General features: G+C 67.6%; 44 protein-coding genes and 1 riboswitch (1 of these 45 only partly in view). Of the genes, 27 read left to right on the top strand and 17 right to left on the bottom strand.

What is annotated here, in order from left to right; translation table 11 throughout:
* The 8 genes from NRB20_RS38670 to NRB20_RS34315 all read left to right on the top strand — a co-directional run.
* Window positions 1–313 (top strand): hypothetical protein (locus NRB20_RS38670; RefSeq protein WP_227834141.1); only part of this gene is annotated, 313 nt, incomplete at its 5' end.
* 761 nt (window positions 314–1,074) lie between these two features.
* A complete protein-coding gene (locus NRB20_RS34345; protein WP_153415577.1) occupies window positions 1,075–1,458 on the top strand; it encodes a hypothetical protein in 384 nt (127 codons plus the stop codon).
* 62 nt (window positions 1,459–1,520) lie between these two features.
* Complete coding sequence (locus tag NRB20_RS34340) at window positions 1,521–2,117, top strand: DUF3558 domain-containing protein (RefSeq protein WP_194290107.1); 597 nt, start codon at window positions 1,521–1,523, stop codon at window positions 2,115–2,117.
* A 15-nt stretch (window positions 2,118–2,132) separates the two neighbouring features.
* On the top strand, window positions 2,133–3,659 hold the full coding sequence (locus NRB20_RS34335) for a WXG100 family type VII secretion target (protein ID WP_153415575.1): 1,527 nt from the start codon (window positions 2,133–2,135) through the stop codon (window positions 3,657–3,659).
* Complete coding sequence (locus tag NRB20_RS34330; RefSeq protein ID WP_153415574.1) at window positions 3,656–4,372, top strand: ESX secretion-associated protein EspG; 717 nt, start codon at window positions 3,656–3,658, stop codon at window positions 4,370–4,372. Before NRB20_RS34335 ends, NRB20_RS34330 begins: the two co-directional genes overlap by 4 nt.
* Window positions 4,373–4,510: 138 nt before the next feature.
* Complete coding sequence (locus NRB20_RS34325) at window positions 4,511–4,810, top strand: hypothetical protein (protein ID WP_153415573.1); 300 nt, start codon at window positions 4,511–4,513, stop codon at window positions 4,808–4,810.
* A 12-nt stretch (window positions 4,811–4,822) separates the two neighbouring features.
* On the top strand, window positions 4,823–7,354 hold the full coding sequence (locus tag NRB20_RS34320; protein WP_153415572.1) for a TPR repeat region-containing protein: 2,532 nt from the start codon (window positions 4,823–4,825) through the stop codon (window positions 7,352–7,354).
* Window positions 7,355–7,413: 59 nt separating this feature from the next.
* Entirely contained in the window at window positions 7,414–8,070 is a 657-nt protein-coding gene (locus NRB20_RS34315; protein WP_153415571.1) for a hypothetical protein, read from the top strand.
* A 134-nt stretch (window positions 8,071–8,204) separates the two neighbouring features.
* Here NRB20_RS34315 and NRB20_RS34310 read toward each other — a convergent pair whose 3' ends face one another.
* A complete protein-coding gene (locus NRB20_RS34310; protein ID WP_153415570.1) occupies window positions 8,205–9,248 on the bottom strand; it encodes a fused (3R)-hydroxyacyl-ACP dehydratase subunits HadA/HadB in 1,044 nt (347 codons plus the stop codon).
* 229 nt (window positions 9,249–9,477) lie between these two features.
* Window positions 9,478–10,689, bottom strand: a complete 1,212-nt coding sequence (locus NRB20_RS34305; protein WP_454786555.1) for an Rv0361 family membrane protein — start codon at window positions 10,687–10,689, stop codon at window positions 9,478–9,480.
* A gap of 2,974 nt (window positions 10,690–13,663) precedes the next feature.
* Between NRB20_RS34305 and NRB20_RS34300 the strand changes: the two genes are divergently transcribed.
* The 3 genes from NRB20_RS34300 (at window position 13,664) to NRB20_RS34290 (ending at window position 16,624) form a co-directional block, all read left to right on the top strand.
* Complete coding sequence (locus tag NRB20_RS34300) at window positions 13,664–14,086, top strand: hypothetical protein (protein ID WP_153415568.1); 423 nt, start codon at window positions 13,664–13,666, stop codon at window positions 14,084–14,086.
* A 628-nt stretch (window positions 14,087–14,714) separates the two neighbouring features.
* Complete coding sequence (locus NRB20_RS34295; RefSeq protein ID WP_153415567.1) at window positions 14,715–15,161, top strand: DUF3151 domain-containing protein; 447 nt, start codon at window positions 14,715–14,717, stop codon at window positions 15,159–15,161.
* 320 nt (window positions 15,162–15,481) lie between these two features.
* Complete coding sequence (locus NRB20_RS34290) at window positions 15,482–16,624, top strand: FUSC family protein (RefSeq protein ID WP_319945770.1); 1,143 nt, start codon at window positions 15,482–15,484, stop codon at window positions 16,622–16,624.
* 432 nt (window positions 16,625–17,056) lie between these two features.
* Here NRB20_RS34290 and NRB20_RS34285 read toward each other — a convergent pair whose 3' ends face one another.
* Together NRB20_RS34285 and NRB20_RS34280 are read right to left on the bottom strand one after the other, a co-directional pair.
* The gene (locus NRB20_RS34285) at window positions 17,057–17,845 is read right to left on the bottom strand and encodes a site-2 protease family protein (protein ID WP_153415565.1); all 789 of its coding nucleotides are present in this window, start codon (window positions 17,843–17,845) and stop codon (window positions 17,057–17,059) included.
* Window positions 17,842–18,438 carry a hypothetical protein gene (locus tag NRB20_RS34280; RefSeq protein WP_227834140.1) on the bottom strand — a complete coding sequence of 199 codons (597 nt, stop codon included), beginning with the start codon at window positions 18,436–18,438 and terminating at the stop codon, window positions 17,842–17,844. Before NRB20_RS34280 ends, NRB20_RS34285 begins: the two co-directional genes overlap by 4 nt.
* A gap of 459 nt (window positions 18,439–18,897) precedes the next feature.
* On the opposite strand from NRB20_RS34280, the gene NRB20_RS34275 reads away from it, so the two are divergent.
* Together NRB20_RS34275 and NRB20_RS37775 are read left to right on the top strand one after the other, a co-directional pair.
* Window positions 18,898–20,187, top strand: a complete 1,290-nt coding sequence (locus tag NRB20_RS34275) for an adenylosuccinate synthase (RefSeq protein ID WP_153415563.1) — start codon at window positions 18,898–18,900, stop codon at window positions 20,185–20,187.
* Between the two features lie 98 nt (window positions 20,188–20,285).
* Entirely contained in the window at window positions 20,286–20,438 is a 153-nt protein-coding gene (locus NRB20_RS37775; protein ID WP_194290106.1) for a hypothetical protein, read from the top strand.
* 303 nt (window positions 20,439–20,741) lie between these two features.
* On the opposite strand, the gene yczR is transcribed toward NRB20_RS37775, so the two are convergent.
* Window positions 20,742–22,229, bottom strand: a complete 1,488-nt coding sequence (gene yczR / locus NRB20_RS34270; RefSeq protein WP_153415562.1) for a MocR-like transcription factor YczR — start codon at window positions 22,227–22,229, stop codon at window positions 20,742–20,744.
* Window positions 22,230–22,291: 62 nt separating this feature from the next.
* Between yczR and NRB20_RS34265 the strand changes: the two genes are divergently transcribed.
* A complete protein-coding gene (locus NRB20_RS34265) occupies window positions 22,292–22,588 on the top strand; it encodes a hypothetical protein (protein ID WP_153415561.1) in 297 nt (98 codons plus the stop codon).
* Between the two features lie 52 nt (window positions 22,589–22,640).
* The gene (locus tag NRB20_RS34260) at window positions 22,641–23,186 is read left to right on the top strand and encodes a methylated-DNA--[protein]-cysteine S-methyltransferase (RefSeq protein ID WP_153415560.1); all 546 of its coding nucleotides are present in this window, start codon (window positions 22,641–22,643) and stop codon (window positions 23,184–23,186) included.
* 153 nt (window positions 23,187–23,339) lie between these two features.
* Here the strand turns inward: NRB20_RS34260 and NRB20_RS34255 are convergent, their stop codons facing one another.
* From NRB20_RS34255 to NRB20_RS34240, 4 genes are all read right to left on the bottom strand, one after another.
* Window positions 23,340–23,750, bottom strand: coding sequence for a hypothetical protein (locus NRB20_RS34255; protein WP_153415559.1), 411 nt, complete (start codon window positions 23,748–23,750; stop codon window positions 23,340–23,342).
* Window positions 23,751–23,962: 212 nt separating this feature from the next.
* A complete protein-coding gene (locus NRB20_RS34250; protein WP_319945769.1) occupies window positions 23,963–24,946 on the bottom strand; it encodes a hypothetical protein in 984 nt (327 codons plus the stop codon).
* A 208-nt stretch (window positions 24,947–25,154) separates the two neighbouring features.
* Window positions 25,155–27,770, bottom strand: coding sequence for a helix-turn-helix transcriptional regulator (locus tag NRB20_RS34245; protein WP_153415558.1), 2,616 nt, complete (start codon window positions 27,768–27,770; stop codon window positions 25,155–25,157).
* 197 nt (window positions 27,771–27,967) lie between these two features.
* Window positions 27,968–29,062, bottom strand: coding sequence for a CaiB/BaiF CoA transferase family protein (locus NRB20_RS34240; RefSeq protein ID WP_319945768.1), 1,095 nt, complete (start codon window positions 29,060–29,062; stop codon window positions 27,968–27,970).
* 206 nt (window positions 29,063–29,268) lie between these two features.
* On the opposite strand from NRB20_RS34240, the gene NRB20_RS34235 reads away from it, so the two are divergent.
* Window positions 29,269–30,228: a purine-nucleoside phosphorylase gene (locus tag NRB20_RS34235; RefSeq protein ID WP_153415556.1), complete on the top strand. Its 960-nt coding sequence runs from the start codon at window positions 29,269–29,271 to the stop codon at window positions 30,226–30,228.
* 283 nt (window positions 30,229–30,511) lie between these two features.
* Here the strand turns inward: NRB20_RS34235 and NRB20_RS34230 are convergent, their stop codons facing one another.
* Window positions 30,512–31,339: an amidohydrolase family protein gene (locus NRB20_RS34230; RefSeq protein WP_319945767.1), complete on the bottom strand. Its 828-nt coding sequence runs from the start codon at window positions 31,337–31,339 to the stop codon at window positions 30,512–30,514.
* A 216-nt stretch (window positions 31,340–31,555) separates the two neighbouring features.
* Complete coding sequence (locus tag NRB20_RS34225) at window positions 31,556–32,974, bottom strand: FAD-dependent oxidoreductase (protein WP_153415554.1); 1,419 nt, start codon at window positions 32,972–32,974, stop codon at window positions 31,556–31,558.
* 261 nt (window positions 32,975–33,235) lie between these two features.
* On the opposite strand from NRB20_RS34225, the gene NRB20_RS34220 reads away from it, so the two are divergent.
* The 4 genes from NRB20_RS34220 to NRB20_RS34205 all read left to right on the top strand — a co-directional run bounded on the left by NRB20_RS34220 (window position 33,236) and on the right by NRB20_RS34205 (window position 36,491).
* On the top strand, window positions 33,236–33,676 hold the full coding sequence (locus tag NRB20_RS34220; protein ID WP_153415553.1) for an Rv0361 family membrane protein: 441 nt from the start codon (window positions 33,236–33,238) through the stop codon (window positions 33,674–33,676).
* A 373-nt stretch (window positions 33,677–34,049) separates the two neighbouring features.
* Window positions 34,050–34,162: riboswitch (SAM riboswitch) on the top strand.
* 19 nt (window positions 34,163–34,181) lie between these two features.
* Window positions 34,182–34,601 carry a rhodanese-like domain-containing protein gene (locus NRB20_RS34215; protein WP_319945766.1) on the top strand — a complete coding sequence of 140 codons (420 nt, stop codon included), beginning with the start codon at window positions 34,182–34,184 and terminating at the stop codon, window positions 34,599–34,601.
* A complete protein-coding gene (locus NRB20_RS34210) occupies window positions 34,598–35,812 on the top strand; it encodes an O-succinylhomoserine sulfhydrylase (protein WP_319945773.1) in 1,215 nt (404 codons plus the stop codon). Before NRB20_RS34215 ends, NRB20_RS34210 begins: the two co-directional genes overlap by 4 nt.
* Window positions 35,813–35,909: 97 nt before the next feature.
* Complete coding sequence (locus tag NRB20_RS34205) at window positions 35,910–36,491, top strand: dihydrofolate reductase family protein (protein ID WP_153415552.1); 582 nt, start codon at window positions 35,910–35,912, stop codon at window positions 36,489–36,491.
* Window positions 36,492–36,501: 10 nt separating this feature from the next.
* Here the strand turns inward: NRB20_RS34205 and NRB20_RS34200 are convergent, their stop codons facing one another.
* Complete coding sequence (locus tag NRB20_RS34200; protein WP_153415551.1) at window positions 36,502–37,320, bottom strand: HAD-IIA family hydrolase; 819 nt, start codon at window positions 37,318–37,320, stop codon at window positions 36,502–36,504.
* A 252-nt stretch (window positions 37,321–37,572) separates the two neighbouring features.
* On the opposite strand from NRB20_RS34200, the gene fgd reads away from it, so the two are divergent.
* The 3 genes from fgd (at window position 37,573) to NRB20_RS34185 (ending at window position 42,084) form a co-directional block, all read left to right on the top strand.
* Window positions 37,573–38,580 (top strand): glucose-6-phosphate dehydrogenase (coenzyme-F420), encoded by a 1,008-nt coding sequence (gene fgd, locus NRB20_RS34195; RefSeq protein ID WP_319945765.1) that lies wholly within the window; start codon window positions 37,573–37,575, stop codon window positions 38,578–38,580.
* Between the two features lie 193 nt (window positions 38,581–38,773).
* The gene (gene pta / locus NRB20_RS34190; protein WP_153415550.1) at window positions 38,774–40,849 is read left to right on the top strand and encodes a phosphate acetyltransferase; all 2,076 of its coding nucleotides are present in this window, start codon (window positions 38,774–38,776) and stop codon (window positions 40,847–40,849) included.
* Window positions 40,850–40,878: 29 nt separating this feature from the next.
* Window positions 40,879–42,084, top strand: a complete 1,206-nt coding sequence (locus NRB20_RS34185) for an acetate kinase (RefSeq protein ID WP_153415549.1) — start codon at window positions 40,879–40,881, stop codon at window positions 42,082–42,084.
* Here NRB20_RS34185 and NRB20_RS34180 read toward each other — a convergent pair.
* The 4 genes from NRB20_RS34180 to NRB20_RS34165 all read right to left on the bottom strand — a co-directional run bounded on the left by NRB20_RS34180 (window position 42,068) and on the right by NRB20_RS34165 (window position 49,799).
* The gene (locus tag NRB20_RS34180) at window positions 42,068–43,717 is read right to left on the bottom strand and encodes a flavin-containing monooxygenase (RefSeq protein WP_153415548.1); all 1,650 of its coding nucleotides are present in this window, start codon (window positions 43,715–43,717) and stop codon (window positions 42,068–42,070) included. The genes NRB20_RS34185 and NRB20_RS34180 overlap by 17 nt on opposite strands.
* A gap of 98 nt (window positions 43,718–43,815) precedes the next feature.
* Window positions 43,816–46,077 carry a serine/threonine-protein kinase gene (locus NRB20_RS38665; RefSeq protein WP_406603916.1) on the bottom strand — a complete coding sequence of 754 codons (2,262 nt, stop codon included), beginning with the start codon at window positions 46,075–46,077 and terminating at the stop codon, window positions 43,816–43,818.
* Between the two features lie 1,398 nt (window positions 46,078–47,475).
* Entirely contained in the window at window positions 47,476–48,462 is a 987-nt protein-coding gene (locus tag NRB20_RS34170) for a glutamate ABC transporter substrate-binding protein (protein WP_153415546.1), read from the bottom strand.
* Window positions 48,459–49,799, bottom strand: coding sequence for a hypothetical protein (locus NRB20_RS34165; RefSeq protein WP_153415545.1), 1,341 nt, complete (start codon window positions 49,797–49,799; stop codon window positions 48,459–48,461). Before NRB20_RS34165 ends, NRB20_RS34170 begins: the two co-directional genes overlap by 4 nt.
* Window positions 49,800–49,915: 116 nt before the next feature.
* Here NRB20_RS34165 and NRB20_RS34160 point away from each other — a divergent pair, with 116 nt between their 5' ends.
* Window positions 49,916–50,581: an NUDIX hydrolase gene (locus NRB20_RS34160; RefSeq protein WP_153415590.1), complete on the top strand. Its 666-nt coding sequence runs from the start codon at window positions 49,916–49,918 to the stop codon at window positions 50,579–50,581.
* A 418-nt stretch (window positions 50,582–50,999) separates the two neighbouring features.
* Here the strand turns inward: NRB20_RS34160 and thiE are convergent, their stop codons facing one another.
* On the bottom strand, window positions 51,000–51,704 hold the full coding sequence (gene thiE, locus NRB20_RS34155) for a thiamine phosphate synthase (protein ID WP_319945763.1): 705 nt from the start codon (window positions 51,702–51,704) through the stop codon (window positions 51,000–51,002).
* Between the two features lie 147 nt (window positions 51,705–51,851).
* Between thiE and thiO the strand changes: the two genes are divergently transcribed.
* The 3 genes in view from thiO to thiG are tightly spaced (each overlapping or abutting the next) and all read left to right on the top strand, a layout consistent with a single transcriptional unit that may run on beyond the window.
* Entirely contained in the window at window positions 51,852–52,964 is a 1,113-nt protein-coding gene (gene thiO, locus NRB20_RS34150) for a glycine oxidase ThiO (RefSeq protein WP_153415544.1), read from the top strand.
* Window positions 52,961–53,173, top strand: a complete 213-nt coding sequence (gene thiS, locus NRB20_RS34145; RefSeq protein ID WP_153415543.1) for a sulfur carrier protein ThiS — start codon at window positions 52,961–52,963, stop codon at window positions 53,171–53,173. The genes thiO and thiS overlap by 4 nt, the downstream gene beginning before the upstream one ends.
* Window positions 53,166–53,810, top strand: partial view of a thiazole synthase gene (thiG, locus tag NRB20_RS34140; RefSeq protein WP_319945762.1) — the 5' portion only. It continues 123 nt past the right edge of the window; 645 of the gene's 768 nt are visible here — the first part of the coding sequence; its start codon is at window positions 53,166–53,168; its stop codon lies off the right edge, out of view. The genes thiS and thiG overlap by 8 nt, the downstream gene beginning before the upstream one ends.

Here is a 53,810-nt window from a genome sequence, read left to right as displayed (position 1 = left end):
GCCCGTGGAGCCCGGCGGCCAACCCGCCGACCGGGCCACCCAAGATTGCCCGAAAGCCGCTGATCAGCGGCAAACAACCAATCCGAACCCGATCACGCCGGGCCGCAGGCCCGGCGCAAGATCCAGGCTAGCAGCTGTCGATACTGAGCTGATGCCGAATATCACTGCGCTGGTGGTCAATTGGCGGCCTGATGCCGTGATGGTAGCGACCGAAGCGCATATCCAACTCGCCGAGGTGATGCGATTCTGCGACGTCATCACCCTGATCCCCGAAGCGGCCTACATCCGTGGATGCTACGAACTTCTCACCTGATCGGACACTGCCCCAACGTGTTCCAGGTAGGCATCGATACCCGAAGATGCCGCCCGTGGATCGGCTCGACCTGGAGACGTTGGAACGTTTCGCCGCAGCCATGGACCAATGGCAGTCCGCTTCTCGGCCGAGCCCCGATCCGGGATCGAGCCCGAGTTCATCTCGCACCAACCGAATCGAATGACCGGAGAATCGAATGGAATCTACTGCACCACTGTGGGATCCACGTCGGATCCCTCCTGAGATGTGGGAGGAGATCGGCGTCGTGCCCGCCGCCCTGACCACGAGTATTGCCGGTCGCCCGGATGTGTCGGGCTTCAAGCGATGCGGCGGGATCGACCGGTGGCGAACCTACGCGATCAACGTATGGTCCCAGAGCCGTACGGTCGATGACTTCCGTCGCAAAGAGCGCCGAATCGAGTTCTACCCCACCAGTATTGCCGAACGCACCGCCTATCGATACCAGCCGGGCTCCGACCACAGCGGAGACCGTTGCTGTCTACTCTTTCCCACTTCGCAGGGCTCATGCACCATCGATGTCCTCAGGATCAGTCCGGAAAGCCTTGTCTCGCCCACGGACCGGGCGATCAGAGTGTCTCGGGTGTTGGTCCGTGTGTTACCGGAATGACCTGGTCAGCGGCTGCGATGGGCCGTGCCGTTGCTCATCGGCCGCCCGCTGACTCAGGCCCGCTGATAAACTGCGTGCTGGACGGGGCTTGCCGAGATGAGCCCAGCTGGTGATATCGAGGGGGCAGAGCACCGTGGCAGACCTACCGGACAAGGGACAGAAGGATGCCCAGGCCGCCTATGCGGCAGCGAAGGCCGGGCACTTCGTGATGCCGGTGGACAGCGCGAAGCGGCTTGCCGCAGCGAGCGATAAGCTCATTGCCGGTTTGGAGGACGAGATCGATGCTTCCGATCCGCTCATCCATGTGACCGGCTTCCCGGACCTACCTTCCGGTCGCGCACTAGCGCAAGGGTTCGGGGCCAAGGGGCAGGAATACATCACCACGCTGAAGGCATTGAAGCTGGTGACGATGCAGAACAAGGCGGCGTGGTTGGCAGCTGGGAAGCTTGTCGAAGCGGATGCTGCGAATGCGGCCGCGCTCAAATTCTCAGCCCAGGCGCTCGAGGGGAACGCATGAACTTGTTGCGGAGGCTTTGCGTCAGCCGCCGTCGAGCGTCAAGTGCTGCTGGCCTCGTTGCAGTGGCATTGATTACCCTGGGGTGCAGCACTTCTCAGCACGGTTCAACGACTGCGACATCGACAGCCAGTGAGACCACTGTATCGAAATCGATTGGTACTGCACCATTTCCGACTTTGACAGTGCCGAGCTTGCAGCCTCCGGCGCAGCACAATCAAGGCGGTCGCCCCGATGTCGTGTTCGACCCGTGCACATGGATCGATGATGCGACGCTGACCCGTCTCGGATATGACCCCGCGACGCGAAAGCGGCCTGCGGATATCAACGCCGAGTACACATTCTTGAGCTGTTCGGTCCGATCGCCGGACAGGGCCTACTCGCTGAATATCTTGTCGGGCAATCGAACTATGGACGAGGGCAGATCCAACGAAACGAGCCTCGGTGCCCAGATCCAGGATACGACCATCGCTGGTCGCCAGGCGATGATTGCGCGGGAGACAGATCCGGGTACATGCACTGTGCTGGTCCAGACCAAAGCGGGGTACATCAACTTCCTGCGGAGAATCTTCGCCGATCACATCAACGGCCCGACGCCTGAAAGATGTTCGGGCATGACCGATCTCGTGCAGGGAATCCTGCCGCGCGTTGGGAACAACTGAGTCACCGGGGGCGATATGGGTAGACGGACGAAGAACGAGATCGCAGACGACATCCGGCTGCAAGAGTCGGAGTTGGCTCATATCAGCGGATTCGGAGCAGCGGGAGTTGACGGGGCATACGTCGCTGATCGTGAGCAGTTCAATTCCTATACGCATCAGCAGATTTGGGATCTGGTTCACGAGAAGCTGAGCCCGGATGCGCTCGGTCAGACGGCGTCTCACTGGAGCGATCGGGCTCAGAAGCTGCACGACTTGTTCGATGAGTACTCGCGGGTAGTGAAACGCGAGTTGGCCGAATGGTCCGGGGAAGCAGCCGAGTCGGCACAGAAGGCGATCAGCACGTTGCTGTCGGCGAGTGAGGAAACGCATAGCACGGCGACGACCGTGCAGCGGTTGATGGATTTGAATTCCTCTGCCGCGCAGACTGTCAAGGCGGCGATCCCGCCTCCCGCTGCTCCTTATCAGGAAGACTCGAATCCAGCCAAGGAAGCCGCAGAAGGTGCTGCTCAGCGCACGGCGTACAACACGGCGGCGGCCGAGGCCGAGGCTGGCGTGCGAGACACGATGAACTTCGTGTACAACCCCACGATGCCCGCATCTGGGGATTCGGTACCCCGGTTCGTTGCACCTCAGCAGCAGCCCGAGGTACCTGCGAATCCGGGAACACCTGCACCTGCTGCAACCAGTAAACCTGCGCTACAAGCGGAACAATCTGGCCCCCAGAGCACTCATGATGCTGAAAACAAGAACGGCAACTCTGGGGATGGAAAGCCTAAGGATCAGACGCAAAACGTTGGGCCTCAGTCGAATTCACCCTCTGATCAAACTCATTCGGCTTCGGCCAGTTCGCCGTCGACCACAGCTGCTGCATCGAACTCCGGCCTGTCGACAAGCACCAGCCCGGCTGCGGCGACCTCGACTCCGTCAACGATGAATTCCACCGCGGCTACTGGTAATGCCCCGGGTTCCAACGCACTCGGAGTCGGCCCGATGACTCCGAGCACGCCGGATGGGGCGAAGTCACCATCAGGTGGTGGCCCAGGCATCGCGAAGCCTGGCGAGCCGACTCCGGCTACGGCACAATCGAATTCGTCGGAGCGATCGCCCCAGACGCAACCGGCGTCGCAGCGGCAAGCGTCGAGCGGAATGCCGCATGCCGGTCAGGGGCACGGGCGTCAGGAATCGGACGAGCGCTCCAAAACCAGCCCCGAGTACTTGCGGCGCAGGTATTCGGAGCTGGCCGAATTCGCCGAGGCGGGTGCGGGTGTGATCGGCATCAATCCTGACCATGATCAATCTCCGGCACCGTCCGTACCTCAGACCACTGGGACTACCCCGGCCAAGCCCGAGCCTCATATCGGTAATGGACCGATGGGCGTGCCGAAGACCGCAGTCGGCAATGCATCGACGGATGTCACGCCGCAGATTGCCGTCGGCAAGGGGCCGATGGATGCTGAGCCGAAGACCGTTGCGGGGAAAGGTCCGGTGGATGGGGAACAGCCGATAATCGTCGGCAAGGGGCCAATGGGAGACGCCCTGTGATCTGGTCGTTCACCCACGATGAGTTCACCTACGTCTGGGCGACCGAAACAGGTGGGGATCGGCGTCCGTATCCGGTCAACCTCGCACCGGCAGGCGCGGCGGCAACCGAAAGTGAACAGGCGGCACTGCGCTTACCCGAACGGTTTCCGGTCAATGCTGACCCCGAACTGACGAGTACGCTGCGGTTCATCGCTCGTCCCGACGTCACCAGAATCACGGCGTTCGGCGACAAGTTCACCGACGGCCGACGGCAGCCGGACCCGATTCTGGGGCTCGGAGTGGTCTTCGAAACATGGGGCGCGGCAGTGCTGGCAACATCCGAGAAGATCACCGTGCTCTCCTGCACGGCCGGCAGCGTCGCGAAAAATTTGCTGATCGTGATGGGGTCTGTGCCCGCGGGACGACTCGACAGAATGCAGGAACCACGAGAGCCGGTGCTGTATCCCGATCCTGGCCAATGGCAGGAGACAGCTGACAGCCGCCGTGCGAAGCGGCTGCGACAAGCACTATCGCGGCCGATCGATGCACGCGGGTACCTCACGGTCACGGTACTTCCGAACAACCCGATGTCGCCGCCGCCTGTCCATCGCACCTGGCTCGATTTCAGTGGAGATGGCCGGTATCTCCTGGCTGACGGGCACGATCTGACTCTCGCTCCCGTCGGTGACGACAAGCTGATCAGGCACCTGTGCGCGCTCGCACAGGTTCGATAAAGCCGTCCATCGAGGCCAGGTTCGGCCGAAAACGCTTCGGGTTCACAGGTTTCTGCGCGACTGATACGTTTATGTCCGATATGGGATGGTCGGTCGTAACGAGCTCGACCATAGATGATGACAGCAGGGGGTGGTGTTGTGCTCAAGGCCGATATCAATGAGCTGGAGCGGCTGGCCGGATCGTTGACGACGATCGGTGGTGCGATCGTCGGGCTCAAGGTTGCTGATGAGAAGGTGAATGGTGTCGTCGGTGCCATGCCGGGCTCGACGGTGCCGACCGAGTTCAGCCAAGTCAGCACGGAAATCGACGGAGCGTTCCTGCGGGTCGGACAGCGCATGAAGGATCTGGCCACGAAAGTCACCACGTGCGCCAAGGATCTGCACATGACCGACGTCCAGTTCGCCCAGAAGATGCGCGAACTCGACTTTCACAAATAGGGGGATCGGACAATGGCACTACGTTCAGAGCTGGACCGCTGGAATCTGCAGGCGCTCAGAGACTGGGCCGTCGCGGTGCACGACAGCAATGAGACGATGCTCGAGCAGATCGACAAGGCACGCAAGTTCTTCACCGATCAGGGTGACAACTGGATGGGCACGGCCTTCTACGCCGCCTACGACCGTGTGGGGCAGGATCACGACGAGGCGCGCAAGGTTTATTACGACATCGGTGATTTTCTGACCGCGTTCGGGACGTCGGTCGCGAACGTGTCCTCGCATCGGGATGTGTTGCGCGCCAAGGCCGCTGATGCCGTAGGCGCGAACCTGAAGGTCGCCGACAACTGGGTGTGTTCGGGCACCAACGCCACCGACGTCCACGCGCATCAGGACGCGATCAACACCGCCTACCGCGAACTCGCCCAAGCCGAAGCCGAACTCGGCCGACTGCTGACCAGCCGCGGTGAACTCATCCGCGCCGCGGGAGACCTGTTCGGATCGTCCATCGAGGTCGACGAGGCACCCAACGCCGGTGCACGGCTCGGCGGCGAGGACGGCACCCGCCTGGCCGACGCTGCCCGTAACCACGACCGCGCCGCGATCGACGCCATCGCGGCCGGCATGCCCCAATACCAGCTCACCCCACAGGATCTGCAAGACCTCGCCGCTGGCAAACAGGTCACCGACATCCCCACCGACGTGCAGGACTACTACCGCGAATTCTTCAAGAACTCCGGCAAGGACGGCCTGTTCGCGCTCTCGGACCAACTCAGCCAGGAAGAGACGACCGCCGCGAACTCCGGCATCAAAACCAACATCGCCGGGATGCAACGCGACAACCTCGCCAACGCGATCCTCATGACCTCCAACGAGAAGGTCGGCAGCACCAGCGCGGACGGAACATTCCATCCCGGCGGAATCAACCAGCTCCCCTCCTACATGCAGCACCTGGTCGGTGACCGGCTCGAAGCCAACCCACCCAAAACCGCGCTGGAGATGAAGACCCGGCTCGAAGACCAAACCAAGTTCGCGAAACTCCTCGGCGAGGCGAACCCCGGCTTCGTGCCCGGCACCGCCATGTCCGGCCAGATGGCCGCAACCTCGGCAAGCATGGCCAGCTACCTCGACGGCCACAACCCCGCCGTCACCTCCATGGTCGACGGATTCAAACACGAAGGCGCGTTCGACATCGGCGACAAATACTTCGACATCGACAAACCCGGAATCAGCGACGCCGCCAAGTCCTACCTCGACCTGGCCACCCGCAACCACCAAACCGACTACCAACTCCTGAGCAACCCCACCGAACAAGTCCACACCCCCGGCGACATCTACGCCGACCCGAAAACCTTCCGCAACGAAATCTTCAACCACGACTGGGGCGACAAAGGCAAACTCGCCTCCCAGCTCTACGACTGGGCGGGCGAACACACCCACGACCAAACCCCCGACGGCGACCTGTCCCGCAAGACCCTCGCCGCCCTGCCTGAAGTGTTCTCCCCGACCCACACTGAAGACGGCAAGTCGGGCTTGACGATGGGCACCGGCGGGCACACCACGTTCGAGAACAACGCCGAGCTGTTCAAGAAGAACCCCGAACTCGCCACCGGGTTGTCGAAAGTCCTCGCCCCGAACTTGGACATGCTCTCCTACGGCGACCAGCACAAGACCGTCACATTCCCGGTCACTGACGCCAACACTTACCCGAAACCAACTTCCACCGACGTTATTATCGGCCGTGACGAAGGTGACCGGCTCCTGTTCCTGAGCAATCAATCCGAAGACGGCCGCCACCTCCTGGACACCGCCAGAACCTTGCGGGAGAACACCTTCTACGACGAGGCGATGAAACAAGGTGGCGATATCGGGAAAAATCTTGCCCTCCTCGATGATCAGAACAATATCCAGTCACTGAACTCGCGCATGACCGCCCAGCAATACAATGCGCTCTTCTATCAAGACCAAAGCGGAGCTGACGCCGCCCACAACGCGGCGATGAAGGTGTACGAAAGTCACCAGCAGGCCGCCGAGACAGCCAAGAGCCTGGTCGATGCCGTGAACCCTGCTGACAAAGTCATCAAACCGATGACGGAACTCCTGCCCAACGGCCTCCAAGACCCGGCCAAACAATACACCAGCGGGCTGCCGGACAAATGGATGGACGCGGCCATTGAAAAATGGAACCCGAAGCCCGAAACTCCGAGCATCCAGACTCCGAGTCAAACGCAGGTGGATTCAATCCTCCACAACGAGGTATCCAATCAGCTGCTTAATTCCGCCTATAATAACGGGCAGCTGCCACCCAACCTGACGAATAGCGATCACAGTGGCCCGCTCCAGCTGAGCGATTCAACCGACAAAGCGACCCGCAACGCGATCACACAGTATATGAGCAATCATAACCTGGATTCGTACAGCAATTCATACAAATCCAACGCGGATATCAACGCACTGATCGGACTGGATGACACTCAGGGTAAATTGAAGAAATTTCTCAATGGAGGCGGAGAATTGTTGCAAACTACCGATCCCGGTTCAAAATAATGAAGCCCAGAAAAGAGTCGAGCAGGTTGCCCGCCGTCGGGCTGGTACTACTGGCTACCATGGCAGCCCTGGTCACCTCTTGCGGAGACGAACCCAAAAGCCCCGCATCACCAAAGTTGTCGACAACACCAGCAACGCCCGGCACCCCTGCTTCGTATCCACCCGAAACAACCGACTGGGACGTCGCGGGATCGCTGACAGGGAGCGCGAAGGAATCAGCGCAGTTCGCAGCGGAAACGGAAGCCAAACGTCTGCGATTCCTGGCCGCAAACGACTTCTCTACCGATCTGTTGAACAGTTACAACGAGCGTGTCATTGCCGCCCATAAAGTCACTAAATACGATTGGGCAGGTTGGCATGTCGGCATACCATCTACCGGTGGCGAATTGGTTCGTGCTACCAGCTCCACGCCCGCTGCTAATGGGCAGGAGATAACGCTCTGCGAGTTCAATACTCCCGGAGAGTTTTCCGTTGTCGACGGGCATTTGAAAACGGAGCCAGAGATGCCGAACGCTCGCGTAATTGGAGCCAGTACAGTGACTGTCGAAGAGACAACGCAGCCATCAGGCACGAACTCCAGCTATACAAAAACACCCCGAATGCTGATTGTTGCATTCGGATACATCGACAAGCGGGACGCCGTCAATCAGTGCGATAAATTTGCGCCTGAACCATTCATTCAGGCCACTCCATCGCCAACATCCCACCCGAAATAGCCTGCACTATCCGAGTTTGATCACGTGTAACGGCCAGAGCGCCTCTATGAGCACAGCCCTGCCAACCCGGAATCTCAACGCCTCAGCCTCGTGCTCAATCTCCCGCATCGGCTTGATGCCCATTGATGAGGATCTCAGCTCAGTTGAACCATCGCGATGGCTCGGCCGAAGAGCTTCTTCCCAGCCGATGTTCCCGAGATCAGTAGCGTCGCCGTATTGCGTTCGGGGTCAAGGGATTTGACCTTTGCGCTGAATTCGATCTCGGCGGGTGCGGCGGCCTCGACCGGGACCAGGCCGGCGAAGCGGACGCTGTAGGACTCGATCGCGGTCGGGTCGCCGAGCCAGGAGCTCAGGTAGTCCGCGCCCAGGCCCATGGTGAGCAGGCCGTGTGCCACCACGGTCGGCAGACCGGCCAGTTCGGCGGCGCGGTCGCTGAAGTGGATCGGATTCGGGTCCGAGGCGACACCGGCGTAGTTCACCAGATCCCCACGGGTGAGCCGCATTCGGGCGATCGGCAGCTGATCGCCGACCGACAGTTCCTCGAAGCGCGGGATCGTGTGCACCTCGGTGTCCGCGCGGGACTCCGCCAGCGACGGCAGCGGGCGGGCCTGCGTCTCGGCCATCGGGATGAGCACCTCGGGCGCGGATTCGGCGACCTCGCGGCGCTGCATCACCAGGCCCTCGACCAGCCGCGCGATATCGGGATCGACCTCCTGGCCCACGCGCGCCACGATCGTCACCGTCGCGACGACCGCGACCTCGCCGTCCGCGTCGAGCATCGCGACCCGCACGGTGACGAAGTCGTTGCCGCGCACCTGGCGGATCGACTCGATCTTCACCTCGCTGGTGACGCGGGCGCCGACCTGGATCGGGCGGTGGATCTCGAAGAGCTGATCGGTCTGCAGGACCTGGGACAGGTCGTAGTCGGTCATCACCGAATCCAGCAGCGCCTGCGTGGTGGTCATGCCGATGACGGCCGCGAAGGTCGGCGGCGCGACGATGTGCTGGTAGCCGAGTTTGGCCGCCTCGTCCTCGAAATCGTGTGCCGGATGGCTGTTCTGGACCGCGCGGGCGAATTCCCGGACCTTCTCCCGGCCGACGTCGTAGTGATCGCGGATCCGGAAGTGCTGACCGATCAGTTCCCTGGTTGCCGACGCTTCGGGTGCCAGCTGCGGCATATCCCTGTGCTCCCCTGCTTGTCTCTTACTCTGTAAAACGCAATAACGGCGCTGAAATCGCGCGGGCCGCACCCGGGCTGTGGGCGCGGCCGGACAACTCGGCCACTCTACCGATGAGTAGGTCTGATGACCAGGTGTCTGTGAGGGTTATCGCGCGACGACGCAAAAGCGTCACAGGGCACGGCCGATCGCTACGTCACAGCGTCGGCCGACGGGGCTGCGGGAACACTCACTGTGCGGCGTTCGGTAGATCACACACCTTCCAGCCGTCGGCGGTGTTCTGCAGGTCGAAGGTGCGTGCGACGCGGGTGGGGTCGGCCTCGGTGTAGGTGCTGGCCTCCGCGACCGCCTTGTCGCCGGTGATCTCGACCGAGTTCACGGCGTCGACCTTGGGAATCTTGCGCTGATCGACCGCGAGCTTGTGCACGCTCGCGTACTGGTCGGGCGATTTCGCCATGCTCTTGTAGAAATCGTTCTGCGCGCCGCAGGTGGCGGCCTGCAGGTCGGGCAGGCTGCCGGTGTCCAGGGCCTTGGCGTAGGTGGTGATGGCCGCCTTCACCTTCGCCTCCGGGGAGTCGTCGCCACCGCTGACCAGGGCGATGATCACGCCGATCACCACCACGATCAGGATGATCGCCGCACCCGCGATGAGCAGGCCGCGTCGTCGGCGGCGCTTGGGTTCCTCGGGGGCTCCGGGGATGCGTTGCGGGGTGGCCATGGGGCGTTGTTCCGCCGGGGCCGGTGTTGCGAAGGGTTGCGAGGTGCCGGGGGCTTGCTGTCCGCCGAGGGTCTGTTGGCCGCCCAGAGCTTGTTGGCCGCCAGGGGCTTGTTGGCCGCCCGCGGTCTGTTGTCCGCTGGGGGCTTGTTGGCTGCCGAGGGCCTGTTGGCCACCGAGAGCTTGCTGGCCGCCGGGGGTTTGTTGGCCGCTGAGGGCTTGCCCTCCGCTTGGGGCTGCCGGGGGGCGCTGCTGTTCGGCGATGGTGGGTGCGTCCGCCGGTGACGGGGCCTTGGTTCCGGGCGAGTTGGCCGGACGCGAAGGAGCCTGTGCCGCACCGGGTTTGCCGTCGATCCGCATCTTCTCGGTGGCCTGCTCGCCTGCGCGCTGCACCGGGAGAATGGTCGTCTTCGCGTCGGAGGTGGCCGAGACCATCGGGAGCGCAACGGTTTTCGGATCGATCGGCGGCTCGTCGTCCGGCTCGGCTGTCGACCCGGATTTCGTCGCACCGGAAGGCTTTCCGCCCGGCAGCGCCGACTTGGGGATGAACGCGGTCTTACCGTCCGCGCCCGGCCGCTCCGACTTCCCTTCCCGCACAGTGCGATCGGGGTCGTCGGACGTTCCCGGCTTCGCGGCTCCCCCCTTGCCTATCGCCTGGGTGACGGCCTCGGCCGCCCCCGCCGAATCCTTCGCTGCCCCAGCCGCAGTGGGCGCACCACCCGGCATCGACACCGCCGGTGTCGACGATCCCGGCCCGCCCGTCGGCTTCGGAGGCGGCACGCTACCGGGCCGCGGCACCGCCGCCGGTCCACCACCCGGCCGCACCGCGGGGTTCGCGGCCGATCCGGTCCCCGGCCGAGTCGCTCCCGGCCGTGCCGAGGTCCCGGACTCCCCCGGCCGCCCTGCCGGATTCGCCGGTGCCCCCGACCCCGCCGCTGCTGTGGAACCGGCCGCCGTCGCTGAACTGGCTGCTCCGGTCCCTGGCCGAGTCGCTCCCGGCCCTGACCCCGGCTGTGCCGAAGTCTCGGAGTCCCCCGGCCGTCCTGCCGGGTTCACCGGTGCCCCCGCACCAGCCGCTGCTGAACCAGCCGCCGTCGAACCAGCCTCCGCTGAACCGGCTGCTCCCGTCCCTGACCGTGCCGCTGCGCCGGTAGATGTCCCGGGCCGTGCCGCTGTCTCGGTTCCGGGTCGGACTGCCGGGCCGCCGGAGTTCACGGTTCCGGGCTGAGGTGCCGCGCCGCCCGAGTTCACGGTTCCGAGTTGGACCGCCGGGCCGCCCGAGCTGACGGTTCCGGGCTGGGGTGCCGCGCCGCCCGAGTTCACGGTTCCGGGTCGGACTGCTGAGCCGCCCGAGTTCACGGTTCCGGGCTGGGGCGCTGAGCCGCCCGAGCCTACGGTCCCGGGCTGGGGTGCCGAACTGCTGGAGCTGTCTGTCGCAGGCTGCGCTGTCGAGCCGGTGGATACTTCCTTGCCTTGCCGCGCTGTTGAGCCGGTCGATGTTTCCGTGCCGGGCCCGGCGGCTGACTCGGTGGACGTTCCGCGACCGGCTGCCGAACTCGCCGTGTCCCGCCCCGAGATCGGCTTCCCGGACACAGGCATCACCCGAGTCGGCCCGTCACCCTGGTCCGCTGCGGACGTGCTGTTCCCCGACCGGTCACCGGATTCGGCAGCTGCACCACCGCCCGCACCCGCCGACCCGACCCCGGGCCGCCCACCCGGATTCGCGCCCTGCTCGGCCCCACTACCTGCTCCCGCCGACGTCCCACCACCGGACGGAGTCGAGTCCGTCCCGCCGACCTGCCGCTTCCCGCTCGCCGAATCCCCGGCCTGTCCACTCGAATTCACCATTTTCCCCTCACCGATCCCGCCGAACCGCGATCCCGTAGCTGTCTGTACCCCCCGCTCCGCCGAATCGGCCGAAGCAGGCTGTCGTCCCGGCCCGTCACCGGCCCGCATATTCCCGGCCGCCGCACGCCCCGAACCATTGCCGAACCGCGCCGTATCCGCCGCACCCGCCTCGGTCCGCGCCGCGGATTCGCCCGAATCCCCTTGCCCCGGAAGGCCTTTGGCAGGCATACCGGACCGTGATGCCGAATCTGCCGATGCTGGTGGTCGATTCGCCGGTTCGCCGGGCTGCGCGGCCGTAGGGTCCGTGCTGCGCCGTGAGGTTGATTCGGCCGCACCACCTTGGGCCGGGCGTGATCCGGCAGATGAGTCGCTGCTGGTTCGCGCCGTCGAATCCGCTGATGCCGGTGGCTGATTCGCCGGTCCGCCGAGCCGCTGATCGTTCGATGCGTTCGCACCGAGTCGGGCCGTCGGATCGGCAGGTGTGCCCTGGCCCGGGCTGTACCGGGACGTCGATCCCGCTGACGCCGGTGGTCGCTGTGCCGGTCCGCCGAGCCTCGCGGGCCCGGATGGGTCGGAGCCGGCGCGTCCGGGCGGAGTCGCTGGTGCGTCTCCCGGCCTGGGCGGTCCGGATCGACCCGGTGGGTTGACCAGGTCGCGGGAGGCTCGGAGTGCGCCGAAGAGTCCGGGGCCGGGGCGGGCTGGATTGGTCGGGTGCGGTGTGCGCTGACTCGGCGGCGTCGGACCCTGTCCGGGGCCGCCGCTGCGAGCATCCGGAGTTCCTGGCCGAGCCGGGTCGCCCGACGTGGGTCCACCCCGGTTCGGTCCCGTTCCCGGCCGTGCCCCGGCCGGTCCGTCACCCGGTCGCCGATTGCCCGGCGGTCCGCTGACCGATCGCGGATCGCGACCACCCGGAGGCACCGCCCCACCAACGAACTTCGCCGTCTGCGCATCGCCGCTCCCCTGCCCCGCAGGCGAATTCGGCGGCATCCCACCAGGCCGCCCCGCCCCGCCCGGGCCACCCCCGAACTTCGCAGTCGGCCCATCCCCGGACCGATCACCCGCACTGCCTGACCGATCGCCCGGACCACCGGGCCGACCGCCGACGCTGCCGGACTGATCGGTTGTACCGCTGAACCGGTCGGCCGGATTGCCCGAACGATTGGCCGATCCGCCGGGCCTGTTGGCGCCACCACCCGGCTGATCAGCCCTACCACTGGGCCGATCGGCAGTACTGCCGGACTGATCGACCGTGCCACCGGGCCGGTTGTCGGCACTGCTGGGCTGATCGGCCTGACCATCGGGCCGATTGTTGGTGCTGCGGGGCTGACCGACCGGACCACCGGGCTGATTGCCGATGCTGCCAAGCCGGTCGGGTGTGCCGCCGGACCGGCTGTCTGTACCACCGGGTCGGTCGGTTGGATTGCCCGAACGATCGGCTGGGCCGCTGGGGCGTGGGGCCCCTGCTGCTGCGCTGCCGGGGCGCGACGATCCGGGACCGCCGGGGGGATTCGAGGGCGGTGTGTCGCGTGGACGGTCCGCTCTGCTCGGCCATCCGGCGAACTTCGTTGTCGACTCGTCCGCTGGTCGCTGCGAGCCGGGTACGCGCGGTGGATTCGAGCCAGGCATCTGACCGGGACGTTCCGTCCTGCTCGGCCATCCGGCGAATTTGGTCGTGGACTCGTCGCCGGACCGCTGCGACGTCGGCCCGCCGGGTGCGTTCGGCCCGCCGTCCGGAGTCGCCGCCCTACCCCCGGACTTGGCAGTCCGCTCATTGCCAGGCGCGACCGCGCGGCCGTTCCCCGGATTTCCTGCCCCTGGAACCCGCGTAGGTCCGTTGCCAGGTCCGGGCGGTGTGGGCGAGTTCGCGGCGGACCGGTTGCCCGGCGTCGATCCGGCTGGGCCGCCCCCGAATTTCGCGGTCGGTCCATCGCCGGGAGTGTTGGGGGCGGACCCGCCGACCGGTCGCGCCGCACCGGTCCCGGAGATCGGTCCGCTCGGTGCATTTGCCGCTGGACCGCTGCCGGGACGTGCCGTACTGGTTCCTGGGGTCGGTCCGCTGGGTGTGTTCATCGTCGGGCTGTTGCCGGACCGTGCTGCACTGGTTCCCGGGGTCGGTCCGCTCGGTGTGTTCATCGCCGGACTGCTGCCGGGACGTGTCGCGCCCGGTGTGGATCTGGTTGGGCCGCCTGCGAATTCGGTGGTCGGTCCGTCGCCTGGACGGGAATTGCCCGCGGGTGGTCCGGACGGGCGGGGCGAGGCGGGCCCGCCACCCTGACGTGATGTCGGGTCGTCGCCGGGGCGGCCGGGAGCTGGTGGTTTCTGCGCATTGCCCGGGCGTTGGGGAGCGGCGGGACCGCTGCCCGGCCGCTGGCCCGGATTCGCCGGAATCGGACCCGCCGATGGTGAATCTGATTGGCCTGCAACAGCTTTCGAGTTCAGAGGAGAGCCGGAAAGCTGAGGCTCCGCACTCGGTGGAGGCACCGGGCTGCCGGGTGCACGACTGCCCGGGTTCTGCCCGCCGACCGGGTTGCGTTGGTCGGCCGCATCACGCTGATCCGCTGAACCGCCGGGTGCACGGCTGCCGGGGCTTCGACCTCCGGCTGGATTGCGTTGGTCGCCGGGCACCCGATCACCACCGGCCGCGTCGCTTCGGTCAGCGGGGGCGCGGCGGATCTGGTCGCGGAGGCTGGGTGCGGTGCGGCGGGGGAGTTGGTTGGGGGCGGATCCGGGGGACCCGGACGACGGACGTCGCTCGGCGCCGGGGGAGTCCGGCTGCGGCTTCTTATCGTCGGTCGGGTCGGACACGCGCTACCCTTCGTTCGGTGGATCCGGTTCGGTCCCGGCAAGCCTAACGAGCATTTCGGACACCGGTGCAGATTGTGGCTGCCATAGGATGATGAGCCATGACGTCCTTCGGTGATCTGCTCGGACCGCAGCCGGTACTTCTGCCCGAGAATGTGGATGCGGAATCGGCACTGCTCGAGAAACAGGATCCGGTTCAGGTCGCCGCCGCGCACCCGACGGCCTCCATCGCCTGGGCCCATCTGGCCGAGGCCGCGCTCACCCGTTTCGAGGCCACCGGTTCCGACACGATCGACGCCGACGTGGTCGCCGCCTACGCCTTCGCCCGCACCGGCTACCACCGCGGCCTGGACCTGTTGCGCCGCAACGGCTGGAAGGGTTTCGGCCCGGTGCCGTGGAGCCACGAACCCAACCGCGGCTTCCTGCGCAGCGTCGGCGCTCTGGCCCGCGCCGCCCGCACCATCGGCGAGGCCGACGAGTACGCCCGCTGCCTGGACCTGCTCGAGGACTGCGACCCCCGCGCCGCCGCCGAACTCGGCCTGGACTGAGCACCGCCGCCGCTGGGAGCACATTCGCAGCGAATGTGCACTACTCTCCGAGAACCTTCTGGAACGGCGCGGACCGATAACCGCGTTCCCGGTTTCATCGACTTCGGATCGACATCGGCTCCCGGGCCGATTCCGGATCGCCGGGGCAGGTAGTGCCGCAGAAGACGACCGGCAGCCATCCGGTTTCGTCGACCTTCGACAAACGCCGAACAGCGGGCCGCGCCCCGGAGCAATACCGGCTATCGGCGCGAGGAGGGAAGAGTCGGCCCGTCGGCGGGGTTGCGGCTCGCCGGAGTGAGCGGAGGCCAAGAACATTGAACGTGGATTCATTCAGCGTCAGTGCGGTTCGGGAGAGCGGTACCGAGCGGCTGCTGAGCGGTTGGCAACGGCTGCGCAAATCCGCGTTGCCGATCCTGCAATGTGCGGTGGGCGCGGGGATCGCGTGGTTCATCGCGCATCGCCTCATCGGGCACGCGTCACCGTTCTTCGCGCCGATCGCGGCGGTCATCTCGATCGGGGTGGCGTTCGGGGCGCGGATCCGGCGGTCGGTGGAACTGGTCGCGGGGGTCAGCGTCGGCATCGGGATCGGTGATCTGTTCATCTCCTGGGTGGGGACCGGGCCGTGGCAGCTGGCGCTGGTCGTCGCGGTCGCGATGGGGTCCGCGGTGTTCCTCGATCGCGGCGCCGTCATCCCGATGCAGGCCGCCAGTTCCGCGGTGCTGGTGGCGACGCTGTATCCGCCGCACAGTGGGGGAGCCGAACTGCGCGTGGTGGATTCGCTGATCGGCGGCCTGGTCGGGGTCGCGGTGGTGGCGATCTTCCCGCTGCATCCGGTGCGACGCGCCCGGCAGCAGGCCGCCGACATCCTCGCGGTGATGGGCCGCGCCCTCACCGACTGCGCCGACGGCCTGCACGAGCAGGACCCCGAAAAGATCCGCACCGCACTGCAATCCGCGCGCGGCACGCAAGCGCAGATCGACGCGCTGCGCAGTGCGGTGGAGGGCGGCCGCGAGGTCAGCCGGATCTCCCCGCTGTACTGGAACGCCCGCCCGCGCCTGGATCTGATCCGCGCGGCGGCGGACCCGCTGGACAACGCCGTGCGCAATATCCGCGTGCTGCTGCGGCGCGCGCTGACCCTGGTCCGCGACGACGAGATCCTCGATCCCGGCATCGTCGAGGAGGTCGAGGATCTCGGCAAGGCCGTGGAGGTGGTGCGGCAGTACATGCTCGCCGACCCGGGCCAGCAGCCCGACGCCGCCGAGGCCACCCGCGTGCTGCGCCGGGTCGCCAAGCGCGCGACGGTCGATCTGGTGGACGGCGCGGGCCTGTCCGCGCACGTGGTGTTCGCCCAACTTCGTTCCATCGTGGTCGATCTGATGCAGGTGTGCGGGGTCAAGCGGCTGTCGGCCATGGCGTTGCTGCCGCCGACCGTCGAACGCCCCTATGTCGAACCACAGGACTGAATCCCGCGACCGACCCGGCGTCGCACCGGAATCCGTGCCGTTAGCTGCGCGGATGCCGCTCGGTCCGGACCAATTCGCCCGCGCGTAATCCCCTGCGCGACTGCGGGTTCACCGGCCGATCCGAGCGCGAAGATGATCGAGGTTCGGGTAGTGCACTACTCGTGAGAGGTCTTCCCACCACCGATAACTTCATTGTCGAACCGCGTGCACGAGGGGTGACGCGGTTGGAACTTCGTACGGGCGGTGCGCGTCCCGCGGCCGGAGCGACGGGGTGGGCACGTCGGTGGGTGCGACCCGGGGAGGACGTCGCGAACAACCATCCGGAGGTGCCGCCGGTCGAGGGGGTGGACTGCGCGACCGCCCGTACGAAGACGGGCCGCCCGATGAACCGGATCGGGCGGCCCACCCCATTTCACGGGGAAAAGCGTTGTCTCAGAAGGAATTCCAGAAGCGCGTCAGATAACTCCCGTATGCGGCCCAATCCGACGACACGCCCGAGAGTTCGAACAGATGGTTCACGACGGTGAAGAACACCCGGTTCAACGCGGGCACCCACAGAATCGCCAGCAACAACAGCAGCCCGTACGCCTTGAACTGCTCCATCGACCGCCGCGTCCGATAACTCAGCGACGGCTCCAGGATCCCGTACCCGTCGGTCCCCGGAATCGGCAGCAGATTCAACACGGTCGCGGTGATCTGCAGGAACGCCAGGAAACTCATGCCGAACCAGAACGCCGGATGCTCCCGCTCGGACCCGGCGAACCGCACCACCGCCAGCAGCAGCACCGCGCACCCCAGATTCACCGCCGGACCGGCCGCGCTGATCGTCCGCTGCACCCGCGGCGAGAAATTGTGCGCGTGCACGTAGACCGCGCCGCCCGGCAGCGCGAACCCGCCCAGCGCGATGAACAGCATCGGCAGCCCGATCGAGAGCATCGGATGCGCGTATTTCAGCGGATTGAGGGTCAGATATCCGCGCAGCTCCACCTCGCGATCACCCGCCCGCCAGGCCGAATACGCGTGCCCGAACTCGTGCAGCGACAGGCTCACGATCCAGCCCGCCACCACGAACACGAAGACGCCGAGTTTCGCCTGCCAGGAGGTCAGCTCGGCCTCCCACGCCACCACGCCGCCGACGACGGTGAGCAGCACGATCAGCAGGAAGACCGGGCTCGGCCGGACCGCCCCGGCCGCGCGCCGGGTGTCGAACGGGCGGCTCATCGGACCAGCAGCCAGGGCTCGTCGTGCCGGTAGAAACTCGCCCGCGGCACGGTCCGGTCGTCGGCGATGCCGTCGCGGGTCACCACCGCGCCCGGGGTGCCGAGCTGGATCGCGCGTCCGGCCACCCAGCGGCGTCGACGGAATCTGCGGACCGCCGTCGCGCGGGCGCCCGGCATCTCCAGGGTCGGTGAGATATTCAGTGCCGCAACGGATCCCGAGAACAACGGCACCTCGTCGGCGTACGCTTCGCCCTCCAGCCGGGCTCCGTCCGGTCCGGTCACGGTGGCGCGGCCGACCAACACCTTGCCGGTGTCGTCGCGGATCAGCGGCGTCTCCTGCGGTCTACCCTCGAGCGCCCGCTCGGCCGCCGCGGAACCGGAGCCGGTCTGATAGGCGCGCGAACCGTAGGTGCGGTCCACCGGCACGTAGCCGATCTCCACGTGCAGCCGTTCGGTGCGCAGCAGATGGGTCAGCACCGCGGCCAGACCGGCGTCCTCGCCCAGCACGATCAGCCGGGGCAGACTGTCCGCGGCCAGCACCGGCAGCAGTTCATCGATGCGCGCCGGATCGGGAATCGCCGCGGTCTGCGTCATCGGGAGGGATGCGAGCGCAATCGGAACAGGTGCGCCGTTGCAGCGGAGAACGTGGGTACTCAACTGCGGAACACCCTCCTCGGAACCGACATCATGTTCGACCTCGTTGCGCTCGGGCGAACCACCGAAGCCCGCCTCCCGAGCAACGATAGTCCCGGTCGGTGTCCGGTGCGCCAGTCGGCGTCGCGCTCCGGGAAGGGGCGGCGTCCTATGTCCGGGCGGTCGGCGTCCGGTGTATCGGGCGGCCGGCGTCTGCTGTGCTGGTCGGTCGGCGCCGCGCGTGCGGAGCGATCGAACGCCCATCCATTAGACTGTCCTCCCGGCAACCGCCTCGACAAACGGCAGGTAGCTTCTGGCGATGTGTTCGTCGGGCCCGGAGCGTAACTACGGAGGGCCTGCTCACGCCGCCCGATGGAGATGCAGCGTTGGGCTGCGCGTCGAAACCGTAGGAGACTCCACATGCCGGCAATCGTCCTGATCGGTGCCCAATGGGGCGACGAGGGTAAGGGCAAAGCCACCGACCTGCTGGGTGGGCGGGTCGACTGGGTGGTGCGGTACCAGGGCGGCAACAACGCCGGTCACACCGTGGTGCTGCCCAACGGGGACAACTTCGCGTTGCACCTGATCCCGTCGGGAATCCTGACTCCGGGCGTCACCAACGTCATCGGCAACGGCGTCGTCGTCGACCCGGGCGTGCTGCTGGACGAACTCGCCGGAATCGAGAAGCGCGGCGTGGACACCTCCCGCCTGCTGCTCTCGGCCGACGCGCACCTGATCATGCCGTACCACGTGGCGATCGATAAGGTCACCGAACGTTTCCTGGGGAACAAGAAGATCGGCACCACCGGCCGCGGCATCGGCCCGTGCTACCAGGACAAGGTCGCGCGCGTGGGCGTGCGGGTGGCCGACGTGCTGGACGAGAAGATCCTCACCCAGAAGGTCGAGGCCGCCCTGGAATTCAAGAACCAGGTGCTGGTGAAGATCTACAACCGCCGCGCGCTGGATCCGCAGCAGGTGGTCGAGGAGGTGCTGGGGCAGGCCGAGGGGTTCAGGCATCGGATCAGCGATACCCGGCTGCTGCTGAACGAGGCGCTCGAGGGCGGGCAGACCGTGCTGCTGGAGGGGTCGCAGGGCACGCTGCTGGACGTCGATCACGGCACGTATCCGTACGTGACCTCGTCGAATCCGACCGCGGGCGGTGCGGCGGTCGGTTCGGGCATCGGGCCCAACAAGATCACCACGGTGCTGGGCATTCTCAAGGCGTACACCACGCGCGTGGGCTCGGGGCCGTTCCCGACCGAGCTGTTCGACCAGTCCGGTGAGTATCTGGCCAAGACCGGCGGCGAGGTCGGCGTGACCACCGGACGCGCCCGGCGCACCGGCTGGTTCGACGCGGTGATCGGGCGTTACGCGACCCGGGTCAACGGCATCACCGACTACTTCCTCACCAAACTCGACGTGCTGTCCAGTCTGGATCAGGTGCCGATCTGCGTCGCGTACGAGATCGACGGCGAGCGCGTCGAGCAGATGCCGACCACGCAGACCGAATTCCACCACGCCAAGCCGATCTACGAGCAGATGCCCGGCTGGTGGGAGGACATCTCGCACGCGCGCACCTTCGAGGATCTGCCCGCCAACGCGCGCGCCTACGTCGAGCGGCTCGAGGAGTTGTCGGGGGCACGGATCTCGTGCATCGGAGTGGGCCCGGGGCGCGATGAGACGATCGTGCGGCACGACATCCTGGGCTAGTCCGGGGACATTCCGGGCTATGACGATTGGGCGCTCCGCCTATCCGGAATCGCCCGGGATAAGGTGCTGATGTCCGAAAACTGGAGGGAGAGCACACCATGAGCCAGGAGCAGCAGAGCCACGGGCGGCACGCGGCCCCCGAGGGCGCGCAGCGTCACCCCCTGATCGACCTGACCCGGGACCCCACGCCCGGTGTGCCCGATCATGCCGCGCCCGAGCCCGCGGAAGAGGACTCGAACGGCGAGTCCTGAACGGTCCCGTACGTCGAACCGCACAGTGCCCGAAATATCGGGCGGTGTGCGGTTTTTCGTTGTTGCCGACCGGGAGTGGTTGCGGGGCACGGGTTTCGGGCAGGAAGTACGATGCGATGTCTGGATTCGCGCGAGCTGATGCCGAAGTGCTTGCGGAACAGTGTGTCTCGTGTGGTCGATAGCAGTCGTTGCTCTTGAGTCGACTTCTCGTGCGTGGGTGTGATTGTCGGGCTGCGCTTCCGGTAGGCGCGCCGGGTTATCGGTGTGGTCGTGGAAGCATTTGCGGGACAGTGTCGCTCGCGGTCAGTAGTAGGTTATGGGGGCCAAGGGTTCGGCGGCGTGCGGGGTGAGGGTGGCGTAGGCGTCGGCGAGGGATTTCACCGCGAGGCGGAGGTCGGATTCGTTTCGGGTGAAAGGGATTCGGAGGAAGCGTTCGAAGGCGCCCTGGACGCCGAAGCGGGGGCCGGCGGCGAGCAGGACACCGTGGTTGGGGGCGACCGCGGCCAGGGCGGAGGAGACCGGGGTGGGTAGTTGGACCCACAGCGACATGCCGCCGGCGCCGGTGACCGCGTGCCAGTCGGGGAGTTCCTCGGCCAGCGCGTCCAGCAGGGTGGCGCGGCGGCTGCGGAGCTGGTCGCGGCGGTGTTCGAGGATGGGATCGGCGTGCTCGAGCAGGTGGACGGTGGCGAGCTGATCCATCACGGGGGTGCCCAGATCGACCGTCGAACGGATGCCGAGCAGTTTGGTGATCAGCGTCGGGGTGGCGCGGATCCAGCCCACGCGCAGGCCGCCCCAGAACGACTTCGACGCCGAACCGATCGTCACGATCTCCGAACCGCGGGCGAATGCCGCTGCGGGAGGCGGGTTTTCGCCGTCGAGCTGGAGATCGACCATGGATTCGTCGACGATCACCGTCATCCGGGTGTCGCGGGCGATGGCGGCGAGTTCGGCGCGGTCGCGTTCGCTCATCAGCAGGCCGGTGGGGTTGTTGAAGTCGGGTAGCAGGTAGGCCGCGCTGGCGGCGGTTTGCCTTGCGGCACTGCGGATTCCGTCCAGATCCCAACCGGCCTCGGGGTGCTCGGGCAGCAGCGGGACCGGGACCGGGCGCGCGCCGACGTCGCGGATCGCCTCGATCGCGTTGGGGTAGGTCGGGTGATCGATCAGCACGCGTTCGGCGGGGGCGGTGAGCACGTTCAGCAGCAGGCGCAGGCCGTGCTGGGCGCCGAGGGTGACCAGGATCTGATCGGGTTCGGTGGGCAGGCCGCGTTCGGTGTAGCGGCGGGCCAGGGCCTCGCGCAGCGGCGGGACGCCGACCGGGTCCATGCCGTGCGTGCCGAGGTAGAGCGGAATGCCTTGCAGCGCGGTGGAATACGCCTCGTTCATCTCCGGGGGCGCAGACATCGCGGCGTAGGTCAGATCGATGGTGGGCACCTGGTTCGGGGACATCAGGGCCAGGATGCTGCGGGCGGGTTTCGCGCCGTCGTGCGCGACGCTCGGCGGCAGGGCGACCGTACTGCGCGAACCCTGGCGGCTGATCAGGTAGCCGTGCTCGCGCAGCAGGGCGTAGGCGGAGGTGACCGTGGTGCGACTCACGCTCAGGGTGGTGGCGAGATCCCGCTCACTGGGCAGGGCAACGCCGAGCGGGGCCCGGCCGTCGTGGATCAGCAGCCGAATGCTTTCCGCGAGAGCGAGATACGCCGGACGGGCCGCGCGTTTGTCGCCGTTCTCGTCGTGCCGCCAGCGGCCCAGATCGCGGGTGAGGGTGGCGGCGCTGATCACACGAATTGCCATACAGTCCAGTATCGGGCTTCTGGATATTTGATTCAAGTCCAGCTGGGCGGACCATTGCTCATATGGTCACTTTTATCGCCTCTGTGCTGGTCGTCGCGGCGTTCGCGGTGATCGTGTATCTGTTCGCGCCTCGTGAAGGGGAGCGGGCCGCCGGACTGCTGGAGCGTTATCGGCCGCATGCGCCGATGGCGGACTGGTCGGCGTCGTTCCGGGATGATCAGCGGCAATACGCGGATCTCGTTGCGGCCGAGTCGTTTCGGGAGTCCGGTGCGCGGTCCGCGGCGGTCGCGGAGTCGTCCGTCGCGGAACCCGCTGTCACCGGTCGTCGTCGCGTCTTCCATCGGGCAGTCCAGTTCTGACAACTGGACTGGCAAGCCGGAACTTGTCGGTGGTATCGGGCAGACTGACCTCATGCCCGCCTCGGACAGCTCGCCCTCGGCAGCGCTCTTCGACACCGCGATAGGTGTGTGCGCCCTCGTCTGGACAGACATCGGCGTGCTGCGCTTCCACCTGCCCGAGGCCACCGTCGCGGCCACCCGCACCCGCATGCTGCACGGCGGCGCCCGCGAGTCCGAACCGGATACCGCCGCGTCCGAGGTCATCACCGCCACCCGCGCCCATCTCGACGGCGCTCTGGACGACCTGCGCTGGATCCGCCTCGACCACACCGACCTCCCCGATTTCCACCGCGCGGTCTACGCCGTCACCAGGGCCATCGACCCCGGCCACACCCTCACCTACGGCCAGGTCGCCCAACGCATAGGCACCCCCGGCGCAGCCCAGGCCGTAGGCCAGGCCCTGGGCCAGAACGCCATCCCCCTGATAATCCCCTGCCACCGAGTCCTCGCCGCCGACCACGCCCTCCACGGCTTCTCCGCCCCCGGCGGCGCCACCACCAAATCCCACCTCCTGGAAATAGAACGCACCCCCGGCTTCGGCGAACCCACCCTCTTCTGAACGATTGTCCCGCAAGGTATTTCGATCGTCATGCCGAGAAGCTCGGCCAGCGCCGACATGCCGAATGTCGGAATGAATCACATGCTTGTCACTGGTGATCACGACTTCTGCCACGGCCTGCCTTCGCCGTGGCCGTCGGTTGCTGGAAGCGGGTTACCGGTGCGGTTGAGGGGTGGGAGTCGGGGTGGGTTTGATGAGGTTCTCGAGGTCCTGGTTGGTGCGGTTGACGCCGTCCACCACTGCGTCGGGGACGATGCTGGGGACCGGGGCGGTCAGGTCGCCGACGTGGACCTCGTGGGGTGGGGGTGCGGCGGGGGTTTTGGAGGGTTTGGGGGTGTAGTGGCGGCGGGGTGCGGGGGAATCGTTCTGGGGGGCGGCCGGGTGTAGTTGGGCCGGTTGGTCGTTGGCGGGCGGGTGCTGGGTCGTCGGGGTGACGGCGGTGACGCCGGGTTGCACCGACGCGGGGTCGGCCAGTGCGATACCGGCCCCCATCACCACGACGGCACTGGCGAGTGCGGCCAATCCGGCCGCGAGACCGGGCGATACCTTGCGACGACGAGCCACGACTCCACCTTCACGATGACCTGCTGAAAGGGTGACACGCCGTCGAGTCGCCCGAGCAGCATCGTAATCCGCGATCCGCCCAGGAGCCATACCCTCGCCGCCGACCCGCATCAGCGTTGTGGCCCTGTACATTCCGTTTGTCCGCACATGGACACACCCTGTCCGGATGTGTCTCATGTGCGCCTTCGAACAGCGCGTGAAACAGCTTGCGATCAGACTGCCGCGCCGAAGGCGGATCCGATTGCGCCGCCGACGATTCCGCCCGCGACGCCGCCGACCACCGCGGCGGGGATGCCGACGACGGCGGCACCGGCGGCCGCCCCCGCGGCCGCGCCGACACCCGCGCCGATGACCGCACCGGCGGTGGCACCGGCGGCATTGCCGACGCCGGGGGCCGCGGTTCCGGCGACGCCGCCGATCAGGCCGCCCGCGACAGCGCCGATGCCGGTGCCGATGACCGCGCCGGGGATCGCGCCGACGACCGCGCCGGGCACGCCGAGGGCGGTCGCGCCCAGGGCCGCGCCGCCGGCGGCTCCGGCGATGGTCAGACCGGCGATCTTGTCCGAGCGACTGGCGTTGATGCCGACCGAGTTCAGACCCGTCGCGATGGCCGCCTCGGTATCGGCGGCGGCGGTGTTCGCGGGGTTCAGCACGGTATCGGGCACGTCGTCCGGCACCGGGGTGCTGAACGCGCCCAGCCGCAGGGTGCGCGGCGGCGGCGCGATCGGCGCGACCGGGGCCACGGGGGTCGGCGCGTGCAGATGATCGAGTTCGATCGCCGGGGCCGCCCCGGTGTCGGGGATCGGGCGGAAGTCCGGCGGCACCACGTATCGGGGCGCCACGGGACCGATCAGGGCGGGCAGCGGAACGGGTGCGGGAACCGCGGTGACGCCGGGCTGCACCGGCCCGGTCGGCGTGTTCGACGCCCCGAGGCTGATCACGCCGGGCTGCGACGGACTGCTCGTGGCCGGATTCCGCAGTTCCTCGGGCACACCGGCGGGTGGCGGCGTCGCGGTGCCCGGCAGCTCGGGAGTGGACGGCCCACTCGACGCCGCGGGCCCGGCCGCCGGAGCCGAATTCGGCGCACTGCTCACCTGCCCACCCGACGAACACCCCACCGCCAGCGCCAACGGAATCGCCCCCAGGACGAGCGCGCGCCGCCGCGCACCGGAATTCACCGCGAAACGACGAGCCACGTCGAACACACCACCTTCGGAAATCTCGGATATGTGACGGATCCCCCGGAATCGGGCTCGGATCCGGCGGCTACCTGCGGCGCCGCACGTCCGGCGATGATAACTGTTCAATAACTAACGATGGCAAATCGATGTGAACAGCCGCACACGAAATCGGGCCATTCCCCGAGAAAATCCACCTATTAGGTGGTGTTTGTGGTGCGAACAGTTAATTGCGCTGTTTGCCGCTGGGTGGCTCACCGCGCATCAGATCGGCGAGAGCCTCCCGGTCGGTCACATCCAACTTGATGCAGGCCCGGTACAGATGCCCCTCGACGGTCCGCACCGACACCGTGAGCCGATCCGCGATCTGCCGATTGCTGAGCCCGGCCGCGACCAGATTCGCGATCTCCCGCTCGCGCGCGGTCAGCGGCAACGGCTGCGCGGACTGCCGCAGCGCCGGGGTGCCCGCACCGCCGCAGGCCGCCGCGAGCCGGTTCGCCGTCGCGGCCGACTCCAGCAGCCGCCGCCGATCCCCGGAACGCTCGTGTGCCGACGCGGCCTGCGCGGCGGCGTCGGCCGCCGACAGCAACGCGCCGATCTCCTCGAATTCCGTTGCGGCAGCGTCCAATCCGGGTCCGTCGTGCGAGGCGACCGCGACCGCGTGCCGGGCCTGCACCTGCACCATCCGCCCGTCGATCCGCGCCGCCAGATCCGCCAGCCGCCCCGCGACGCTGGTATCGCCGAACCGCGCCGCGGTGTGCAACGCCATCGCCTCGATCGCGTGCTGATTCGACCGCGCCGCGGAATCGGCCGCACCGATCGCCAGCCGCACCGCGGGCGTCACCGTGCCCTCGGCGGCCGCCTGCCAGGCCCGCGCGATCTCCAGCTGCGGCTCGTACACCGCGCTGTGCCGCCCGCCCCGCGCGATCGCCTCGGCGATGCTGTCGGCGGCCTCACCGGCCCGCCCCAACGCCGAATACGCTTCCGCCAGACGGATTCTCGCAGGGAACATCCACGCCGCGGCCCCCTCGGCGGTCAACGCGGCCAACGCCTGTTCCAGATTCTCCACACCGTCCAGGAACCGGCCCTGCGCGACGTCCACGGTGCCCTGCAAGATCTTCGACAGCCCCCAGGCCAGATACTGCCCGGGCGCGGAATAGCCGAAATACGCTGTGGCACAAAGTCGTGCGCTGGGCAGATCACCGGTCAAGGTGAGCGCGAGCACCTCGGCGTGGGTGGACATGAACCGGTTCAGCCCATCGATCTCCGACTCCACCTCGTGCCCGCGCGCGGCATAGGCCCGCGCCGCGTCGCCGCGCCCCATCAACGCCAGCGACAACCCGCCGCCGAACGCCGACCACCACACCGCCCAGGCGGGTGCGCGCGGCGTCGACATGACCCCCTCCGCGTCGAGAAACGCGTCCTGCAAACGGTTTTCGTTCACCGCGCACGCGGAAGCCAAGCCCTGCAACGTCAATTGGATCTTGGGATGCCGCACCTTGCCGCGCACCAGCGCCAGCACCTCGTCGGCGCGATCGGCATCGCCCATGGCCCACAACAGATTCGCCACCCGCGTACTACCCCAGCGCGCGAGCTGCACCTCGTCGAGTTGATCTGCGTCGAAACTGGCCAGCGTGCGTTCGGCCTCGATCCGATGCCCCTGCCACAGCAGCGCGCGGGCGAGCAGATCCGCCGCCTCGACCCCGCCGCGACGTTCCACCGCCGCGCGCGCGAACCGCTCACCGAGCGGAATGTTGGCCAGGCCGATGGCATCCTCGGCGGCGGCCTCGAACAGTTCCAGATCCGCGGAACGGTCACTGTCCAAAGCCAATTCGGCCAACCGGATGCGATCGGACGCCGATTTGACCGGACGCTCCTTCAGCGACGAATACAACCGGCCGCGTAATCGCCGCGCCGACGCGATCCCCAGCCGCCGCCGGATGACCTCCCCGAACAGCGGATGGTTGTACCGCACCAGCAGCTGATGCCCGTTCTCGACGATCCGGATCACCCCGCGCGATTCGGCGTTCTCCACCGCCTCCTCGCCGGTCAGCTCGGCCATCACGTCCAGGTCGATCGGCTCGCAGAAGGTCAGCAGTTCCAGCACCCGCAGCACCTCGTCGGGCAGCTGCTCGACCCGATCCTCCAGCAGCGCGGCCAGTTCCGAGGTGACCGCCGCGCGCCCGCGCAACTGCCACACCCCGTTGACCTGCCGCAGCGTGCCCGCCTCCAGCGCGCCCTCGACCAGATGCCGCAGGAACAGTGCGTTGCCGCCCGAGGACTCCCACATCAGGTTCGCGGTGAAACCCTCGAGCTGCCCGCCGAGCATGGACTCCACCAGCTCGACGCTCTGGCGTTCGGTGAAGGGGGACAGGTCGATCCGCAGCAGATGCCCGTCCTTCCACAGCGAGGTGACCGCGTCGGGCACGGTGACGCCGCTGCGGACGGTGCACACGATGCGCGCGGCCTTGTCGATGGCCAGCTGCAACAGCAACGTCGCGGAGAGTTGATCGAGCAGATGCGCGTCGTCGACGCCGATGATGGTGTGCCCGTCGGCCAGCAGCGCCTCGCGCGCCGCGGCCATGAACGTCACCGGATCGTGCGCGGTGTACACCCCGACCATGTGCGCGAAGACGCCGAGCGGAATGCTGCGCGCGGATTCGGTGCCCGCGACCCAGCGGATATTGCCACCGAGCGAGGTGGCGGCCTGCCTGGCCAGGGTGGTCTTGCCGACCCCCGCATCGCCGAAGAGCACCGCCCCGACGAATTCGGTGCCGGTGAGGGCGGCGCGCAGCACGTCCAGTTCGCTGCCGCGCTCGATCATCGGCCAGTTCCGAGCCATGGAACTTACTCTAGTGCCTCATGATTCCGCGCGTGGAGGGTGAACCCCGTACGGCGGCAAGCGGATCGAACCTTGTTCACATGTTACGAGTTCAGCGGGGATCTCGCACGAGGTTCCCCGGCGAGGATGTCCGGTCCGGACGCCCTCGCCGGGAAACGAATTCGGTTCGCCCGCGCCGATGGATCAAGCCCGGTGGATCAGCTGGCCCAGACCTGGTCGATCGGGGTGCCCTCGGACGGCGGCGGGGTCGGCACGCCGCCCTGGGTGCGGGAGAAGCGCGGCGCGGGCGCGTGCTGGACGACGCCGTCGATCTCGACCAGGCCGGTGCGCGCGACGATGTGTTCGTTCTGTTCGGCCTCGGTCATGGTCAGCACGGGGGTGCAGCAGGCGTCGGTCCCGGTGAAGACCGCGGCCCAGTCGTCGCGGGTGCGGGTCTTGAACTTCTCGGCGAACAGCTTGCGCAGCTGGTCCTGCCCGTTCGGGTCGAGCTGCTGGGGCAGGCCCTCGGGGTCGATCTCGAGGCCCCGCAGGAATTCGGCGTAGAACTGCGGTTCGATGCAGCCGACGGCCATGTACTTACCGTCGGAGGTCTCGTAGGTGTCGTAGAAGGCCATGCCGGTGTCGAGCAGGTTGGAGCCGCGCTCGTCGGACCACAGGCCCACGCCCTTCATGCCCCAGATCATGTGCGACAGGGCCAGTGCGCCGTCGACCATCGCGGCGTCGATGACCTGGCCCTTGCCGGAGTTCTGCCGTTCCACCAGCGCGGCGAGCACGCCGAACACCAGGAACATCGAACCGCCGCCGAAGTCGCCGACCATGTTCAGCGGCGGCACCGGGCGTTCGCCCTTGTGGCCGATGGCGTGCAGGACGCCGGTCAGCGAGATGTAGTTGATGTCGTGTCCGGCGCGGTCGGCCATCGGGCCGTACTGGCCCCAGCCGGTCATGCGGCCGTAGATCAGGCGCGGGTTGCGCTCGAGCGTGACGTCCGGGCCCAGGCCCATGCGTTCGGTGACGCCGGGGCGGAAGCCCTCGAGCAGCACGTCGGCCTTCTCGATCAGGCCGAGCACCTTCTCGATGTCGGCGGGGTCCTTGAGGTTGGCCTCGACGATGGTGCGGCCGCGCCACTGCGGGCGTTCCATGAATCCGGGCAGCATGCCGGGGCGCTGTACACGCACGACGTCCGCGCCCAGGTCGGCCAGCAGTAGCGCCGCGTGCGGACCGGGGCCGATACCGGCCAGTTCGACAACCCGGATGCCCGCGAGTGGGCCCTGTGCGGGGGATGAAGTGCTCACGTATGACCTCGGTTCGTCGTTCCTCGCACCGACGTGATCCGCCGGTGTTGACATACCGACAATAAGACCTGGGGGTGGGGCGCGTCACGCGGGTGGTGGGCATTCGGCGCGCGGCCTGGTTCAACACGTGTTGCACTGGTAATTCGCGCACTCGCGGTGAGTGCGCGATCCGTTGTCTCGATGCTCGTTCGACGAGGGGAGTCCCGGTGGTCACCAGAACGCTCGGCACGCTGATATCGATAGTCGCGCTCACGCTCGCCGCGGTGGGTTGCGCCTCGCATTCCGACCAGCCGATCACGGTGCGGGCCATGGTCATCACCATGTTCGACCCGGAGGCCAAGCCCTGGATCGAACGGCAGCACTGGACCCACGAGGTCGCGCTGTCCGGTATTCGAACTCCGGTGCGCTGCAACGATTCCGGACTCTGCATGATGATGACCGGGGAGGGCAAGGTGAACGCCGCGCTGTCGGTCTCGACCATGCTCGCGAGCCCGGAACTGAACCTGGACAAGGCATATTTCATCACCGCGGGCATCGGCGGGACGCCGCCCACGGCCGGGACGCTGGGGTTCGCCGCGTGGGCGAACTGGGTCGTGGACGTGGATCTGGGGCATCACATTCTCGTGCAGGACGATCCGAGCGTGCCGAATGGTTATCTCTCCCTGGGTGATTCGGACAAGCCGGTGACCCAGGCGTATCAGCTGGACGGCAAACTCGTGGACGCGGTGTACCGCAACACCAAGGACGTCGCGCTGGCCGACGATCCCGGATTGGCCGCGATCCGCAACGCGTATCCGGCGCAGGCCGGACGCGACAAGCCGTACGTCGCGGTGTGTGACAGTGCCACCGGCGACAACTTCTTCTCCGGGGCCGCGTCCTCGGCGCAGGCCGCGTACATCGTCGATCTGCAATCCGGCGGGAAGGCCCACTACTGCACGACGCAGATGGAGGACAACTCCACCGCGGGTGCGCTGGCTCGGGCGGGGAAGTTGAACCGGTACGCGGACCTGCGGACGGCCAGTGACTTCGATCAGCCGCCCGCGGGTGGTTCGGTGACCGCGCTGTTGAACGCCACGTATACCGGTTTCGCGATCTCGTTGGAGAACGCCTATCGAGTCGGCCTGGCTGCGGCGAATTATCTGATTCAGCATCCCGATCTGACCTGATCGGGTTCGGTGCGGACTGGCGCAATCAGGACAGAGATCCGACCAACGCGGCGTCATACGACTGCGGCAGCCCGAGCGAAATCGGAGGTTGACCGGTCGAATCAGGCGCAACCCGAGGTGACGGGCGAGATCGCCGTACCAGGACGTGCCGACGCGATGAAACGCGGCGATGCACCAGGGAGTGTCGGCGCAATAGTGACAGCTCGACCCGACCGGCACAGCGTGTCCGAGTGAGACGGACCGCCGCGGTCACGGCAGCCCGATGCCGGGAAAACCCTTGCGGCTAAGGCAGATCGGTGCGGCCCAGACGAAGTGTCGGCTGTCCGATCGCCGGAAGCGGCCGGGTCGGCGGCGCGGCCTCGGCAGGCTTCGCCTTGATCGGCAGCCCGTAGAACGCCCGCGCGTTGTCTTCCAGCACCAGATGCACATCGGGCCCGATGACCTCGCCGATGACCTCGACGTCGGTATCCCGGAACGGTCGGCCCGCGCGTGTCCCGGGCAGATCCGAGCCGAACATCAGCGCGCCGGGATTGACGGTGTGGATGCGGCGCAACGCGGTACGCACATCCATCGACACCCGCCCGAACCCGGACGCCTTCACCTTCGCCCCGCGATCGACGAGGTTCAGCAGATACGGCAGACACTCGTCGGACATGCCCATATGGTCGATGGACAGCAGCGGCAGCTTGCTGATCACCGGCTCGAGCGACCCCAGCATCGACCCGTCGATGTACAGCTCCACATGCCAGCGCGCCAGCTCGTACACCCGCAACGCCAACATGGTCAGCTCGGCGATATCCCCTGCGGCCCGCTTCAGATTGAACCGCAGCGCCCGCACCCCGACCCGGCTCAGCTCGACGATCTCGGCATCGGAGATCTCCGGATGCAGATTGGTGACCCCGACCCAGCTGTCCCCGAGCTCGGCCAGCGCGGCCCGCAGAAACCCCTGATCGGTCCCCTGGAACGACCCGCTCACCACCGCACCGCCGTCGATATCGAAGCGCGACATGCGCTTTCGATAATCGGCGACAGTGAAGGGCGGCGGGATGAAGCCTTCGTTCTCGATCAGCGGAAACCGCGGATCGATCAAATGGACATGGGCGTCGAACACTGTATTTTCTTGCCTCCGCTTCGCTACGGCGGGTTTTCGGCGCAGATGTGGCTCGTCGTTCGGGCACCGCTGCTTGCTCCTTCGTCGCATCGCAGCGGCACCCGAACGACGAGCCGCGCCGAAAACCTCGAAGGTGACGTTACTTGCCTGACGGTTCCGGCGTACAGAGACGCTTCGCCGCAGGTACGTCCGCTATGCGGAGGCGGGAAACAAAACTCAAGCTTTGTCGGGCTCGCTGGCGCGGAGCATGTCTTCGCGTTCGACGACCTTGACGCGTTCGCGGCCCTGGGGTTCGCCGAGGGCGCGTTCGTGGGCGTCGAGGCGGTACCAACCGGCCCAGGTGGTGAAGGGGATGCCGCGGCTCTCCAGGAAATCGGTGACCGCGTCGAGGGCGGGTTCGGGGGCGGGGGTGAAGCCGGCGGCGTCGTCCAGCAGGCAGGCGATGGTTTCGTTGGCGTCGCCCTTGGTGTGGCCGATCAGGCCGACGGGGCCGCGCTTGATCCAGCCGGTGACGTACGTCGCGGGGACGTAGCGGGCGTCGTCGTCGGAGTTCTCGTCGGCCAGTACGCGTCCGGCCTCGTTGGGCACGGTTCCGGCCTGATCGTCGAACGGCAGCTGCGGGATGTTCTGCGACAGGTAGCCCACCGCGCGGTACACCGCTTGCACGTCCCAATCGCGAAAGACGCCGGTGCCCTTGACATTTCCGGTGCCGTCCAGCTGGGTGCGCTCGGTGCGCAGGCCGGTGACCCTGCCGTCCGCGCCGACGAGTTCGGCGGGGGATTCGAAGAAGTGCAGGAACAGCTTGTGCGGCCGCTGCCCGACGTCGCGGATGGCCCACTGCTCGATGGTGTTGCAGACCATGTCGACCTGCTTGGAGTGGCGGCGCGCGGCCTCGGAACCCTCGTCGTAGTCGATGTCCTCGGGGTCGACGATGACCTCGATATTCGGCGAGTGGTCGAGTTCGCGCAGCTCGAGCGGGGTGAACTTGGCCTGCGCGGGGCCGCGTCGCCCGAACACGTGCACCTCGAGGGCCTTGTTGGCCTTCAGCCCCTCGTACACGTTCGGCGGGATCTCGGTCGGCAGCAGTTCGTCACCGGTCTTGGCCAGCACCCGCGCGACGTCCAGTGCGACATTTCCCACACCGAGCACGGCGACCTTCTCGGCCTCCAGCGGCCAGCTGCGCGGCACGTCCGGATGCCCGTCGTACCAGGACACGAAGTCCGCCGCGCCGTAGCTGCCGTCCAGTTCGATGCCCGGAACACCCAGTGCGCGATCGGCATTCGCGCCGGTGGAGAAGATCACCGCGTCGTAGAAGCGGCGCAGATCGGCCAGGGTGATGTCGGTGCCGTAGTCGATATTGCCCAGCAGCCGCACCTGCGGCTTGTCCAGCACCTTGTGCAGCGCGGTGACGATGCCCTTGATGCGCGGATGATCGGGTGCGACACCGTAGCGGATCAGGCCGAACGGCGCGGGCATGCGCTCGTACAGGTCGATGCTCACCTCGGCGTCGGACTTCATCAGGGCGTCGGCGGCGTAGATTCCGGCCGGTCCCGCGCCGACGATCGCGATGCGAAGCGGGCGCGCGTCAGCGGCGGGGCTCACCTCGCCCTTCGACTCTGCACTGGTTTCGGTCATTCTTCTGCGCACCCTTTGGTCGAAATCTGTGTCGTCATATTCTCAGCGGTCGTTCTTAGCTTAGGCTAAGTTGACGTGGGTCCGGCCGATCCTTCTTACCGATCGATGCTGCGTCGTTGCCGCTCGGGGATCCGTTCGCGCCGACCGCGGCCGGGGCTCGCCGCGATTCTATCGGTGACTGCTATCGCTGTTGCCGCCGGTCCGGGTGGTCGATGCGGGGTTCGCGCGGGGACCTCACGCCCTACCAGGGATGATCGAGAGATGAGTGACCCGGAAACCGCCGCCGCGACCCCGATCGATCAGCGCGAGGCGGTCCGCTCGCCGGTGCCCTTCATCGCCGCCGCGGTGATCGCGGTGCTGGTGATCGGCGGCGTGCTGATTGCCGCGATGCTGCGACCCGCTGAGAAGAATGTCACAAATTACGACCGTCTGGTCATCGCGATCCAGAATTTCGGCGCTGCCCAGAGCGGCACCGACACCGCCCGTCGCGCGGCCACCGCATGCCCCGGATTCGATCCGGCGCACTCCCCGCTGGGTCCGGACGCCGCCGGAAAGAAGGTCGTCATCGTCCGCACCACAGATCCGACCATCGACGGCAAGCGCGCGAAAGTCACCGTGACCAGCTCGGTGAACGGCCGCGAGAGCACATCGGTGTGGAACCTGCGGCAAACCGCCAACGACTGGTTCGTCTGCAGTGTCTGATGGCCTCCGCTCCGCTCCGGCGGGTTCGCGGCCCCCTGAGTCTCACCGATGAGCCCCGTGTCGGGCACTCGTTCCTCGCACCCGCCACGTCTCATCGGCGAGCCGGGCCGCGACAGTGTCTTTGGCCTCCGCTCCGCTCCGGCGGTTCGCGGCCCCTTGAGGCTCACCGCTGAGCCCCGTGTCGGGCACTCGTTCCTCGCACCCGCCACGCGTCTCATCGGCGAGCCGGGCCGCGAACTCCGGTGTCGGCGTGCCGGTGCTCGAGTTCCGGCATTTCGCGCACTGCGGACAGGCTGGTGTTTTGGAAATAGTCTGGTTGTCGTCGTGCGATGAGGTTTGACAGGGGGATGTGTGGCCAGGCAATCTCGACTCAGGTCATGAGTACCAGCGCACAGGCCCCGGCTCGCTGGTCGGCAACCCTCCTCCGCGGTGGGGTGCTCCGGGTGACGACCCGGCCGCGTCGAAAAGGCGCGGCAAGTGCGGATTCTTCGAGGAGGTTCAGCAAGTGAGTTACGCGGGTGACATCACTGTCCGACAGGCGTGGGATCTGTTGCGCGACAATCCCGATGCGGTGCTGGTGGATGTGCGCACGGAGGCCGAGTGGCGGTTCGTCGGGGTGCCCGACACCAGCGCGATCGACCGGCCGACGGCCCTGATCGAATGGGTGGACGGGACCGGGACGCACAACAGTGAGTTCGTCGATCAACTGCAGGTCGCGCTGTCCGCTCGCAAGGACGCCGAGGCGCCGGTGATCTTCCTGTGCCGGTCGGGCCAGCGGTCCATCGGCGCGGCGACCGCCTCGACCGCGGCCGGATACGCGCCCTCCTACAACGTGCTGGCCGGTTTCGAGGGCCCGCTGGACGCCGACGGACATCGCGGCGGCGCGGGCTGGCGGGCCGAGGGCCTGCCGTGGAGGCAGTCGTGATCAGCGGCGGCGCATTCGACAAACCACTGCCCGAGGGCGTCGGCCCGGCCACCCTGGGTGTGCGCGGTGGCCTGCGGCGTTCCGGATTCGAGGAGACCTCCGAGGCGCTGTACCTGTCCTCGGGGTTCGTGTTCCCGAGTGCCGAGGCGGCCGAGGCGTCGTTCACCGGCGACGTCGAGCATTTCGTGTACTCGCGTTACGGGAATCCGACCGTGGCCATGTTCGAGGAGCGGATGCGGCTGCTCGAGGGGGCCGAGGCGTGTTTCGCGACCGCGAGCGGGATGTCCGCAGTGTTCACCGCGCTGGCCGCGCTGCTGGGCAACGGTGATCGGCTGGTCGCCGCGCGCAGCCTGTTCGGGTCCTGTTTCGTGGTGTGCAACGAGATCCTGCCGCGCTGGGGCGTGGAGACGGTCTTCGTCGACGGCGAGGACCTGAGCCAGTGGGAGCAGGCGCTGTCGGTGCCGACCCGGGCGGTGTTCTTCGAGACGCCGTCGAATCCGATGCAGACGCTGGTGGATGTGCGCCGGGTGTCCGAGCTGGCGCATGCGGCGGGCGCGAAAGTGGTGTTGGACAACGTCTTCGCCACGCCGCTGCTACAGCAGAGCCTGCCGCTGGGTGCGGATGTGGTCGTGTATTCGGGCACCAAGCACATCGACGGTCAGGGCCGGGTGCTGGGCGGCGCGATCCTCGGAAGTGCCGAGTACATCGACGGTCCGGTGAAGAATCTGATGCGGCACACGGGTCCGGCGTTGAGTCCGTTCAATGCGTGGACGTTGCTCAAGGGGCTCGAGACCATGCCGTTACGGGTGCGTCACTCGGTGCAGTCGGCGCTCGAGATCGCCGAGTTCCTGGAGCAGCAGCCTGCGGTGTCGTGGGTGAAATACCCGTTCCTGCAATCACATCCGCAGTACGAGCTGGCGCGGCAGCAGATGGGCGGCGGCGGCACGGTCGTCACGTTCGAGCTGGCCGCGAGCCCGGCCGAGGCGAAGAAGCGCGCGTTCGAGGTGCTGAACCGGTTGCGCATCGTCGACATCTCCAACAACCTGGGCGATGCCAAGACGCTGATCACCCACCCGGCCACCACCACGCACCGCGCGATGGGCGCGGAAGGCCGTGCGGCCGTTGGCATCACGGACGGCGTCCTGCGCATCTCCATCGGCCTGGAGGACGTCGAGGATCTGCTCGGCGATCTGGATCAGGCCCTGGGCTGAGTCGTCGCGGGCCGGGGAGCGATCCCCGGCCCGGCGATGAATTCCGCTGTCCCGCACCGTCCTACCTGCAACCGATACCGCATGGAAGGTGGATCGCATGCAGATTCTGGCCCGTTTGTGTATGAGCGCCGACGGCTATGTCAGCACGCCCAACGGATGGCCGCCGCAGGTGGTGGATCCGGCGCACGGACCGGGCAGCCACGGCATCGCCGAATTCCTGGAGACCTGTGAGGCCGCGCTGATGGGCCGCACCACCTTCGAGCCCGCGCTGACCAACGATTTCTGGCCGTGGCCCGATCTGCGAGTCTTCGTACTGGCTTCCGAGCGTCCGGCCGGGACGCCCGATCACGTGACGGTGGACAGTGATCCGGCTCGGCTCCTGTCGGCGCTGCGAGCGGCCAACCGCGGCGGCGATGTGCATCTGATCGGCGGCCCGCGCACGATCGAGACCTTCCGCGAACTCGGCGCTCTGGACAAGCTCGAACTGGTGGTGCTGCCGTTCCTGCTCGGCAACGGTCTGCGACTGACCGATGCGCTGAGCGTCGAGACCGGTCTGGAGCTGGAGAGTTCGCGCACCTTGGACGCCGGAGCGGTCGAGATCGTCTACCGGGTGGCTGCCGGCGGCGGTGTGAGCGAGGCGGCCCGGGCAGGCTGGGCTCCGGCTTCGCAGCGCGACTGAGCGTTCCCGCTCAGCCCTCGAACGGGTTCGAGGTACGGCCCACCAGATCGGCGACCGAATCGACGACAACCGTTGGGCGGTAAGGGTATTGCTCCACCGACTGGCGGGTGGAGATGCCGGAGGTGACCAGGATGGTGCGCATACCGGCTTCCAGGCCCGCGATGACGTCGGTGTCCATCCGATCGCCGATCATCACCGTGGATTGGGAGTGCGCGCCGATGCGGCGCAGGGCCGAACGCATCATCAGCGGATTCGGTTTGCCGACGTAGTACGGGTCGCGTCCGGTGGCGCGGGTGATCAGCGCGGCGACCGAACCGGTGGCGGGCAGCAGGCCCTCGCGGGACGGGCCGGTGGCGTCCGGATTGGTCGCGATGAAGCGTGCGCCGCGTTCGACCAGGCGGATCGCGGTGGTGATCGCCTCGAACGAATAGGTGCGGGTCTCGCCCAGCACGACGTAGTCCGGATCGCTCTCGGTCAGCACGTAGCCGATCTCGTGCAGGGCGGTGGTGAGGCCGGATTCGCCGACGACGTAGGCGGTTCCGCCGGGACGCTGATCGTTCAGGAACGTCGCGGTGGCCAGCGCGGAGGTCCAGATCGCCTCTTCGGGAATGTCCAGGCCGCTGTGCCGCAGCCGGGCCGCGAGATCGCGCGGGGTGCGGATCGAATTGTTGGTCAGCACGAGGAAGGGCACGTCGTTGGCCTGGAGTTCCTGCAGGAACTTGTCGGCGCCGGGGATCGGGTGGTCCTCGTGCACCAGGACCCCGTCCATATCGGTCAGGTAGGACAGGATCGGTTCGTCGTCGGCAGTCACCCGCACATTGTCGTCCATGAAGGTTTCGATCGGGCCGGTTGTGTCCGGATACGACCGTTCGCGGGGGTTCGTGCGGAGCTGAACTATGGTCGAAACGGGCCCCACATCACGGGGCGCTGTGGAATGCGGCACAGCCCCTCGGCGCTGAACAGGGTCGACGGGATTGTCGGCAACGTGAACAGGAGTGGGCGCAGTGAGCGAGCTTGCGAGCGAACCAAGGACACAGCGTGCATCGCGCACGACGGAGCCGAGCGCCAGCGAGGTGCAGTCGTGAGTGATCTCAAGCTGGGATACAAGGCGTCGGCAGAACAGTTCGGTCCCCGGGAGCTGGTGGAGCTCGCGGTCGCGGCCGAGGAGCACGGCCTGGACAGCGCGACGGTGAGCGATCACTTCCAGCCGTGGCGGCACGAGGGCGGTCACGCGCCGTTCTCCCTGGCGTGGATGACCGCGGTCGGTGAGCGCACCACCCGGATCCAGCTGGGCACCTCGGTGCTCACCCCGACCTTCCGCTACAACCCGGCGGTGGTCGCGCAGGCCTTCGCCACCATGGGCTGCCTGTACCCGGACCGCATCATGCTCGGCGTCGGCTCGGGTGAGGCGCTGAACGAGATCGCCACCGGATACAAGGGCGACTGGCCGGAATTCAAGGAGCGTTTCGCGCGGCTGCGCGAGTCGGTCGATCTGATGCGCGCGCTGTGGACCGGTGACCGGGTCACCTTCGAGGGCGAGTACTACCACACCGTCGGGGCCTCGATCTACGACGTGCCCAAGGGCGGCATCCCGGTGTACATCGCCGCGGGCGGGCCGCTGGTGGCGCGGTACGCCGGGCGCGCGGGTGACGGTTTCATCTGCACCTCGGGCAAGGGGATGGACCTCTACACCGAGAAGTTGATGCCCGCGCTCGGCGAGGGTGCGGCCAAGGCCGGGCGCAGCACCGACGATATCGATCGGATGATCGAGATCAAGATCTCCTACGACACCGATCCCGAACTGGCACTACAGAACACGCGTTTCTGGGCGCCACTGTCGCTGACCGCGGAGCAGAAGCACGACATCACCGATCCGATCGAGATGGAGGCCGCCGCCGACGCGCTGCCCATCGAGCAGATCGCCAAGCGGTGGATCGTGGCGAGTGATCCGGACGAGACGGTGGAGCTGATCAAGCCGTACATCGATGCGGGCTTGAACCACCTGGTGTTCCACGCGCCCGGGCATGATCAGCGGCGGTTCCTGGATCTGTTCCAGCGCGATATCGCACCCCGCTTGCGCGCGCTGTAACTCATTGCGTGGCTGCCGTCTGTCGGGCGGCAGCCACGCTGATCTCCTTGCATTCCCGGGTGGCGACTGCTTCGCGGTGTGCCGGGCCGAATTCATGTGAACAAGCAGTTCTCCACTGTGTGCGAATGTGATTTTCCAGCAGTTCGCCGTGCGGTGGGGGAATCCGGCGCGGACGCTGGTTAAGCTCGCGAGCATGGCCGATATCGCACCGTCCACCGTGTACATCGCCTCTCCGGAGGGGGACACCGGGAAATCGACCGTCGCGCTCGGGGTGTTGCAGATGCTGTGCGCGACCACGCCGCGGGTGGGGGTGTTCCGGCCGATCAGCCGCTCGACCACGCAGCGCGACTACATTCTCGAACTGCTGCTCGAGCACAGCACCGCCGATATCGATTACGACCAGGCGATCGGCGTCGGCTACGAGCAGGTGCACGCCGATCCGGACGCCGCGATCAGCGATATCGTGATGCGTTTCCACGAGGTCGCCAAGGTGTGCGACGCGGTGGTGATCGTCGGCAGCGACTACACCGACGTGGCCGGCCCCAGCGAACTCCGGTACAACGCGCGCATCGCCGCCAATCTGGGCGCGCCCGTGGTGCTGGCGTTGCGCGGCTCCGACCGGACGCCCGCGCAGGTCGCCGAACTGGCCGAACTGTGCGTGGGCGAACTCGGCGCCGAACACGCCCAACTGGTCGCGATCATCGCCAATCGCTGCGATCCCGACGCACTCGACGAGATCGCGGACGCGCTGCGGGTGGTGGACGTGCCGTCCTGGACGTTGCCGGAGGTGCCGCTGCTGAGCGCGCCCACCATCGCCGAGCTGTGCGAGGCCATCGACGGCGAAATCTATTCCGGCGACCCGGAATTGATGCAGCGCGAGGCGTTGCACGTGATGGTCGGCGGGATGACCGCGGAGCACATCCTCGAACGGCTGTCCGACGGTGACGCGGTGATCGTCCCGGGCGACCGCTCCGACGCGCTGCTGAGTCTGGTGAACGCCCATGAGGCGGAAGGCTTTCCGTCGCTGGCGGGCATCATCATGAACGGCGGCATGCTGCCGCACCCCTCGATCGCGCGGCTGATCGCGGGCCTGAAACCGAAACTGCCGATCCTCACCACCGAGCTGGGCACCTTCGACACCGCGGTCGCCGCGCGCACCCGCGGCCGGGTGTCGCTGTCGAGCATCCGCAAGGTCGACACCGCGCTCGCGCTCATGGAACAGCGGGTCGACGCGCGACAGTTGTTGCGGCGCATCGAGGTTCCGATTCCCTCGGTGGTGACGCCGCAGATGTTCGAATATCAGCTGATCGAGCGGGCCCGCGCGGATCGGCGGCGCATCGTGTTGCCCGAGGGGAGTGACGATCGCATCCTGCGCGCGGCCGGGCGGGTGCTGCAACGCAAGATCGCCGAGCTGACCATCCTCGGCGACGAGGCCGCGGTACGGGGCCGGGCCGCCGAACTCGGGGTGGATATCGCCGAGGCCGAGGTGTTGAACCCCGAAACATCCAGTCTGCGTGACGAATTCGCCAAGGAATACACCGTGCTGCGGGCACACAGGGGGATGACCGAGGATCGGGCGCGCGAATACCTCAGCGACATCTCGTATTTCGGGACGATGATGGTCTACGAGGGCATCGCCGACGGGATGGTGTCCGGTGCGGCGCACACCACCGCGCACACCATCCGGCCCTCGTTCGAGATCATCAAGACCGAGCCCGGGGTGTCGACGGTGTCGAGCGTGTTCCTGATGTGCCTGGCGGATCGGGTGCTGGCCTACGGTGATTGCGCGGTGGTGCCCGATCCGACCGCCGAACAGCTCGCCGATATCGCGATCTCCTCGGCCCGCACCGCGCAGCAGTTCGGTATCGCGCCGCGGGTGGCGATGCTGTCCTATTCGACGGGGGAGTCCGGCAGCGGCGTGGATGTGGACAAGGTGCGCACCGCGACCGCGCTGGTGCACGAGCGCGCGCCGCAACTGCTGGTGGAGGGGCCGATCCAGTACGACGCCGCGATCGAGCCGACGGTCGCCAGCACCAAACTGCCGAATTCCGAAGTCGCCGGGCGCGCAACGGTTTTCGTCTTCCCGGATCTGAACACCGGGAACAACACCTACAAGGCGGTGCAGCGCAGTGCGGGCGCGGTCGCGATCGGACCGGTGTTGCAGGGCCTGCGCAAACCGGTGAACGACCTGTCCCGGGGCGCGCTGGTCGCCGATATCGTCAACACCGTCGCGATCACCGCCATTCAGGCGCAGACCGGAACCGAGTGAGCGGCGTGGGTGCGGAAACAGGAGGCATGATGCGGGTCCTGGTGATCAATTCCGGGTCGTCGTCGATCAAATATCAACTGCTGGAACCAGTTTCGGGTGCGGTCGCGGCCTCGGGCATGGTGTCGCGGATCGGCGAGCCGGTGGAGCCCGGGTCGCCGACGGTCGAGCACGAGGCCGACGGGCGGACGCTCGCGCACGACGGGCCGATTCCCGAGCACGCGACCGGACTGCGGGTGGTGTTCGAACTCTTCGCGCGCAGCGGGCACGATCTGACCGGTGAGGGGCTGTACGCGGTCGGGCATCGGGTGGTGCACGGCGGCGAGGTGTTCTACCGGCCGACACTCGTCACCGACGCCGTGCTGACCTCGATCGACGAGCTGTCCGCCCTTGCGCCGCTGCACAATCCGGCCAATGTGATCGGTATCGAATCCGCGCGGCGGCTGCTGCCTGCGGTGCCGCAGGTCGCGGTGTTCGACACGGCGTTCTTCCACGGGCTGCCCGATGCCGCGAAGACCTATGCGATAGATGCGAAAGTCGCTGCGGCGCACGGTATCCGACGTTACGGGTTCCACGGTACCTCGCACGAGTACGTCTCCGGGCAGGTCGCCGAACTGCTCGGGCGGGATGCCGCGGCGGTGAATCAGATTGTGCTGCACCTGGGTAACGGCGCGTCGGCCTCGGCGATCCGGGGCGGTCGCGCGGTGGATACCAGTATGGGGCTGACCCCGCTGGAAGGGCTGGTGATGGGCACCCGCTCGGGCGATCTCGATCCCGGCATCATCGGGCATCTGATGCGCACCGCCGATTTCGACATCGACGCGATAGATCTACTGCTGAACCGGAATTCGGGGCTCAAGGGGTTGTCCGGGGTGAACGACTTCCGGGAACTGCAACGCCTCATCGACACCGGTGATCAGGCCGCGCGGCTGGCCTACGAGGTGTACATCCACCGGCTGCGCCACTACATCGGCGCGTACCTGATCGATCTGGGTGAGGTGCACGCGATCACCTTCACCGCCGGTGTCGGGGAGAACAGTCCGCAGGTCCGCGCCGATGCCTCGGCCGGGCTGTCCCGGTTCGGCATCGGCGTCGACGCGGACCTCAATACCGCGAAAAGCCGTGCGGCCCGGTATATCTCGCCGCCCGACGCCGAGATCCCGGTACTCGTCGTGCCCACGAACGAGGAACTGGCCATCGCACGCGCGGCCGCGGCCCTGGTCACGGCGTCAGCGTGAAACCCTCGTAATCGTCGGCGGCGACCTGATCGCACTTCTCGCGATACGGCCCGACGCCGCCGATGTACGCGTACATAACCCGAGGTTTGCCGGGCACGTTCGAGCCCACGTACCAGGAGTCCACCTTCGGGTACAGCGTCATATCGCCGACCTCGTCGACGTGCCGGGTCCACTCCCGCTCCGCGTCGGTCTCGGCCTCCATGGTGGTGACGCCCTTGGATCGCAGCGCGTCGATCGCGTCGGCGACCCAGTCGACGTGCTGTTCGATGGACACCATCATGTTCGACAGCACCGAGGGACTGCCCGGTCCGGTGATCGTGAAGAGGTTCGGGAAGCCCGCCACGGCCAGGCCGAGGTAGGTGACGGGCCCGTCGGCCCACTTCTCCCGCAGTGACGCGCCGTCCCGGCCGCGGATGTCGATCGCGTCCAGCGCGCCGGTCACCGCGTCGTATCCGGTGGCGTAGATGATGTCGTCGAACTCGAAACTCTCGTCCGCCGTGGCGATTCCGGATTCGGTGATCGCGGTGAGCGGGGCCGCGGCGACATCCACGAGCCGGACGTTGGGACGATTGAAGGTCTCGTAGTAGTTCGTGCCCAGGCAGGGGCGTTTGACGCCGAAGAAGCCGTCGGGCTGGAGTAGTTGGGCGACAGCGGGATCGGTGACGATCTCGCCGATCCGATCGCGGATGAACTGTGCGGCGGTCTCATTGGACGCCTCGTCGGCGAGGGTGTCGGTGAAGCCGACCAGCATGCTTACCAGTTCGCTGTTCTTGTCCGTCCACACCCTGTGGTAGAAGGCATTTCGCTCGTCCTCGCTCACCTCGAGCGCGCCTTTGGTGGCCTCGGGTTGTGCGATGCCGAATCCCGATTCCCGATTGGCCTTGCGCACCTCGCGATAGCGGGACTTGATCTCGCGTTGATAGTCGGGGTCCATCGGGTGATTGCCCGCGGGGAGAACGTAATTCGCGGTCCGCTGGAATACGGTGAGCTGCTCGGCCTGCTCGGCGACCAGCGGAATCACCTGCACCCCTGAGGATCCGGTGCCGATCACCGCGACCCGGCGGCCGGTGAAGTCCACCTTCTCCGCGGGCCAGCTACCGGTGTGGAAGCTGCGGCCCCGGAACGTCTCGATGCCGGGAACCTCCACCAGTTTCGCCGCCGACAGGCAGCCGGTGGCCATGATCGCGAAACGTGCCGAGACGACCTCGCCCGCATCGGTCGTGAGCTGCCAGCGCGCGGTGGATTCGTCGTAGACCGCGGCGGTGATCCGGGTCCGCAGTTGCACGTCCTTGCGCAGGTCGAACCGGTCCGCGACGTGCTCGATGTAGCGGAGCAGCTCCGGCTGCGGCGGCAGCTTCTCCGACCACTCCCACTCCTGCTCGAGCTCGGGATCGAAGGAATAGTTGTAGTACATGCTCTTCACGTCGACGCGCGCGCCCGGATAGCGGTTCGAATACCAGGTGCCGCCGATACCGTCGCCGGCCTCGTACACGCGCACCGAGAGGCCGAGCTTGCGCAGCCGGTACAGCATGTGGAGTCCGGCGAATCCGGCTCCGACGACCACCGCGTCGATCTCGCGGGTCGGGGGTGTGGATTCCGTCTGGGGTGTGGAGTCTTCGGAGGTCGTTGTCATCGTGGGCCTGCCTTTCGATGAGTCGCCGTGGGAACACCCGGACAATGCTGTAGGTTAGCGGAAAATCCTTGCGCGCGTTGATCTTTCCTGGCGAGTGACTAGAACCAGGTCTTGGCGCGCAGCGCGTTGGCGAGGTCCACCAGGGCATATCGGTGGGTGCGGGCGGGGGCGGTGCGGGCCAGTCCGCGCAGACCGGTTTCGGCGCCGTCGCGCAGATCGCGTTCGGTGAAGGGGGCTCCGAAGAGGGTGGCGTCGGGATTCCTGGGCTTGTTCCCGGCCTGCAACCAGGCCAGTGCGGTGCCGACGACGAGCACCCGGATCTGGTTTGCGCGATGTTCGCCCGCCGGTACCTGTTCGACCCGGTAGGCGGCGAGATGCAGTGCGTCCTCGGACAATTCGGCGACCGGGGCGGCGGTGATGAGCAGCAGGACGGCGGTCAGTCGGGCGACGTCGTGGTGGCGGGAGGCGGCGGGGACCTGATCCAGGGCGTCCACCGCCTCCTGTACGCGGTCGTCGGCGGTGAGCTGGCGGGCCAGGCCGAAGGCCGCGCTGACCACGCTGCGGTCGGTGCGCCAGACGGTCGCGTAGAACTTCTCGGCGTAGCTGCGCCACTGTTCGGGGTCGGGTGAATCCCACTGTTGCAGAATGAGTTCCGCCGTCGCGGCGAGAGCCAGTTTGGGGGCGATCTCGCCGGGCAGTGCTTGCAGGACCGCGTCGAATCGGTCGAACGCGCGCTCGTATTCGAGTTCGAGCAGTGCGGCCAGGCCCTGATACCACTGGACGCGCCAATCGGATTCGGCCAAGCGGCTCAACAACTCCCGGGCCGTTTCCGCGTGTTCCAGCGCCAACTGGATGCGGACCTCGGCGAGGGTGCATTCGACCTCGAAGGTGTCCGGTATCTCGAACGCTTCGGCCTCGGCGCGGGCGCGGGCGATGCGGACGGCCTCCAGAGCGGGCAGTGGTTCGGGATGGACCGTTCCGGCCAGCAGCGCCGCGGACGGGTCGGCCGGATCGATCAGCGGAACCGGCAGTGCCGCAACGACATCGCGGGAGGGGAAATTCTTGGAGCGCTCGCGACCGTCGGTGTAGGCGTCGGTCTGGGCGAGCAGTTCCTGGGTGCCGAAACTGGTGCGCGGCGCGCTGAACAGGGTGGACAGCTGCGGATGTTCGGTTCCGCTGTCGGCCGAGAGGATTTCGCGCAGCACGCCCGCGAGCTGGGAGGCCATCAGGCGGGCGGAGGTGAAGCGCCGGGCCGGATCCGGGTCGGTGGCCCGCAGCAGCAGGCGGTGCAGGAATTCGTAGCGTGCCAGCGTGGGTTCGCTTGCCGGACTGGGGATTCCGTCGACGTAGCGGCCCTTGTCGGTGGGCATGTTGAGGGTCAGCACAGCCAGGGTGCGGCCGACGGTGTAGATGTCCGAGGCCGCGGTGGGGCCGGTGCGGCCGATCTCGGGGGCCTGGAAACCCCTGGTGCCGTACAGGTTTCCGTACGATTCGAAGGCCGCGACCGCGCCCAGGTCGATCAGTTTCACCTGATCCTCGGTGACCATGATGTTGTCGGGCTTGAGATCGTTGTAGGCCAGGTCCTGCGAATGCAGATATTCCAGTGCCGGAAGGATTTCCAGCAGATAGGCGATGCCCTCGGTGACCGCCATGCGTTCGGGCCGGGTGTACGTGTCGAGCATGTCCCGCAGCGATCGGCCGCCCACGTATTCCATGACGATGTAGCCGATCGGGTTTCCGCCCGGTCCGGGGTATTCGACGAAGTTGTGGATCTTGACGATGCTCGGATGGGCGAGTTCGGCCAGGTAGCGCCGCTCGGTGACCGCGACCGCCTGCGCCTCGGCATCACCGCCGTGCAGCAGGCCCTTGAGCACCACCCACCGGTCGTTCACATTGCGGTCGACGGCCAGGTAGATCCACCCCAGCCCGCCGTGCGCGATACACCCCTGGATCTCGTACTGCGCCACGACCATATCGCCCGATTGCAGGAACGGCCGGAAATCATAAGGCGCACCGCAGATTTCACACGTCCCCGCCGCCCGCGCCGCATGCTCCGGCGTCGCCCGCCCGACCGGCTTACCGCACCGCCAGCAGAACCGCCGCCCCTCGGCGACCACCGGATCGGCCAGCACCACCGCTCGCGGATCCATCGGCGGCACCACCGGAATCTCCACCAGCCCGGCCCCCAACCGCCGCACGGTAGGCCGACTCCGCACCGTCCGCCCACTCCCGCGCCCACCCACCAGCCCCGAAGTCCCCTCCCGCTCCCCCGACCGCCCCAACGTATCCGCCTCGGCCCGCGCCCCCGCACCCACCCCGCCCCCGACAACGACAGCCCGAGTCTGCTCCCCACCGGCCACAGCCCGCGTCTCCGGACCCACCCCCTCAGCCCCAACCCGCCCGGCTGCATCCGAAGCCCCCGAACCAGCAGCAGCACCCACCGCCCGCGTCTGCTCACCCCCTGCCGCGGTAGCAGCGACTGCTTGCGTAGCCGGAGGTCCCGCCTGAACCTCCGCCCCACTTTCCGCATCCGCCCCAGCACCGACTGCCTGCGTCTGTTCACCCTCTGCCGCAGTAGCGGTGACGGCTTGCGTAGCTGGAGGTTCCGCCTGAACCTCGGCCCTACTTTCCGCATTCGCCCCAGCACCGATTGCCTGGGTCTGTTCACCCCCTGCCGCAGTAGCAACGACGGCTTGCGTCGCCGGAGGTTCCACTTGAACCTCGCCTCCACTTTCCGCATCCGCCCCGGCACCCACCGCCCGCGTCTGCTCCCCACCCGCCGCAGTAGCAGTTACAGCCTGCGTCGCCAATGGTTCCGACTGAACCTCGTCTCCACTCCCTGCCGCTGCGCCGACACCCACCGCCTGCGTAGGCGGTTGTTCATCACCCGACCCGCTGACGTCGTGGCTGCCCGAGAGCACGACCGCCGCAGTGGCGATCGCGTGCGTCGCTGGAGATTCCGCCCCGGCGTCGGAGCCGATGGATTCGCCTGCCGTACCAGCAGCAGCACCCACCGCCCGCGTCTGCTCACCCCCTGCCGCGGTAGGAGCGACGGCTTGCGTCGCCGGAGGTTCCGCCTGAACCTCGCCTCCACTTTCCGCATTCGCCCCGGCACCCACCGCCCGCGTAGGCGGTTGTTCATCACCCGACCCGCTGACGTCGTGGCTGCCCGAGAGCACGACCGCCGCAGTGGCGATCGCGTGCGTCGCTGGAGATTCCGCCCCGGCGTCGGAGCAGCTGGATTCGCCTGCCGTATCAGCCGAGGCAGTGATCACCGCCTGCGTGGGTGGTTGTTCGGTCTCGGAACTGTTGGGGCCGTTGCTATCCGGTGATGCCTTCCCGTGGGCAACGGTGATTGCCTGGGTAGCAGGTGGATCCTCCCGATCACGGGCAGTACCCGATCCGGCAATTGCTTCCGGTCGGGCAACGTTCACCGCCTGGGTGGGCGGCTGCTCGACATCCGGCTCGTGGTCATCCGGTGGTTCGGCCGCTGTGGTGGTGATTGCTTGTGTGGCTGGAGGTTCCGGCCGAGCATCGGAACCGCTGGACTCGGCCGCCGTATCGGGAGGGGCAACGTTCACCGCCTGGGTGGCTGGCTGCTCGATGCCTGATTCGTTGGCGGTGTGGCTGTCCGGCAGTTCGGCTGCTGTGGTGGCGGCGACTGCTTGGGAGGCCAGGAGGTCCGACTCGGGGTCGGATGTGTTGGGGCCGTTGAGATTCGGTGGTTCCGCTGTCGGGTCGTCGGGGTGGGGCATGGGTCAGCCCTGGTAGTCCGGTTGGGGTGGGCCGGGGGAGGGGCCCAGGGCGGCTTGGAGCCAGCGTTGGTAGAGGCGGGTCCAGGTGCCGTCGGTGCGGATGCGGTCGAGGGTGCCGTTGACGAAGCGGACGACGTCGTCCTGGCCCTTGGGGATGCCGACGCCGTACGGTTCGTCGCTGATGTCGGGGCCGACCATCTCGGCGTAGTACGGGTCCTGCACCGACAGGCCCGCCAGGATCGTGTTGTCGGTGCTGACGGCGTCGACCTGACGCTGTTGCAGCACCACCAGGCAGTCCGCCCAGGTGGGCACGGTCAGGATCGAGGCGGCGGGCTGGCCGCGGCGGATCTGGTCCAGCGAGGTGGTGCCGGTGACGATGCACACCCGCTTGTTCGCCAGATCGGCCAGACTGCGGATGCCGGAGTTCTTGATCGCCAGAATCCGTTGGTGCGCCATGAAATACGGGGCCGAGAACGCCACCTGCTGTTTGCGCGCGCAGGTGATCGTCATCGTCTTCACCACGACGTCGACGGTGTGATCCTCGAGCGCGCGTTCCCGATCGGCCGACCCGAGGATCCGGTACTCCACGCGCTGCGGATCGCCGAACAGATCCCGCGCGATCTCCCCGGCGATATCGACGTCGAACCCCTCCAGCGTGCCGCTCACCGGATCACGGAAGCTGAACAGATTGCTCCCCGGATCGAGCCCGACGATCAGCCGCCCCCGCGCCCGGATCGCATCCAGGTTCGTCCCGTGCGCCGTCCCGTTCGGCCCCAGGCTCGCCGTCAGATCCCCGCACCCCACCCCGGGCGCCGCCGGAATGGCCGTATTCGTCTGCGCCACAGTGGCATTCGCGGGCAACGGTGGTTCGGTATAGCTCCCCACCGCCGAATGCGGCGCAGTGTTCCCCTGCGCACACCCCGCCACCAGCAACACCCCGGCCGCCAGCAACCCGGCCAGCGCGCGCCGACGTATTACGAACTCGCTCATCGGTACTCCCGCAACCGCGGCCACAATCCGGCCACCACGAACAGGGCCGACAGTATCGCGAGGATCAGCGCGCCCGGGGACAGGATGTCCAGGGAGCGCGCGGCATCGGAGATATCGCTACGTAAAGTGTTGCGGGCCTTGCCGATTCCATCGGCGAGGGCGTGGTCCAGGGCCTGCACGCTGGCGGTGGCCTCGGTGGGTCCGGTGCCGATCGCGACGGTGGCCGCGCCGGGGAAATCACCGCGGCCCAGGGCGTCGGTCATCCGGCGATGCGCCTGCAACCAGCGATCCAGCGCCGTGCGGGCGGCCGCGACATCGTCCGAGGCGGGCGCGCCGTGCGGGTAGTGGGTCAGCAGATCCGCGAGCTTCTTGGTGGCGTTGTCGTAGATGCGGTCGTAATCGCCGCTGTCGTCGCGACGCACCAGTTTCAGCGTTTCCGCGGCGCGCGCCTGCTGGGTGAGGATGCGGCTGTCGGTCAGCTCCGATGTCGGCACCGCGCCGTCGTCACGGCCGTCGGTGGTGGACAGCGCCGAGAGCGACCCGGCCGTCACCGTCCACGCCAGCAGCACCACCAGCAGGCCCGAGGCCACCAGCAGCCCCGGATTGAGCAGCCGATGCCAGCGCCGGGCCAGATACAACTGCCCGACCACCAGCGCGGCCAACGCGAGAATCGGCAGGATGATGGCCAGCCACGGCGGCCGCACATGCCGCCGCTGGGTGTCCGAGATCGCGGTCGAACGATGTTCCTGGAGTTCCTGGGCCATCCGCAGCATCCGGGTCTGCATCAGATTCGACGCTTCACTCAGATAGGCCGCGCCCACCGGATGTCCGAGCCGGTTGTTGGTGCGCGCGGTCTGGATCAGCTCGGTGTAGACCGGTAGCTCGGTGGCGATACCGGTGCGCAGCGCGGCATCCGGATCGTTCGCACTCGCCGAGGCGTGACCCGACTGGGCGACCAGTTCCGCCGACGCGTCACCGATCGCCTGGTTGTAGGAGTCCAGCACGTCCTGCGGTTCGAGCCCGCCGAAGATGAACGCGGTACCGGCCTCGGCGTCGGCTACCGACAGCGAGGTGTACAGGCGCTGAGCCGAATTCGCGTCCGGCTCGGCGTTGTCGAGCAGATATTGCAGCGCCTGCTGGCGGTTGCTCACTTCCGACGCGGTCACCGCGCCGGCGACCAGGCACAATCCGAGCAGGACCAGACCGATCACGATGAGTTTCGCAGGCGAGGAGCGGGCGAAGGAACGCATGTCGGTGGCGTCGAACTGGCGGCGTACGGCGGCGGCCGCGGCACGCGGGGTCAGCTCGTCCAGTCGAGGCTGCGCGGTCCGGGTCATGGTCACCTCCGTTCCATCGCCGACGAGGGCCGTGCCGGTAGAGCTTATTGTGGTCGTGGCGAACTCGCGCGGGTCTCCGGGCGATCGGCGCGGGTTGAGGATGGGACGTGGCGAGTATGCGTGGTGACGGGGACGGCTTTCTGCACAGTCCGGACGGGACGCGGCAGTGGGGTTTGTTCGGGGCCGCGGGACTGCTGCTGCGCGCGCCCGCGCCGGGTGGCGGTGCGGTGGTGTTGATGCAGCATCGCGCGCCGTGGAGTCATCAGGGCGGCACCTGGGCGTTGCCCGGCGGGGCCCGCGATTCGCACGAGACCAGCGAAAGTGCCGCTGTGCGTGAGGCTTACGAGGAGGCCGGGATCGCCCCGGCGACGGTGCGGGTGCGCGGCAGCCGGGTCACCGCGACCGCGCCGAGTGGCTGGATCTACACCACCGTCGTCGCCGATATCGCCGAACCCGTGGCCACCACCGCGAATCAGGAGAGCGCCGAACTGGCCTGGGTCCCCGAACGGGAGGTCGACGCCCGCCCCCTGCACCCCGGATTCGCCGCCGCCTGGCCGCAGCTGCGCGCCCTCCCCGCCCGCGTCGGCCTCGATGACCTGCCCGAAGCCCCCGAACTGGCCGCCGCCCTCCCCCGCACCCTCGACCTGGCAGACCAGGGTTTCCTCTGGCTGCACACCGGCGATTGCGCGGGCCGCAGCGTCCGCGTCACCGAATCCCCGGAGCCGGACGAGGATTCACCCGAAGATGTGTTATATCTCACTCCGAGTCAGATCCTGTCCTGACCGAGCTCGTTGCGTCGCTGCCTGATCCGAACATGCGGCCGCGCTGGGACCCGGTTGCCGAGAGTCGTCTCTCATCCGCACACTCGGCTAACGGCCGCCGCAGCCCGAACACGACATCCGGAAATCGGCCGGTGCATTCCGGCTCATCGTCGACGTTCTGCCGACCGGTCGAATAGCTGCTCGGCGCAAGACAATCGGATCGGAGCGATACGCTCGGGTCCGAGCCGCACTGTTCGGATCGTGTTTTCCGAGAACGGGGTGGTGCGCTGATCACCGGTGGGCGAATCAGGGTTCGGCACAGGGCGATCGGTTTGAACCGTGCCTGATGAGCGCGCCGGGGTGTGTATTGCGTTCCGACGCATGATGATCGGACGCGGGGTGCGGCAATCATCCTCTGTGGCAGGGGATGTGGGGCCGCTCAGGTGGGGTTGGGTTCTTGTAGGCGGGATTTGAGGATGCGGGCGGCGGATTCGGGGTCGTCGGCCTCGGTGATGGCGCGGACGACGACGATGCGGGTGGCGCCGGCGTCGAGGACTTCGGACAGGCGGGCCTCGTCGATGCCGCCGATGGCGAACCAGGGGCGGGCCGGGTCGGCCTCGGCGGTGCCGCGGACCAGGTCCAGACCGGCGGCGCTGCGGCCGGGTTTGGTGGGGGTGGTCCAGACCGGGCCGGTGCAGAAGTAGTCGATGTGTTCCTCGGTGGCGGCGTTCGCGGCCTGCGCGGGATCGTGGGTGGAGCGGCCGATCACCACGTCGGGGCCCAGGATGCGGCGGGCGTACCAGGGCGGCAGATCGTCCTGGCCCAGGTGCAGCACATCCGCGCCCGCGGCGAACGCGACGTCGGCGCGGTCGTTCACCGCGACCAGCGCGCCGTGCCGCCGGGCCGCGGCCTTCAACGCGGCCAGCGCGCCGAGTTCCGCGCGCGCCTCGAGCGGTCCGAACCGCTGCTCACCCGCGGAACCCTTGTCGCGTAACTGGATGATGTCCACGCCGCCAGCCAGCGCCGCCTCCGCGAATGCCGCCAGGTCGCCCTTGTCGCGCCGGGCGTCCGTGCACAGGTACAGCCGCGCGGTGGCGAGACGTTCACGAGGGGTTACGGGCCGGGGCGGGTGGGACGGTTGCACACCTCCGACCGTAGCCGCGCTACCGTTGGGAGACGAAATGAGTCCGGCATCTCCACTGCGAAGGCGGCCGCAGGGGGTTGCCGATCGGATGCGGGTGTTCCCGCAGCGTACGGATTCCGCGTGGCGGGACCGAGGCAGGTGTGAGGTATGCGAACGTTGGCCGTCGTGGGTGGGGGTGTGATCGGGTCGGCGGTGGCATGGGGCGCCGCCGCGGCCGGGTGGGAGGTCACGATCTTCGATCCGTCCCCAGGATCGGGTGCGTCCTGGGTGGCCGGGGGCATGCTGGCCCCGCTGTCGGAGGGTTGGCCGGGGGAGTCGGCCCCGCTGGAATTCGGTGCGGCTTCGCTGGCGCGCTGGCCCGAGTTCGGGGCGCGGCTCGCGGCGGTGACGGGTGTTCCGGTGTTCGTCGCCGACCAGACGCTGACCGTCGCCTCGGATGCCGCCGACGCCGCTGACCTGCGCACCATCGCAGATTTCGGCGGCGAGTACGGCCATCGGCTCGAACTGCTGGACCGGTCCGGGGTGCGTGCGGCCGAACCCGGTCTGGCGCGCACGGTCCGCGCGGGACTGCTCGCCGCCACCGAACCGGCTGTGGACAACCGGCTCGTGCTCGACGCCCTCCGCCAAGGTTGTGAACAACAAGGTGTTCACATGATGGTGCAGGCTGTGGACAACCTGGACGACCTCGAATTCGACCGCATCGTCCTCGCCACCGGAGCCGCGGCCGCTCGGCTGTGGCCCGGACTTCCGGTGCGTCCGTTGAAGGGCGAAATCCTGCGGCTACGTCATCGACCCGGCGCGCCCCCGCCCCCGCGCCGCGTCATCCGCGCCCGCGTGCACGGCCGCCCGATCTATCTGGTCCCCCGAGCGGACGGCATCGTCGTCGGCGCGACCCAGTACGAGGCCGGTTTCGACACCGCGGTCACCGTGGCCGGTGTGCGCGACCTGATCGCCGACGCCGAGGCCGTACTGCCCGCGATCGGCGAATACGAACTGGCCGAGGCCGGCGCCGGATCCCGGCCCGCCACCCCGGACAACCTGCCGCTGATCGGCCGGTTGAGCGAGCACGTCATCGTGGCCGCCGGACACGGCCGCAACGGCGTCCTGGGCATCCCGCTCACCGTCGACGCCGTGCTGGCGCTCCTGTCCGACGACATTCTCCCGGAAGCGAAAGCAGCCGACCCGCAACGCTTTTCGACACAGCACGCACATCCCGATGCCGGAACCCACGCGGCATCCCCGGCAGGAGGTAATCGATGACCACGATCCCGATCGGCGTGACCGTCAACGGCGAGGATCACGAATTCGCCGACGCGCTCACCGTGCGCGAACTACTGGCCAGGCTGGACCTGCCCTGTCAGGGCGTCGCGATCGCGGTCGACGGCGCGGTGTTCCCGAAGTCGCAGTGGGACAGCCCGGTCGGCCGCGGCTGGAACATCGAGGTGCTCACGGCGGTGCAGGGTGGCTGAGCCGATCGCACCCCTGCGGATCGCCGACCGGGAGTTCGGTTCGCGCCTGATCATGGGCACCGGCGGCGCGGAGAGCCTGGCCGTGCTGTCCGAGGCGCTGGTGGCCTCGGGCACCGAACTCACCACCGTCGCGATGCGCCGGGTGGACGCCGCGGGCGGCACCGGCGTCCTGGACCTGCTGCGCAGCCTGGACATCGCCCCGCTGCCCAATACCGCAGGCTGCCGTACCGCCGCCGAGGCCGTGCTCACCGCACAACTGGGGCGCGAGGCGCTGGGCACCGACTGGGTCAAACTCGAGGTCGTCGCCGACGAACGCACCCTGCTGCCCGACGCCATCGAATTGGTCAGCGCCGCAGAACAATTGGTCGACGACGGCTTCACCGTGCTGCCCTACACCACCGACGATCCGATCCTGGCCCGCCGCCTCGAGGACGCCGGATGCGCGGCCATCATGCCGCTGGGCGCACCCATCGGCACCGGCCTGGGCATCGGCAATCCGCACAATATCGAGATGATCGTCGCCGACGTGGGCGTCCCGGTCATCCTCGACGCGGGCATCGGCACCGCCAGCGACGCCGCCCTGGCCATGGAACTCGGCTGCTCCGCCGTCCTGCTCGCCACCGCTGTCACCCGCGCC

It is taken from the genome of Nocardia macrotermitis (assembly GCF_009604405.1).
GTDB classification, from domain to species: domain Bacteria; phylum Actinomycetota; class Actinomycetes; order Mycobacteriales; family Mycobacteriaceae; genus Nocardia; species Nocardia macrotermitis.
Note: the sequence above shows the minus strand (reverse complement) of the source record. Positions and strands in the feature narration are given on the sequence as shown.

Coding starts and splice junctions, on each gene's coding strand:
- NRB20_RS34335 (WP_153415575.1), top strand. CDS start 2,133: ATGGGTAGACGGACGAAGAACGAGATCGCAGACGACATCCGGCTGCAA.
- NRB20_RS34320 (WP_153415572.1), top strand. CDS start 4,823: ATGGCACTACGTTCAGAGCTGGACCGCTGGAATCTGCAGGCGCTCAGA.
- NRB20_RS34315 (WP_153415571.1), top strand. CDS start 7,414: ATGGCAGCCCTGGTCACCTCTTGCGGAGACGAACCCAAAAGCCCCGCA.
- NRB20_RS34310 (WP_153415570.1), bottom strand. CDS start 9,248: ATGCCGCAGCTGGCACCCGAAGCGTCGGCAACCAGGGAACTGATCGGT.
- NRB20_RS34305 (WP_454786555.1), bottom strand. CDS start 10,689: ATGCCGGGTGGTGCGCCCACTGCGGCTGGGGCAGCGAAGGATTCGGCG.
- NRB20_RS34295 (WP_153415567.1), top strand. CDS start 14,715: ATGACGTCCTTCGGTGATCTGCTCGGACCGCAGCCGGTACTTCTGCCC.
- NRB20_RS34285 (WP_153415565.1), bottom strand. CDS start 17,845: ATGAGCCGCCCGTTCGACACCCGGCGCGCGGCCGGGGCGGTCCGGCCG.
- NRB20_RS34280 (WP_227834140.1), bottom strand. CDS start 18,438: ATGACGCAGACCGCGGCGATTCCCGATCCGGCGCGCATCGATGAACTG.
- NRB20_RS34275 (WP_153415563.1), top strand. CDS start 18,898: ATGCCGGCAATCGTCCTGATCGGTGCCCAATGGGGCGACGAGGGTAAG.
- NRB20_RS37775 (WP_194290106.1), top strand. CDS start 20,286: ATGAGCCAGGAGCAGCAGAGCCACGGGCGGCACGCGGCCCCCGAGGGC.
- yczR (WP_153415562.1), bottom strand. CDS start 22,229: ATGGCAATTCGTGTGATCAGCGCCGCCACCCTCACCCGCGATCTGGGC.
- NRB20_RS34265 (WP_153415561.1), top strand. CDS start 22,292: ATGGTCACTTTTATCGCCTCTGTGCTGGTCGTCGCGGCGTTCGCGGTG.
- NRB20_RS34260 (WP_153415560.1), top strand. CDS start 22,641: ATGCCCGCCTCGGACAGCTCGCCCTCGGCAGCGCTCTTCGACACCGCG.
- NRB20_RS34245 (WP_153415558.1), bottom strand. CDS start 27,770: ATGGCTCGGAACTGGCCGATGATCGAGCGCGGCAGCGAACTGGACGTG.
- NRB20_RS34225 (WP_153415554.1), bottom strand. CDS start 32,974: ATGACCGAAACCAGTGCAGAGTCGAAGGGCGAGGTGAGCCCCGCCGCT.
- NRB20_RS34220 (WP_153415553.1), top strand. CDS start 33,236: ATGAGTGACCCGGAAACCGCCGCCGCGACCCCGATCGATCAGCGCGAG.
- NRB20_RS34205 (WP_153415552.1), top strand. CDS start 35,910: ATGCAGATTCTGGCCCGTTTGTGTATGAGCGCCGACGGCTATGTCAGC.
- NRB20_RS34200 (WP_153415551.1), bottom strand. CDS start 37,320: ATGGACGACAATGTGCGGGTGACTGCCGACGACGAACCGATCCTGTCC.
- pta (WP_153415550.1), top strand. CDS start 38,774: ATGGCCGATATCGCACCGTCCACCGTGTACATCGCCTCTCCGGAGGGG.
- NRB20_RS34185 (WP_153415549.1), top strand. CDS start 40,879: ATGCGGGTCCTGGTGATCAATTCCGGGTCGTCGTCGATCAAATATCAA.
- NRB20_RS34180 (WP_153415548.1), bottom strand. CDS start 43,717: ATGACAACGACCTCCGAAGACTCCACACCCCAGACGGAATCCACACCC.
- NRB20_RS34170 (WP_153415546.1), bottom strand. CDS start 48,462: ATGAGCGAGTTCGTAATACGTCGGCGCGCGCTGGCCGGGTTGCTGGCG.
- NRB20_RS34165 (WP_153415545.1), bottom strand. CDS start 49,799: ATGACCCGGACCGCGCAGCCTCGACTGGACGAGCTGACCCCGCGTGCC.
- NRB20_RS34160 (WP_153415590.1), top strand. CDS start 49,916: ATGCGTGGTGACGGGGACGGCTTTCTGCACAGTCCGGACGGGACGCGG.
- thiO (WP_153415544.1), top strand. CDS start 51,852: ATGCGAACGTTGGCCGTCGTGGGTGGGGGTGTGATCGGGTCGGCGGTG.
- thiS (WP_153415543.1), top strand. CDS start 52,961: ATGACCACGATCCCGATCGGCGTGACCGTCAACGGCGAGGATCACGAA.